This is a genomic window from Pseudonocardia yuanmonensis (genome assembly GCF_039542425.1).
GTDB classification, from domain to species: Bacteria; Actinomycetota; Actinomycetes; order Mycobacteriales; family Pseudonocardiaceae; genus Pseudonocardia; species Pseudonocardia yuanmonensis.
The window spans coordinates 57,672-113,364 of record NZ_BAABIC010000025.1 but is presented as its reverse complement, the minus strand read 5'-3'; the positions used below and the strand labels follow the sequence as shown (position 1 = coordinate 113,364).

The 55,693-nt window shown below is 72.1% G+C and carries 48 protein-coding genes, 2 pseudogenes and 1 riboswitch (1 of these 51 running past the window's edge); of the genes and pseudogenes, 19 read left to right on the top strand and 31 right to left on the bottom strand.

Annotated features, from left to right (window positions below; translation table 11 throughout):
- Positions 1 to 512, top strand: a 512-nt coding sequence (locus ABD990_RS28500; RefSeq protein WP_345383852.1) for a 2-keto-4-pentenoate hydratase, incomplete at its 5' end; no start/stop codon positions are given.
- Positions 513 to 692: 180 nt separating this feature from the next.
- Here the strand turns inward: ABD990_RS28500 and ABD990_RS28495 are convergent.
- The 7 genes from ABD990_RS28495 to ABD990_RS28465 all read right to left on the bottom strand — a co-directional run bounded on the left by ABD990_RS28495 (position 693) and on the right by ABD990_RS28465 (position 9,084).
- The gene (locus ABD990_RS28495; protein ID WP_345383851.1) at positions 693 to 1,214 is read right to left on the bottom strand and encodes an OsmC family protein; all 522 of its coding nucleotides are present in this window, start codon (positions 1,212 to 1,214) and stop codon (positions 693 to 695) included.
- Positions 1,215 to 1,244: 30 nt separating this feature from the next.
- The gene (locus ABD990_RS28490) at positions 1,245 to 2,891 is read right to left on the bottom strand and encodes a dipeptide ABC transporter ATP-binding protein (RefSeq protein ID WP_345383850.1); all 1,647 of its coding nucleotides are present in this window, start codon (positions 2,889 to 2,891) and stop codon (positions 1,245 to 1,247) included.
- A complete protein-coding gene (locus ABD990_RS28485) occupies positions 2,888 to 3,811 on the bottom strand; it encodes an ABC transporter permease (RefSeq protein ID WP_345383849.1) in 924 nt (307 codons plus the stop codon). Before ABD990_RS28485 ends, ABD990_RS28490 begins: the two co-directional genes overlap by 4 nt.
- The gene (locus tag ABD990_RS28480) at positions 3,808 to 4,770 is read right to left on the bottom strand and encodes an ABC transporter permease (RefSeq protein ID WP_345383848.1); all 963 of its coding nucleotides are present in this window, start codon (positions 4,768 to 4,770) and stop codon (positions 3,808 to 3,810) included. Before ABD990_RS28480 ends, ABD990_RS28485 begins: the two co-directional genes overlap by 4 nt.
- Positions 4,771 to 6,375 carry an ABC transporter substrate-binding protein gene (locus tag ABD990_RS28475; protein ID WP_345383847.1) on the bottom strand — a complete coding sequence of 535 codons (1,605 nt, stop codon included), beginning with the start codon at positions 6,373 to 6,375 and terminating at the stop codon, positions 4,771 to 4,773.
- Positions 6,376 to 6,469: 94 nt separating this feature from the next.
- Complete coding sequence (locus ABD990_RS28470) at positions 6,470 to 7,879, bottom strand: NtaA/DmoA family FMN-dependent monooxygenase (RefSeq protein ID WP_345383846.1); 1,410 nt, start codon at positions 7,877 to 7,879, stop codon at positions 6,470 to 6,472.
- A gap of 8 nt (positions 7,880 to 7,887) precedes the next feature.
- Positions 7,888 to 9,084 carry an LLM class flavin-dependent oxidoreductase gene (locus tag ABD990_RS28465; protein ID WP_345383845.1) on the bottom strand — a complete coding sequence of 399 codons (1,197 nt, stop codon included), beginning with the start codon at positions 9,082 to 9,084 and terminating at the stop codon, positions 7,888 to 7,890.
- Between the two features lie 120 nt (positions 9,085 to 9,204).
- Positions 9,205 to 9,298: riboswitch (SAM riboswitch) on the bottom strand.
- A 332-nt stretch (positions 9,299 to 9,630) separates the two neighbouring features.
- Between ABD990_RS28465 and ABD990_RS28460 the strand changes: the two genes are divergently transcribed.
- The 10 genes and pseudogenes from ABD990_RS28460 to ABD990_RS28415 form a co-directional block, all read left to right on the top strand.
- Positions 9,631 to 10,728 carry an LLM class flavin-dependent oxidoreductase gene (locus ABD990_RS28460; protein WP_345383844.1) on the top strand — a complete coding sequence of 366 codons (1,098 nt, stop codon included), beginning with the start codon at positions 9,631 to 9,633 and terminating at the stop codon, positions 10,726 to 10,728.
- A gap of 339 nt (positions 10,729 to 11,067) precedes the next feature.
- Positions 11,068 to 11,235, top strand: a complete 168-nt coding sequence (locus ABD990_RS28455) for a heme-dependent oxidative N-demethylase subunit alpha family protein (protein ID WP_345383843.1) — start codon at positions 11,068 to 11,070, stop codon at positions 11,233 to 11,235.
- Positions 11,236 to 11,338: 103 nt separating this feature from the next.
- Complete coding sequence (glnT, locus tag ABD990_RS28450) at positions 11,339 to 12,712, top strand: type III glutamate--ammonia ligase (protein ID WP_345383842.1); 1,374 nt, start codon at positions 11,339 to 11,341, stop codon at positions 12,710 to 12,712.
- A 31-nt stretch (positions 12,713 to 12,743) separates the two neighbouring features.
- Positions 12,744 to 13,652, top strand: coding sequence for a class II glutamine amidotransferase domain-containing protein (locus tag ABD990_RS28445; protein ID WP_345383841.1), 909 nt, complete (start codon positions 12,744 to 12,746; stop codon positions 13,650 to 13,652).
- Positions 13,649 to 14,344, top strand: coding sequence for a GltB/FmdC/FwdC-like GXGXG domain-containing protein (locus ABD990_RS28440; RefSeq protein ID WP_345383840.1), 696 nt, complete (start codon positions 13,649 to 13,651; stop codon positions 14,342 to 14,344). The genes ABD990_RS28445 and ABD990_RS28440 overlap by 4 nt, the downstream gene beginning before the upstream one ends.
- The gene (locus ABD990_RS28435; protein ID WP_345383839.1) at positions 14,344 to 15,672 is read left to right on the top strand and encodes an FMN-binding glutamate synthase family protein; all 1,329 of its coding nucleotides are present in this window, start codon (positions 14,344 to 14,346) and stop codon (positions 15,670 to 15,672) included. Before ABD990_RS28440 ends, ABD990_RS28435 begins: the two co-directional genes overlap by 1 nt.
- Positions 15,669 to 16,859 carry an NAD(P)/FAD-dependent oxidoreductase gene (locus tag ABD990_RS28430; protein WP_345383838.1) on the top strand — a complete coding sequence of 397 codons (1,191 nt, stop codon included), beginning with the start codon at positions 15,669 to 15,671 and terminating at the stop codon, positions 16,857 to 16,859. Before ABD990_RS28435 ends, ABD990_RS28430 begins: the two co-directional genes overlap by 4 nt.
- Before the next feature lie 129 nt (positions 16,860 to 16,988).
- Entirely contained in the window at positions 16,989 to 17,678 is a 690-nt protein-coding gene (locus ABD990_RS28425; protein WP_345383837.1) for a helix-turn-helix domain-containing protein, read from the top strand.
- A gap of 153 nt (positions 17,679 to 17,831) precedes the next feature.
- Positions 17,832 to 18,410 (top strand): dihydrofolate reductase family protein, encoded by a 579-nt coding sequence (locus ABD990_RS28420; protein ID WP_345383836.1) that lies wholly within the window; start codon positions 17,832 to 17,834, stop codon positions 18,408 to 18,410.
- A 54-nt stretch (positions 18,411 to 18,464) separates the two neighbouring features.
- Positions 18,465 to 18,639, top strand: a pseudogene (locus tag ABD990_RS28415) (sugar phosphate isomerase/epimerase); the annotation flags it as partial.
- A 62-nt stretch (positions 18,640 to 18,701) separates the two neighbouring features.
- On the opposite strand, the gene ABD990_RS28410 reads toward ABD990_RS28415, so the two are convergent.
- From ABD990_RS28410 to ABD990_RS28335, 16 genes are all read right to left on the bottom strand, one after another.
- A complete protein-coding gene (locus tag ABD990_RS28410; RefSeq protein ID WP_345383835.1) occupies positions 18,702 to 19,427 on the bottom strand; it encodes an alpha/beta hydrolase in 726 nt (241 codons plus the stop codon).
- A gap of 141 nt (positions 19,428 to 19,568) precedes the next feature.
- Positions 19,569 to 21,125 carry an APC family permease gene (locus ABD990_RS28405; protein ID WP_345383834.1) on the bottom strand — a complete coding sequence of 519 codons (1,557 nt, stop codon included), beginning with the start codon at positions 21,123 to 21,125 and terminating at the stop codon, positions 19,569 to 19,571.
- Positions 21,122 to 23,128 (bottom strand): primary-amine oxidase, encoded by a 2,007-nt coding sequence (locus tag ABD990_RS28400; protein WP_345383833.1) that lies wholly within the window; start codon positions 23,126 to 23,128, stop codon positions 21,122 to 21,124. Before ABD990_RS28400 ends, ABD990_RS28405 begins: the two co-directional genes overlap by 4 nt.
- Before the next feature lie 439 nt (positions 23,129 to 23,567).
- The gene (locus ABD990_RS28395; protein ID WP_345383832.1) at positions 23,568 to 24,887 is read right to left on the bottom strand and encodes an MFS transporter; all 1,320 of its coding nucleotides are present in this window, start codon (positions 24,885 to 24,887) and stop codon (positions 23,568 to 23,570) included.
- A gap of 67 nt (positions 24,888 to 24,954) precedes the next feature.
- The gene (locus tag ABD990_RS28390; protein ID WP_345383831.1) at positions 24,955 to 25,404 is read right to left on the bottom strand and encodes a (2Fe-2S)-binding protein; all 450 of its coding nucleotides are present in this window, start codon (positions 25,402 to 25,404) and stop codon (positions 24,955 to 24,957) included.
- A complete protein-coding gene (locus ABD990_RS28385; RefSeq protein WP_345383830.1) occupies positions 25,401 to 26,201 on the bottom strand; it encodes an FAD binding domain-containing protein in 801 nt (266 codons plus the stop codon). The genes ABD990_RS28390 and ABD990_RS28385 overlap by 4 nt, the downstream gene beginning before the upstream one ends.
- Positions 26,198 to 28,408: a xanthine dehydrogenase family protein molybdopterin-binding subunit gene (locus ABD990_RS28380; RefSeq protein ID WP_345383829.1), complete on the bottom strand. Its 2,211-nt coding sequence runs from the start codon at positions 28,406 to 28,408 to the stop codon at positions 26,198 to 26,200. The genes ABD990_RS28385 and ABD990_RS28380 overlap by 4 nt, the downstream gene beginning before the upstream one ends.
- Before the next feature lie 23 nt (positions 28,409 to 28,431).
- Positions 28,432 to 29,235 (bottom strand): enoyl-CoA hydratase/isomerase family protein, encoded by an 804-nt coding sequence (locus ABD990_RS28375; RefSeq protein ID WP_345383828.1) that lies wholly within the window; start codon positions 29,233 to 29,235, stop codon positions 28,432 to 28,434.
- Positions 29,232 to 30,008 (bottom strand): cyclase family protein, encoded by a 777-nt coding sequence (locus ABD990_RS28370; protein ID WP_345383827.1) that lies wholly within the window; start codon positions 30,006 to 30,008, stop codon positions 29,232 to 29,234. Before ABD990_RS28370 ends, ABD990_RS28375 begins: the two co-directional genes overlap by 4 nt.
- A gap of 55 nt (positions 30,009 to 30,063) precedes the next feature.
- Positions 30,064 to 31,092, bottom strand: coding sequence for a LacI family DNA-binding transcriptional regulator (locus ABD990_RS28365; protein WP_345383826.1), 1,029 nt, complete (start codon positions 31,090 to 31,092; stop codon positions 30,064 to 30,066).
- Positions 31,093 to 31,359: 267 nt separating this feature from the next.
- Positions 31,360 to 32,139, bottom strand: coding sequence for an IclR family transcriptional regulator (locus ABD990_RS28360; RefSeq protein WP_345383825.1), 780 nt, complete (start codon positions 32,137 to 32,139; stop codon positions 31,360 to 31,362).
- Positions 32,140 to 32,205: 66 nt separating this feature from the next.
- Positions 32,206 to 33,195: a cyclase family protein gene (locus tag ABD990_RS28355; RefSeq protein WP_345383824.1), complete on the bottom strand. Its 990-nt coding sequence runs from the start codon at positions 33,193 to 33,195 to the stop codon at positions 32,206 to 32,208.
- Positions 33,188 to 33,520, bottom strand: a complete 333-nt coding sequence (locus tag ABD990_RS28350; protein ID WP_345383823.1) for a hypothetical protein — start codon at positions 33,518 to 33,520, stop codon at positions 33,188 to 33,190. Before ABD990_RS28350 ends, ABD990_RS28355 begins: the two co-directional genes overlap by 8 nt.
- Before the next feature lie 46 nt (positions 33,521 to 33,566).
- A complete protein-coding gene (locus ABD990_RS28345) occupies positions 33,567 to 34,988 on the bottom strand; it encodes a TRAP transporter large permease subunit (protein ID WP_345383822.1) in 1,422 nt (473 codons plus the stop codon).
- Positions 34,988 to 36,334, bottom strand: a complete 1,347-nt coding sequence (locus ABD990_RS28340) for an RraA family protein (protein ID WP_345383821.1) — start codon at positions 36,332 to 36,334, stop codon at positions 34,988 to 34,990. The genes ABD990_RS28345 and ABD990_RS28340 overlap by 1 nt, the downstream gene beginning before the upstream one ends.
- Before the next feature lie 414 nt (positions 36,335 to 36,748).
- Entirely contained in the window at positions 36,749 to 38,674 is a 1,926-nt protein-coding gene (locus tag ABD990_RS28335) for an FAD-dependent monooxygenase (protein WP_345383820.1), read from the bottom strand.
- Positions 38,675 to 38,786: 112 nt separating this feature from the next.
- Here ABD990_RS28335 and ABD990_RS34580 point away from each other — a divergent pair.
- The 3 genes and pseudogenes from ABD990_RS34580 to hutH form a co-directional block, all read left to right on the top strand.
- Positions 38,787 to 39,125, top strand: a pseudogene (locus ABD990_RS34580) (helix-turn-helix domain-containing protein); the annotation flags it as partial.
- A 61-nt stretch (positions 39,126 to 39,186) separates the two neighbouring features.
- Positions 39,187 to 39,516 (top strand): IclR family transcriptional regulator domain-containing protein, encoded by a 330-nt coding sequence (locus tag ABD990_RS28325; protein WP_345383856.1) that lies wholly within the window; start codon positions 39,187 to 39,189, stop codon positions 39,514 to 39,516.
- A gap of 275 nt (positions 39,517 to 39,791) precedes the next feature.
- A complete protein-coding gene (hutH, locus tag ABD990_RS28320) occupies positions 39,792 to 41,402 on the top strand; it encodes a histidine ammonia-lyase (protein WP_425569677.1) in 1,611 nt (536 codons plus the stop codon).
- Between the two features lie 21 nt (positions 41,403 to 41,423).
- On the opposite strand, the gene hutI is transcribed toward hutH, so the two are convergent.
- The 4 genes from hutI to hutU are packed head-to-tail and all read right to left on the bottom strand — an operon-like array spanning position 41,424 to position 46,919.
- Entirely contained in the window at positions 41,424 to 42,602 is a 1,179-nt protein-coding gene (gene hutI, locus ABD990_RS28315; protein WP_345383819.1) for an imidazolonepropionase, read from the bottom strand.
- Positions 42,599 to 44,032, bottom strand: a complete 1,434-nt coding sequence (locus ABD990_RS28310) for a formimidoylglutamate deiminase (protein ID WP_345383818.1) — start codon at positions 44,030 to 44,032, stop codon at positions 42,599 to 42,601. The genes hutI and ABD990_RS28310 overlap by 4 nt, the downstream gene beginning before the upstream one ends.
- Complete coding sequence (locus ABD990_RS28305; RefSeq protein WP_345383817.1) at positions 44,029 to 45,255, bottom strand: allantoate amidohydrolase; 1,227 nt, start codon at positions 45,253 to 45,255, stop codon at positions 44,029 to 44,031. Before ABD990_RS28305 ends, ABD990_RS28310 begins: the two co-directional genes overlap by 4 nt.
- Complete coding sequence (gene hutU, locus ABD990_RS28300) at positions 45,252 to 46,919, bottom strand: urocanate hydratase (protein WP_345383816.1); 1,668 nt, start codon at positions 46,917 to 46,919, stop codon at positions 45,252 to 45,254. The genes ABD990_RS28305 and hutU overlap by 4 nt, the downstream gene beginning before the upstream one ends.
- Before the next feature lie 418 nt (positions 46,920 to 47,337).
- Between hutU and ABD990_RS28295 the strand changes: the two genes are divergently transcribed.
- The gene (locus ABD990_RS28295; RefSeq protein WP_345383815.1) at positions 47,338 to 48,477 is read left to right on the top strand and encodes a serine hydrolase domain-containing protein; all 1,140 of its coding nucleotides are present in this window, start codon (positions 47,338 to 47,340) and stop codon (positions 48,475 to 48,477) included.
- A 446-nt stretch (positions 48,478 to 48,923) separates the two neighbouring features.
- Here the strand turns inward: ABD990_RS28295 and ABD990_RS28290 are convergent, their stop codons facing one another.
- The 4 genes from ABD990_RS28290 to ABD990_RS28280 all read right to left on the bottom strand — a co-directional run bounded on the left by ABD990_RS28290 (position 48,924) and on the right by ABD990_RS28280 (position 51,906).
- Positions 48,924 to 49,061: a hypothetical protein gene (locus ABD990_RS28290; protein WP_345383814.1), complete on the bottom strand. Its 138-nt coding sequence runs from the start codon at positions 49,059 to 49,061 to the stop codon at positions 48,924 to 48,926.
- Complete coding sequence (locus ABD990_RS34575) at positions 49,058 to 49,144, bottom strand: helix-turn-helix domain-containing protein (RefSeq protein WP_425569676.1); 87 nt, start codon at positions 49,142 to 49,144, stop codon at positions 49,058 to 49,060. Before ABD990_RS34575 ends, ABD990_RS28290 begins: the two co-directional genes overlap by 4 nt.
- A gap of 210 nt (positions 49,145 to 49,354) precedes the next feature.
- Complete coding sequence (locus ABD990_RS28285; RefSeq protein WP_345383813.1) at positions 49,355 to 50,878, bottom strand: sugar ABC transporter ATP-binding protein; 1,524 nt, start codon at positions 50,876 to 50,878, stop codon at positions 49,355 to 49,357.
- Entirely contained in the window at positions 50,875 to 51,906 is a 1,032-nt protein-coding gene (locus ABD990_RS28280) for an ABC transporter permease (RefSeq protein WP_345383812.1), read from the bottom strand. Before ABD990_RS28280 ends, ABD990_RS28285 begins: the two co-directional genes overlap by 4 nt.
- A gap of 214 nt (positions 51,907 to 52,120) precedes the next feature.
- Between ABD990_RS28280 and ABD990_RS28275 the strand changes: the two genes are divergently transcribed.
- The 4 genes from ABD990_RS28275 to ABD990_RS28260 form a co-directional block, all read left to right on the top strand.
- Positions 52,121 to 53,209: a sugar ABC transporter substrate-binding protein gene (locus tag ABD990_RS28275; RefSeq protein ID WP_345383811.1), complete on the top strand. Its 1,089-nt coding sequence runs from the start codon at positions 52,121 to 52,123 to the stop codon at positions 53,207 to 53,209.
- Positions 53,210 to 53,233: 24 nt separating this feature from the next.
- Positions 53,234 to 54,043, top strand: coding sequence for a class II aldolase/adducin family protein (locus ABD990_RS28270; RefSeq protein WP_345383810.1), 810 nt, complete (start codon positions 53,234 to 53,236; stop codon positions 54,041 to 54,043).
- A 17-nt stretch (positions 54,044 to 54,060) separates the two neighbouring features.
- Positions 54,061 to 54,876, top strand: a complete 816-nt coding sequence (locus ABD990_RS28265) for an enoyl-CoA hydratase-related protein (protein WP_345383809.1) — start codon at positions 54,061 to 54,063, stop codon at positions 54,874 to 54,876.
- 117 nt (positions 54,877 to 54,993) lie between these two features.
- Positions 54,994 to 55,693: the 5' portion of a helix-turn-helix transcriptional regulator gene (locus ABD990_RS28260; RefSeq protein ID WP_345383808.1), read on the top strand. Its footprint extends 5 nt past the window's final position; only the first 700 of its 705 coding nucleotides appear in the window; the start codon lies at positions 54,994 to 54,996; its stop codon lies beyond the right edge, outside the window.

The window sequence follows — 55,693 nt, the reverse complement described above, 5'->3', positions numbered from 1 at the left end:
TCGGCGAACCACTCGACACCTCGGCGCTGATCCAGCCGCGGTGCGAGCCGGAGATCGTGTTCACCCTCGGCCGGGACCTGCAGGGCGCACACGTCACCGCAGCCGACGTCGTCGCCGCCTCCTCGGGCGTGGCGGTCGGGATCGAGGTCCTCGACTCCCGGTTCGTCGACTACGGCTTCACCATGGCCGACGTCGTCGCCGACAACACCTCCGCGAGCCGGTTCGTCGTCGGCACCCCCGTCACACCCACGGGGATCGACCTGCGCCTGGTCGGAGTCGTGCTGGAGAAGAACGGGCAGGTGGTCGCCACCGCCTCCGGCGCGGCCTCCCTCGGCCACCCCGCCGCCGCCGTCGCCTGGCTCACCCGACAACTCGCCGCCGACGGCGAAGGCCTCGCCGCCGGGCAGATCGTCCTCTCCGGCGGGCTCACCGCCGCGGTCCCGGTCGGCCCCGGCGACGTCATCACCGCCTCGATCGACCGACTGGGCGCGATCGAGCTCGCCTGCCGCTGAGCCGTCGGTCGACCTGGGCCGGGTCCCGCTCAGCGCAGGCGGTCCGCCGTGTTCGCCAACGCCGGCTCCCGCAGCGCCCGCGGCCGCGCGGCGCGCTCGCCGAGTGGAACGCACACCGCAGTGTGTCTGGTCGGTTGCCGACCTCCGAGATCAGTGCGCCCGTGGGGCTGCGCTCCGGCGCTACCGGGCCGAGCGGGTGGTCACCGGCGTCGGGTTGCGGAAGAGGTCGAGGACCGGGCAGTGCGCGTCCACGGCGTCCTTCAGCCGGCGGTAGTCCTCCGCCGAGGCCGGACCCTGCAGGTCGACGACCAGGCGCACCTCCCCGAACCCGGCCCGGACGGCGTCGTCGAGGCCGAAGAAGCCGCGCACGTCGAGATCTCCCTTGACCTCCACCGTGACGTCGTCCAGCGGGACGCCCAGCTTCGCGGCCCAGAACCGGTAGGTCACGACCTGGCAGGACAGCAGCGCGGCGAGGGCGAACTCGACGGGGTTGGGCGCCGCGTCCCCGCCCCCGAGGGCCGGCGGCTCGTCGACGACGACCTCGTGCCGCCCGATGCGGATGTCCGTACGGACCCCGTCGGCGCCCGATCCGGTGGCGCGGAACAGGGCGGCCGCCTTGTCGACGTCGTCGGCGACCGCGGCCGCGGTGGCGTCGACGACCGCGACGAGGGCCTCGTCGCGCGTGGTCTGCGTGCTGGTCATCAGAGATGTCCTTTCCTCGGGAACGGTGGGTCAGGCGGCGTCGGTGGCGTGCCGGCGTCCGGCGATGGCCCCGAGCAGGTCGCGGGTGTAGTCCTCGCGCGGATCGGTGAAGAGCTCCTCGGTCGGCCGCAGCTCCAGCAACCGGCCCTCCCGCATCACGCCCACGCGGTGGGCGATCCGCCGGACCACCGCGAGATCGTGCGAGATGAACAGGTAGGTCAGTCCCTGGTCGGCTCGCAGCTCCTCCAGCAGGGCCAGGACCTGCGCCTGCACCGAGACGTCCAGGGCGGACACCGGCTCGTCGCACACCACCAGGTCCGGGGACAGGGCCAGCGCCCGCGCGATGGCGATGCGCTGCCGTTGTCCCCCGGAGAGCTCGGCGGGCTTGCGGGCGAGCACGGACGCCGGCAGGGCGACCCGCCCGACGAGCTCGGCCGCGCGGGTGCGTCGCTGCGCGGGGCTGCCCACGGCGAAGGCACGCAACGGCTCGGTGACGACCTCCTCGACCGAGAAGCGCGGGTCGAGGGAGGCGTAGGGGTTCTGGTAGACGAGCTGCGCGCGCCGGCGCAGCTCCCGCCACGCACGCCCCTTCACCCGCGTGATGTCGGCGCCGTCGAACCGGATCTCGCCGGCGGTCGGGTCGGCCAGCCGCAGCACGAGCCTGGCGGTCGTCGACTTGCCCGAACCGGACTCCCCCACCAGCGCGAGCGTCTCGCCGCGGGCGATGTCGAAGGAGACGTCGTCGACCGCGCGCAGCACGCCGCGCCTCCCCTGCACCCGGGGCAGCGGGAAGTCCTTGGTCAGGCCGCTGACCTGCACGATCGGCCGGCCGCTCGGCTGCGGCGGGATCCGGGGCGCGGACAGTGGGGACAGGCCGGGCGCGGCCGCGACGAGCGTGCGCGTGTACGGGTCGGCCGGGTCGGCGAGGATCCGGTCGACCGGACCCTCCTCCACGATCCGTCCGCCGGCCATGACGACGACCCGGTCGGCCCGGTCCGCCGCCACCCCGAGGTCGTGCGTGATCAGCAGCATCGCGGTGCCGGTCTCGGCGCGCAGCGTGTCGAGGTGGTCGAGGATCCGCTGCTGCACCGTGGCGTCCAGGGCGCTCGTCGGCTCGTCCGCGATGATCAACCCGGGCCGGGCGGCGATAGCGATGGCGATCAGCACCCGCTGCCGCATGCCGCCGGAGAGCTCGTGCGGGTACTGCCCCGCCCGCACCTCGGGGTCGGGCAGCCCGGCCCTGGCCAGCAGCTCCACCGCCCGCAGCCGTGCGGTGCGCTTGTCGGCGAGGCCGTGCACCCGCAGCACCTCGCCGACCTGCACGCCGATGCGCTGCACGGGATTGAGCGAGACCGTCGGGTCCTGCGGCACCAACCCGATGCGGCGGCCGCGGACCTCGCGGAAGGCCTTCTCGGACAGGCCCGCCAGCTCGGTGACGTCCGTGGAGCCGCGCAGCCGGATGCTCCCCCCGTCGATCGTGCCGTTGGCCGGCAGCAGCCCGATGACCGCCTGGGCCAGGGTCGACTTGCCGGACCCGGACTCGCCGACGACCGCGACGACCTCGCCCTCCCCCACCGTGAGCGAGGCCCCGCGCACGGCATGGATGTGCCCGCCCGAGATCCGATACCCCACGTCGAGGTCGGTGACCTCCAGGACCGGGCCGCTCGCACCACTCATCGGGCCCCGCTCCATTCCCCGTCGAGCGCCCGGGAGATCCGGTTCACCGACAGCACGGTCGCGGCGATCGTCAGGCCCGGCATGGCGCAGAGCCACCACGAGGTCGCCAGGTAGTTGCGCCCCTCGGCGATCAGAGAGCCCCATTCGGGGGCCGGCGGCGGGGCGCCGTAGCCGAGGAAGGACAGCGAGGACACGGCCAGGATCGCGAGCCCGAACTCGAGCACCGCGAGCACGAGGACCGGGCCGGCGGCGTTGGGCAGCACGTGCCGCCACAGCGTGACGTACCAGCGGGTGCCGACGGACCGGGCTGCCTCGACGTAGGTCGACCGGCGGATGCGCATCGTCTCCGCCCGCATGACCCGGGCGAAGCTCGCGACACTCGCCACGCCCACGGCGATCGCCACCTTGACCGTGCCGTAGCCCAGCGCGGTGATCAGCGCCAGGGACAGCAGGATCGCGGGAATCGACAGCAGCACGTCGACCACCCGCATCAGCGCCTCGTCGACCCAGCGGCCGACGAACCCGGCGAGCAACCCCAGCAGCCCGCCGACGAGCAGCGCCACCGCCACCGCGATCACGGTGGCCTGCAGGGACAACGACGCCCCGTGCACCACTCGGGTGTAGACGTCCCGGCCCAGGTAGTCCGTACCGAAGAGGTGCGCGGCGCTCGGCGGGCGCAGCTTCTCGGCGACGACGCCGATGTTCGGGTCCCCCGGCGCCAGCACACCCGGCGCGAACGCCGCCACCAGCACGAGGAGCACCACGAGGGAGGCGACGACGAGGCCGGGCCGGTGCCCGAGGAAGCGCAGCACGCGGTGCAGGCGCTCCCGCCGGGTCGGCGGCGTGGGCAGCGCGACGGACGACCCGGGCGCGGTGCCGGACGAGTCGGGAGGGCCCTCCCGGATCAGCAGCTCGGTCACGATGTCGCGGGCACCCCCTCGGCGATCCTCGGGTCGAGGACCGGGTAGATCAGGTCGACCAGCAGGTTCACGCCGACGAACACCAGGGACGCGAACAGCACGATGCCCTGGACCAGCGGGATGTCCTGCACGCCGACCGCCTGCACGGTGAGCCGGCCGAGTCCGGGCCGGGTGAACACCGTCTCGACGACCACGGTGCCGGCCAGGAGGTTCCCGGCGACGTAGCCGAGCACCGTCAGGGCCGGGATGGCGGCGTTCTGCAGGGCGTGGCGCAGGTGGATCGCCGCCCGCCCGGCGCCCTTGGCCCGCGCGGTCTGGACGTACGGCTCGTCGAGCACCGTGGTCAGGCTCTTGGCGAGCACCTGCGCGAGCAGCGCCCCCATCGGCAGCCCGAGGGTGATCGACGGCAGCACGAGCGCCGGGAAGCCCGACGCCCCGACCGACGGGAGCCAGCGCAGGCCGAACGCGAAGATCTGCACCAGCATCAGGCCGACCCAGAACACCGGCAGCGACACCGCGAGCGAGGGCAGCGCCATCAGCAGCTGCCGCAGCCAGCGCTGCGAGGTGTACGTCGCGGCGATCGCGAGGCCGCCGCCGAGCACCACCGCGACGAGCAGCCCGCCGAGCGCGATCTGCACGGTCGGCGGCAGCGCCTCCAGGATGGCCGACCGGACCTCCTGCCCGTTCTGGATCGACGCACCGAGGTCGCCGTGCAGCGCCGCCCACAGCCGCGTGCCGTACTGCACGATCAGCGGCTTGTCGAAGCCGTACCGGGCCTTCAGCGCCTCGATCTGCTCCGGGGTCAGCGGTTCGCCGTCGAGCCCGCCGCTGGCCATGGTGGTGACCGGGTCACCGGGTAGCAGGTAGAGCACGACGAAGCTCACCGTGTACGCCGCCCACAGGACCGCGACCGCGGTCCCGAGGCGCCGGAGCAGGTAGCGGGGCAGGGTCCCGGTCATCTAGTTCGACTTCCAGGCGTCGTGGAGCTGGATGCGGGAGGAGGCGTCGAACGTCACGCCGTGCACGTTCGAGGCCACCGCGAGCACCGTGGTGAGCTCCGCGACCGGCACGTAGAAGCCCTGCGCGACGAGCTCCTGCTGGGCCTGCGCGACGATCTGCGTGCGCTTCGCCGGGTCCGGCTCGGCGGCCTGCTGCTGCAGCAGCGGCTCCAACGGGCTCTGCGGCACGCGGTAGTAGTTCGCGCCGGCCGTGGAGAAGGAGCTGCGCAGGATGTCCGGGTCCGCGCGGGTCAGGTTGCCCCAGATCGCGACGAAGTCGCCCGAGGACTGGATCGTCGGGAACTGGGCGATCGGGAACTCCTGGACCTGGAGGTCGATTCCGGCGGCCTTGGCCTGCTGCTGGATCAGCTCGAGGCTCGGCTTGTTGGTGCCCGCGTTGTTCGCGAAGGACAGCGGGAAGCTCAGCCGCTGCCCGTCCTTGACCCGGATGCCGTCAGGACCCGGGGCCCAGCCCGCAGCGTCGAGCGTGGACCTGGCCTTCTCCAGGTCGAACCCGAGGTCGGCCGAGTCGTCCGCGTACGACGGCGTGGTGGAGGCGAGCACACTCGTCGCCGGCTTGGTCTGCGAGGTGTAGACCGCCCCGACGACCTCCTGCCGGTTGATCGCCAGTGACAGGGCCTGCCGCACCGCCGGGTCGGAGACGATCGGCTTCGTGAAGTTGAAGCCGATGCCGAAGGTGATGCCGGGGTTGGAGCGGGCGAGCAGCTGCGCGCCGGCGCCGGTCAGCGGGGCCTCGTCCTGCTGGCCGATGCTGCCGATCGCGTCGACCTCGCCGGACTGCAGGCTGCCGGTCCGCACACCGGACTCGGGCACGATCCGGAACTCGACGGTGTCGAGGTAGGCCTCGCCCTGGTGGGCGAACAGCGCCGAGCCCCAGTTGTAGCCGGGCCGCTTCGCCAGCGTGAGCGAGGCGTTCTTCACGTAGTTCTGGACGGTGAACGGACCGGAGCCGATCACCGAGGCGCAGCGCTCGTCGTCGGACTTCGCGACGGTCGCCGGGGACAGGATGCCCAGGCTGTGGGTCGAGGTGCCCTGCAGGAACTGCACGGTGGGTCGGCTGAAGGTCACGGTGAACTGCGTGGGGCTCTGGACCGTGGTGCCCTGGTAGCCCGCCAGGTAGCCCTTGGGCAGTGTGCTGCGGGCGCCGAGCTGCGGGATCCGGTCGAAGTTGGCCTTGACCGCGTTGGCGTCGAGCGGGGTGCCGTCGGAGAAGGTCACGCCGTCCCGCAGGGTGAACGTGTAGCTCTTCGCGTCGGGCGAGGTCTGCCAGGAGGTCGCGAGCCAGGGCCTGAGCTCCCCGGTCTGCGGGTCCTGGTCGGTGAGCGAGTCGACGACCTGGCGCAGCGAGTAGACGGTGTCGTTGCTGGCGACCTGCTGCGGATCGACGCACCCCTGGTCGCTGGAGACGGCGAAGCGCAGGGTGCCGCCGGGCTGGGGCGGGCCGGCGTCGGCGGTGCTGCCTCCGGAGCCGCCGCAGGCGGCCAGCACGACGGCGGCGGCGAAGAGCAGGGCCGGGAGGAGCAGCCGGCGTGGTCTGACGGTCATCGGGGTCCTTCGTGGGAGGGGCACCGGAGGACCGGCGGGCGTGCCGGTCCTCCGGTGCAGGTGGGAGCGGAGGGCTCGAGGAGGGTCGAGCGGGTCAGGAGGCGGGACGGACGGCGCCGCGGACGGCGGCGTGCGGTTCGCCGAGACCCGCGGGCGGGCGCAGGCCGAGGTTCTCCCGCAGCGTGGAACCGGTGTAGCGATCCCGGAGGACACCGCGGTCGCGCAGCAGCGGGACCACCTTCCCGACGACCTCGTCGAGACCGGCAGGACTCACGTACGAGCCGAGGATGAAGCCGTCGACCGCGTCCTCCTGGACGTACCGGTCGATCTCGGCGGCCACCTGCGCGGGCGTGCCGACGAACACGGCCCGGTCGAACGCGTGCGTGACGACCTCGCGCAGCGACCAGCCGTGCTTGCGGCCGAGCGCGCGCCAGGCCTCGGCCGTGGCGTGCGCGTCCTGCGTGAGCGGCGCGCGCCCGCGGATCCACTTCGGTGCGTGGGGGGTGGGCTCGAGGTCGGGCACCGGCCCGTCCGGGTCGACCTGGGAGAGGTCGCGGTTCCACACCATCTCGGCCAGCACGATCGCGGTGAACGGGTCGACCTGCCGGCTGCGGACGTCCCGGTGCCGGTCGCGGGCCTCGGCCTCGGTGTCGCCCAGGATCACCGACGCCGACGGTAGGATCTTGACCTGGTCGGGGTCGCGCCCGAACCTCGCGACGCGGGCCTTGACGTCGGCGTAGAAGGCCCTGGCCTCGTCGAACTTCTGGTAGCGGGAGAAGATCGCGTCGGACCGGGAGGCGGCGAAGTCACGTCCGGCGGGCGACTCCCCCGCCTGCAGCACCACCGGATGCCCCTGCGGGCTGCGCGGTGTGCTGAAGCGACCGGCGATGTCGAACTGCCGGCCACGGAAGGCGAAATCGCCCACCTGCCCGTCGCGCAGGAACCGTCCGCTCGCCGGGTCGGCCACGACGGCGTCGGACCCCCAGGAGTCCCACAGCGCGCGAACGGCGTCGAGGGTCTCCCCCGCCCGCTCGTACCGCTGCGAGTGCTGCAGGAACCCGCCCCTGCGGAAGTTCTCGCCGGTGTCCGCGTCCGAGCTGGTCACGACGTTCCACGCGGCCCGCCCGCCGGACAGGATGTCCAGCGTCGCGAACTTCCGGGCCAGCTCGAAGGGCTCGTTGAAGGTGGCGTTGATCGTGCCGGCGAGCCCGATGTGCTCGGTCACGGCGGCCAGCGAGGCCAGGACCGTGAACGTGTCCGGCCGCCCGACGACGTCCTGGTCGAAGACCTGCCCGCCGCGGGTCCGCAGCCGCAGCCCCTCGGCGAGGAACAGCAGGTCGAAGGTGCCGCGCTCGGCGGTGCGCGCCCAGTGCTCGTACGAGGCGAAGTCGATGTGGCTGCCCGACGCCGGGTCGCTCCACACGGTGTCGTGGTTGACGCCCGGGAAGTAGGCCCCGAGGATCACCTGCCGCTTCCGGGTGCGCTGTGCCGATGGTTCGCTCACGTGCTCGCTCACGCCGCCACCCCGGCGTACCGGTTCGCCGGCCGTTCCAGCCCGACGCGTTCGCGCAGCGTCCCGGGTTCGTAGGCGGTGCGGAACAGGCCCCGCCGCTGCAGCTCCGGGACCAGCCCGTCGACGATCGCGTCGAGATCGGTGGGCAGCACGGCCGGCCGCAGCCGGAACCCGTCGATCCCTTCGTCCCGCCAGGACTCCAGGAGGTCGGCGAGCGCGGTCGGGGTGCCGGCCAGCACCGCGGCTTCGGAGCACAGCGGGCTCCGCTCCTCGAGCCGCCGCAGCCGGGCGTGGGCCGCGTCGGCGTCGGCGTCGAGGACCACGACGAGATCGGCGAGCACCCTCAGCGGCGGCAGCGTGCGCCCGACCGTGTGCTGGGCGGCGCGGATCTCCCCGAGGATCGCCGGGATGTCGGCGGCTCCCTGCGGCGTGGTGAACACGACGTCCGCGGCGCGGGCGGCCAGCTCGTACGCCGCCCGGGCGTGGGCGAGCGCCACGACGAGCGGCTGGCCCTGCGGCGGCCGCGGCACGATGCCGGGCCCGCGCACCGCGAAGAAGCGCCCCTCGAAGTCGATCGTGTGCACCTTGTCGCGGTCGAGGAAGCGGTTCGTGGCGGCGTCGCGAATCTCCGCGTCGTCCTCCCAGCTGTCCCACAACCGCCGGACGACCTCGACGGCGTCGGCCGCCTCGTCGAACAGGTCCTGGACCGCGGCCGCGGTCCCCGGTGTGCCGAGCGTCTCCCGCCGGATCTCGGGCAGCGTGCGGCGCCCGAAGTGCCGCGCCTCGTCGGCGCGCGCCGAGGTCTGCACGCGCCAGCCGGCCCGGCCGTGGCTGTCGTGGTCGAGCGTGGAGATCGCCGAGGCGATGTGGAAGGGCTCGGTGTGCGTGGTCGTGACGGTCGGGACGAGCCCGACGTGGCGGGTCAGCGGCGCGACGAACGCGGCGACCAGCTCGGCGTCGAGCCGCCCCCGGACCTGGTCGGTGCGGCGGTCGGCGGCCCCGAGGTGGTCGCCGGACTGCAGGCCCAGGGCGTCCTCGATCGTGACCAGGTCGAGCAGGCCGCGCTCGGCGGCGCGGGCCAGGGCCGCCCAGTAGCGGGCGGTGAAGAGCAGATCGGGGCGGGCGCCGGGCTCGCGCCAGGCGGCGGGGTGCCAGCCGGCGCCGTCGAGCGCGACGGCCAGATGGATGGGGGCCATGCGGGCAGACCTCTCCTGCGGGAGAAGGGACGGGGATCGGGTCCTCGTCAGGCCCGACAGCCCGCGCTGGCCGTGCGCAGGAGATCCACGTGGCGCCGCCGCACCCCGAGAAACATCGCTCCTCCATCGCTCCCGGCTGTAGCACCCGCACCCGTCGGACGGGGGGTTGCTGCGGCGTCGTCGAGCCGGGTCTCTCGGCCGCTCTGGATGGTGTGGCCCCGTGGGCCGGAGCCACTGTAGGGATCAGCACGGCCCGTCCGTCAATACTCCGGGTGACATCTGTGATCAGCGACGCCGAAACCCGACCGACGTGTCCGGACACCGGATCCGGTGCTCTCGCCAGGCGAAACACAGTCGGCCCCGGGAACCACAAAGGACCGGACAACGACACGGCGGCGCCACGTCGGGCTCCTCTGATCACCCGACCGCGGTTACGGTGACTCACCGCCGGCACCGGTTCCCCGTGCCCTCTCGCGACGACCGGCAACGGCGTCGTCCACCGATCCGGTCCGATCCCTCTCCGGCCGTCCCCTCAGGAGCTGCCCCATGCGCTTCCAGGTCCTCGACATCGTCCCGCACGCCCCGCACCCGGTCACCGGCGAGATCATCTCCGTGCACGAGCGGCTCGAGCGGGTCGTGGAGAACGCCGTCCTCGCGGAACGGCTCGGCTTCGACTCCTACGCCGTCGGCGAGCGGCACGCCGGCGAGTTCGTCTCCTCCGCCCCGACCGTGCTGCTCGGCGCCCTGGCCCAGGCCACCGACCGGATCCTGCTCAGCACCGGGGTCACCGTGCTGTCCCTGCTCGACCCCGTCCGCGTGGCCGAGGACTACGCGACCGTCGACCAGCTCTCCGGCGGGCGGCTGGAGATCGTGATCGGGAAGGGCAACGAGGACAGGCACTTCCCGCTGTTCGGCCTCGAACTGGCGAAGCAGTACGAGTACCTCACCGAGAACCACGAGCTCCTGCGCCGGCTGCTGCGCGAGGAGGACGTGTCGTGGACCGGCGTGCACCACCACGACCTCCACGGCGTGACGACCCACCCGCGGCCCTTCGACGGGCCCTTCCGCATCTGGCACGGGTCGGCCACCTCCACCGCCGCCGTCGACCTCGCCGCGAAGTGGGGCGACCCGATCTTCACCGCCAACGCCCTGCAGCCGCGGGAGAACTACCTGGTCCTGATCGACCGCTACCGCGAGCAGCTCGAGGCGCACGGGCACGACCCCGCCGTCGGGTACGTCGGGTCCGGATCCGGCGGACTGTTCCTCGCCGACTCCGACGAGCAGGCGATCGCGGAGTACCGGCCGATCTACGAGGCCCAGGCGGCCACGCTCGCCGCGGCGCACGCGGGCGACCCGCGCAGGGGCAAGACCATGTCCTTCACGACGATCGAGGAGGCCGTCGCCCACGGCCCCGCGCTGGTCGGGACCCCGGAGCGAGTCGCCGCGAAGATCCTCGACTACCACAAGTCCTACCGGCACGACGTCCAGTCGGTCTCGGTCAACCCGGTGCTGCCCTACCCGCAGCAGCAGGAGGTGCTGACCCGCTTCGCCGAGGAGGTCGTGCCGCTGGTCCGCCGCGAGGTGTCCACCACGTTGTGGGGGCCGCACGACCCCGGCCGCGCCCGGGGTCTGACCCTCCACTGAGGTCACGCTCGCGCGGACGCCTGCACGGACGCCCGCGTCGACGTGTATCGCGTCCTCGGTCTCGAGGGGCGAGGCACAGGTTCCTCGTGCCTGCTGCGATACCCACTCCACCGCCGAAACAGGATCGACACGGGCCGGGAGGCCGGCTGTTACACACGCGATGTTTCCTCATGCGCGACGAAGGTTCATGACGCGAGACCTCAGGTCTCGTGCCCCCGCGCGAGGAGCCGCGATGGACGCAGCAAGTACGGCTTGGATCCTGGCCGCCACCATGGGCGTGAGCCTCATGGTCCCCGGGCTGGCCCTGTTCTACGGCGGCTCGGCGCCTCCGGCGCGATCATGTTCCTGATCCGCACCTACCTCGTCTCCCTCGACGAGCTCGCACGCGGGCCCGCGTGGCGGGAGCGGTTCGGCCGCGTGCTCGCCGAACCGCCCGAGGACATGGCCGACTACAAGGGTCTCGTCCGTCACCGCGACGCCGCCGCCCGCTGGCTGCTCGACACCTGATCCCGAGGTCGCGCACGCCACAGGGCGGCGCCTTCGCACGTCTTCCATGTTTCCCGCACAGAGACTATGTTTCTCAATGCGACACGATGAAGGGACCACGCCGATGGCCACCGACACCTCCACCCTCCCCCGCACCGAACCGGTATCCCCCGTGCCGGCCGCGGCGCCGTCGCTGGCCGAGCGGGCCCGGGCCGACGGGGTCCGCTTCCTGCTCGCGCTGTTCGTCGACCTGACCGGGAAGCCGTGCGCCAAGCTCGTGCCGGTCGAGGCCGCGGACGAGCTGCAGCACGAGGGCGTCGGGTTCGCCGGCTACGCCGTCGGCGCGATCGGGCAGCAGCCGTGCGACCCGGACCTGATCGCGATCCCGGACCTGGACAGCTACACCCCGCTGCCCTGGGTGCGCGAGGGGCTGGCGCTGGTGCACTGCGACCCGCACGTCGAGGGCCGCGCCTGGCACTTCGCCCCGCGGGTCATCCTCAAGAAGCTCCTCGCCGAGGCGAAGGCCCGGCAGCTGGAGCTGTTCGCCGGCGCCGAGGTCGAGTACTTCCTCGTCAACCGCAACGAGGACGGGGTGTTGGTACCGGCCGACGGCAAGGACGTCGAGGCCCGGCCCTGCTACGACGCCCGCGGCCTGACCCGCATGTACGACCACCTGACCGGCATCTCGGCGGCGATGAACGCGCTCGGGTGGGGCAACTACGCCAACGACCACGAGGACGCCAACGGCCAGTTCGAGCAGAACTTCGCCTACTCCGACGCGCTGACCACCGCGGACCGGGTCATCACCGCCCGCTACCTGATCTCGATGCTCGCCGAGCAGCGCGGGATGACCGCGACCTTCATGCCCAAGCCGTTCGCCGACCGCACCGGCTCCGGCATGCACCTGCACCTGTCGCTGTGGCGCGACGGCGAGTCGCAGTTCCCGGACGCCGAGGACCCCCGGGGCCTCGGGCTCTCCCCGCTCGCCTACCGGTTCCTCGGCGGCATCCTCGAGCACGCCCCGGGCATGCAGGCCGTGTTGGCGCCCACCGTGAACTCCTACAAGCGCACCGGGGCCACCTCGACCCGGTCCGGCGCGACCTGGTCCCCGCGCCGGGCCACCTACGGCGGCAACGACCGCACCCACTTCGTGCGGATCCCCGACCACCACCGCATCGAGCTGCGCGGCGGGGACGGCTCGGCCAACCCCTACCTGGCGCTCGCCGCCGCCCTCGCCGCCGGGCTCGACGGCATCGCCCGCGACGTCGACCCGGGTGCGCCCGGCACCGGCCCGGACGCGATCGTGCGGCCCGAGCTGCCGCCCACGCTGCTGCACGCGGTCGAGGCCCTGAGCGCCGACCCGGTCGTCATCGGCGGGCTCGACGCCGCCGGGCCCGGTGTCGCGGAGTACTTCGCCGCGCTCAAGCGCGAGGAGTTCTTCGACTGGCACGGCACCGTCGGCTCCTGGGAGCACGACCGGTACCTCACCGCCTTCTGACCCCTTCACCCCACGAGAGAGGAGACGGCCCGTGTGCGGGATCGTCGGACTCCACCTGCGCGACCCCGAGCTGTACCCGCAGCTCGGCCGCCTGCTGGAGACCATGCTGTGCCAGGTCGTCGAGCGCGGCCCCGACTCCGCCGGGGTCGCCGTCTACGGTGACCGCCGCCGCTGCCCCGAGGGCCACGCCGCGGTGTCGGTCCTGGTTCCCGCCGGCACCGACTTCGGCGTGCTGGGTCTGCCGGAGCTGCTGGTGACCGAGGCCGGGGACACCACGGTCCTCGCCGCTCCGGTGTCCCCCGACGCCCTGGTCGCCGCCGTGCGCGCCGCACTCCCGCAGGCCACCGTCGTCGGCTCGGGTACCGACCTGACCGTCTACAAGGGCGTCGGGCACCCCCGCGAGCTGGCCGGCGTCTACGACCTGGCGAACGCGCAGGGCTGGCAGGGCCTGGCGCACACCCGGATGGCCACGGAGTCCGCGGTCACCCCGGAGGGCTGCCACCCGTTCTCGGTCGGCCCCGATCAGTGCCTGGTGCACAACGGCTCGTTCGCCAACCACGCCACGATCCGCCGCGAGCTGATCGCGGCCGGGCACGTGTTCGACTCCGAGAACGACTCCGAGGTCGGCGCCCGGTTCGTCGCCGACCGGCTGGCGCAGGGCGAGGACCTGGACAAGGCGCTGCGGCTGGTCTGCGAGCGCTTCGACGGCTTCTACACCCTGCTCGTCACCAGCGCGGACGGGTTCGCCGTGGTCCGCGACGCCATCGCCTGCAAACCCGCGATCATCGCCGAGACCGACCGCTGGGTCGCCATGGCCTCGGAGTTCCGCGCGCTGGCCGACCTGCCCGGGATCTCCGACGCCCGCATCTACGAGCCCGAGCCCGAGCGTGTCTACGCGTGGCGGCGCACCACCATCCGCAGCGAAGGAGCGAGCGCGTGACCGCGACCGTCGAGTCCACCCAGGCCCCTGCCGTCGTCGATCTCGCCACGACGTCGGTCCGCGAGCTGAACGCCGAGCTGCACGCGCCGAAGGCCACCCACTACGCCGTGCACCACCCGCAGGGAGCGCACGCCATCGCCGCCGGCGTGGCCACCCCGATCACCGTCGACGTCCACGGGCACGCCGGCTACTACGCCGCCGGGATGAACGACGGCGGCACGATCACCGTGCACGGCAACGCCGGGACCGGCGTCGCGGAGAACATGATGTCCGGCCTGGTGCGGGTCACCGGGGACGCCTCGCAGTCCGCGGGCGCGACCGCCCACGGCGGGCTGCTGGTCATCGAGGGCTCGGCGTCGATGCGCTGCGGGATCTCGATGAAGGGCGTGGACATCGTCGTCGGCGGCGACATCGGCCCGATGAGCGCCTTCATGGCCCAGGCCGGACGGCTCGTGGTCTGCGGCGACGCGGGCGCCGACCTCGGCGACTCGATCTACGAGGCACGGCTCTACGTCCGCGGCTCCGTCGCCTCCCTCGGCGCCGACTGCATCGAGAAGGAGATGCGCGACGAGCACCGCGCCGAGCTCGGCGAGCTGCTCGCCGCCGCCGGCCTCCCGCACGATCCGGCCGAGTTCCGCCGCTACGGATCCGCCCGCCGGCTCTACCACTTCACCTCGGGGAACACGTACTGATGATCGATCCTGCCCAGACGAATCCTGCGCTGCGCGAGTCGGCCACCTTCGACCGCGCCACGATCGCCGGCATCCAGCGCGCCGCCGCGACCGGCGTCTACGACATCCGCGGCTGGGGCGCCAAGCGGCCCCTGCCGCACTTCGACGACCTGCTCTTCCTCGGCGCGTCGATGTCCCGGTACCCGCTGGAGGGCTATCGGGAGCGCTGTGACACCGACGTCGTCCTCGGCGACCGCAACGCCAGGTACCCGCTGCACCTCGACATCCCGGTCACCATCGCCGGCATGAGCTTCGGCGCCCTGTCGGCACAGGCCAAGGAGGCCCTGGGCCGCGGCGCGTCCGAGGCGGGCACCTCGACCACCACCGGCGACGGCGGCATGACCCCCGAGGAGCGCGGCCAGTCCAAGCACCTCGTCTACCAGTACCTGCCCTCGCGCTACGGGATGAACCCGACCGACCTGCGCAAGGCCGACGCCATCGAGATCGTCCTCGGCCAGGGCGCCAAGCCCGGCGGCGGCGGCATGCTGCTCGGCCAGAAGATCTCCGACCGGGTCGCCGCGATGCGGACCCTGCCCGCGGGCATCGACCAGCGCTCCGCCTGCCGCCACCCCGACTGGACCGGCCCGGACGACCTCGCCATCAAGATCCTCGAGCTGCGGGAGATCACCGACTGGGAGAAGCCGGTCTACGTGAAGGTGGGCGCGTCGCGCACCTACTACGACGTCAAGCTCGCCGTCGCCGCGGGCGCGGACGTGGTCGTCGTCGACGGGATGCAGGGCGGCACCGCCGCGACCCAGGAGGTGTTCATCGAGAACGTCGGCATCCCCACCCTCGCCGCGATCCCGCAGGCCGTGCAGGCGCTGCAGGAGCTGGGGCTGCACCGCACGGTCCAGCTGATCGTCTCCGGTGGGATCCGCACCGGCGCGGACGTCGCGAAGGCGATGGCCCTGGGCGCCGACGCGGTCGCGATCGGCACCGCCGCGCTGATCGCACTGGGCGACAACGACCCGCGGTACCAGGCCGAGTACGAGAAGATCGGCTCCGCCGCCGGGTTCTACGACGACTTCCAGGACGGCCGCGACCCCGCCGGCATCTCCACCCAGGACCCGGAGCTCGCCGCCCGCCTCGACCCGATCGAGGGCGGCAAGCGGCTGGCCAACTACCTGCGCGTGCTGACGCTGGAGGCCCAGACCATCGCCCGCGCCTGCGGCAAGGCCCACCTGCAGCACCTCGAACCGGAGGACCTCGTCGCCCTGACCATCGAGGCCGCCGCCATGGCCCGCGTGCCGCTGGCCGGCACCACCTGGATCCCGGGGAGCGAGCGATGAGCGGGAACACCGCGGAGGTCGTGATCGTCGGCGGCGGGCTGGAGGGGTGCGCCGCCGCCTGGGCGCTCGCGCAGCGCGGGGTCACCGACGTCGTGGTCGTCGAACGGGACACCGTCGGCTCCGGCGGCACCGGCAAGTCCTCCGGCGTCGTGCGCTGCCACTACGGCGTCTCGTCCCTCGCGGCGATGGCCACCCAGGCGCTCGAGGTGTTCGAGAACGCCGCCGAGCTCCTCGGCGAGGACGTCGGGTTCCACCAGACCGGCTACGTCGTCGGGGTCGGCCCGGAGAACGTCGAGGCCCTGCACGCCTCGATGGCCGACCAGCGCGCCGTCGGCGTCCGCACCGAGGACATCGACAGGACCGAGGTGCAGAAGCTCTGGCCCGTCGCCGACCTCGATCCCTTCGCCGCCTTCGCCTGGGAGGAGCGCGGCGGCTACGGCGACGCCTACCGGACCGCGCAGGCGTTCGCGGCCGCCGCGCGACGCGCCGGGGTGCGGCTCAAGCAGGGCGCCACCGTGACCGACATCCTCGCTGAGGGCGACAAGGCCACCGGGGTCCGGCTCGCCGACGGCACCGGGATCAGCGCGGGCACCGTCGTGCTGGCGGCCGGTCCGTGGTCGGTGCCGCTGCTCGCCGACCACGGCATCGACCTGCCGATCACCGTGCACCGCGAGCAGATCGTGCTCATCGACCCCGGCCAGGACCTCGGCCGCGTCCCGGTCTTCTCCGACCTGGTCTCGCTGCAGTACGTCCGCCCCGAGAGCGGTGGGGAGATCCTGTTCGGCAACTCCGACCTCGCCGAGCTCGAGCCCGCCGACCCCGACCACTACTCGAACCGGGCGACCGAGGCCTTCCTCGATCTGGCCGTGGACAAGGTCGGCACCCGCTTCCCGGGCCTGGAGAACGCCTCGATCGCCTCCACCTACGCCGGCTGCTACGACGTCACCCCCGACTTCAACCCGGCCATCTCCGAGACCCCGATCGCCGGGTTGGTCGTCGCCGCCGGGTTCTCCGGCCACGGCTTCAAGATCTCCCCCTCGGTCGGCCGACTCGTGGCCGACCTCGTCGTCGACGGGAAGAGCAGCCACTCCGACATCCCCGAGTCCGACTTCCGCCTGTCCCGCTTCGCCGAGGGGGCGCTGCTGCGCAGCCCGCACCCCTACGTCGGCGCCGGCGAGATGCGCTGACCCGAGAGCGAGGAACGCACAGTGATGCCGCAGAAGATCCGCGGAGTCGTCGCGCCCGGGACCGCTCTCGAGCAGAGGCACCACGGGGACGTGCTCCGCCCCGTCGTGGCCCTCTGACGAGGTCCCCCGATGTGTGTGCAGCTCACCGGGCGCGACGACGACGTGAAGGTCGCAGCCGACGCGATCGCGCACGGGCCTGCCCTCCGCGAGGTCGTCGAGCCCGCGAACCGCGAGAACCGGCTCGAACGCGCCATCGGGGCCCAGGTGCGCCGGATCCGCAGCAGCTCCGGCGCCACGCTGGCCGAGATGGCCGCGAAGACCGGCATCTCGAAGCCGATGCTGTCGAAGATCGAGAACGCGCAGACCTCGTGCAGCCTGACCACGCTCGCCCGGCTGGCCGACGCGCTCGACGTTCCGGTGACGTCGTTCTTCCGCGGCGCGGACGCCGAGCGCGAGGCCGTGTTCACCCCGGCGGGCGCCGGAGCGCGCATCGTCGCCCGCGGTACGCGGGTCGGCCACGACTACACGCTGCTGGGCGCGCTGCGCGGGCCGCACAAGCGGATGGAGGCCCACCTCGTCACGCTCACCGAGCGCAGCGAGGAGTTCCCGCTCTTCCAGCACCCCGGCACCGAGCTGCTCTACGTGCTCGAGGGCGAGATGGTCTACGGGCACGGCGAGTCCAGCTACCGGATGCGATCCGGGGACGCGTTGCAGCTCGACGGCGAGGGGGCGCACGGCCCCCGTGAGCTGGTCTTCCTCCCGATTCGCTTCCTGTCGGTCGTCGCCTACGGGGAGGTGGCCGTGGAGTCGAGCGGGTGATCCGTGCCCGGCACCCTCGCCCCGTCCTGGCCGTGGTCAGGCCCTGAGGCCGCAGCCGCGGCGGCCGGGTCCAGCGGTTCACCGGCGATGAGTCCCGCCATGGTCGGCGGTCTGTCTCCCCGTACCGATCAACCGGCACGCGAGGAGAGCACCATGACCGCCACCTACACCTTCGACGTCTTCAGCAGCCTCGACGGGTTCGGCGCCGCCGGCGGCGACTGGACCGGCTACTGGGGCAAACAGGGCCCCGAGCTGCTCGACCACCGTCTCGCCCTGTACGACGACGAGCAGCGGATGGTCTTCGGGGCCACCACGTATCGCCTGTTCGCGCAGATGGTGGCGTCGAGCACCGAGGACTCCGAGGTGCGGGACCCCTGGGTCACCCGGATGAGAAACCTGCCGGCGACGGTGGTGTCGACGACCCTCGAAGGACCCCTCGACTGGCCGGACGCGTCCCTCGCACGCGGCGACGCCGTCGACGTCGTCGCCCGGCTCAAGGAGGAGTCCGAGGTGCCGTTGCGCTCGCACGGCAGCCTCTCGCTGAACCGGGCGCTGATGGCCGCCGGCCTGGTCGACCGCGTCCAGGTGACGCTCTTCCCCGTGATCACCGGCCAGACCGGGCTGGACCCGATCTTCCGGGGTGCGGCCGACTTCGACCTCGAGCTGATCGAGAGCCGAACGCTCGACGGCCACATCCAGGAGCTCATCTACCGGCCGACCCTGCACGCCTGAGTCACTGGAGCAGGTCAGCGATCGTCACCCGTGTCCCGGTCCGGGCAGACTTGACCACGCCTCGACGCGTTCCGCGCTGGCAGGATCCGCTACCGCGGCCCCATCTCCGTCGAGTGGGAGGACGCCGGCATGGACCGGCTGCACGGCGCCTCCGAGGCCGCGCTACATGCGCTCCCTGCTCTGGCCGCTTCCCGCTGGCCGGTTCGACGCGGCCTTCAGTACCCAGCAGGACAGTACTGAAGGCCGGGCGAAGCGCTCGTCCGGACGAGGGCGCGGTCCGGCGCCGTCGGGTCACGACGCCGCGAGCAGCCGCGAGCGGACCGCAGGCCACGCCGGCGACAACGGGTCGATCAGCGCGAAGTGCCCCGCCTCGGGCACGATCACGACCTCGGTCCGCCGGTGGACGTCGGCGTAGCCGCGCGCCTGTACCGGCGGCACGATCGCGTCCCGCTCGCCGTGGACGATGGTGACTGGCACGCTCGGCGATGCCAGCTCGATCGGATCCAGGTCCGGGCGGGAGCCCGGGTCGGCGCCCAGGAAGTCCCGCACCGCGCCGTCCCCCAGCCCGGCGCGGTGTGCTCCGCCGAGATCGGTCACCGGCGCGAGCGCGACGGTGGCGACGAGCCCGGGTGGCGGCGCCGACGTCGCGGCCCACAGGGCGAGGTGCCCGCCGGCGGAGTGCCCTGCGACGACGGCGGGGCCGATACCGGCGGCGAGGACCAGCGCCGCGCGGACGTCGGCGGTCGAGGCGTCGGGGTCGCCCGGCACCCTGCGGTACTCCACGGACACGACGGTCCGGCCCTCGGCGCGCAGCGCCGACGCCAGCGGCCGGAGGTGCGTGCGGTCGTAGGCAGGCCGCCAGAAGCCGCCGTGGATCAGACAGAGCACCGGCAACCCGGCAGCGTCCACACCCCCGTGGTAGATCTCGATCAGCTGGTCGCGCCCCTCGCCGTACGCCCGGACCTCGTCCGGCTCCGGCGCGGGCCGCGTCAGTACCGAACGGTCCTCGCTGCCCAAGGCGGCCTCCCCATTCCTCACCAGCCGCCCTCGGCAGCTCGGAGCACGACCACCGAGCCCAGCACGTCTGCGTGGGAGGGAACACCTCGGCCTCGCACCGCAGAATGGCACGGTCCGGCGGCACGGTGGTGTTCGATCGGGCTACTGCTTCTCGTGCGGGTTCTCCTGTGGACGATCGGACCGGGTCCGTTCAGGTGGAGGTGACGACGTCGGCTCTGCGGAGGCGGCGGGACCGCCGCTGCTCGGAGACCGGTGACGGTGCCGCGCGTGCGGCGGAACCGGCTCCTCCTCGAACGAGCCGACCTCCTCGACGAGCTGAGGCCGGCGAGCCCGGGCCACCGCGTACCAGGCCAGGCCGAGGACGACGAGCCCGAGGAAGATCCACGGCATCAGGTTGAGCGGGTACTCGGGCACCGGGATCACGTTCTTGTAGAAGACGTAGAGCAGCGCCGCGACGACCACGACCGCGAGCACCGCCGACAGGGGGTTGAACTCGTCGCGCTTCCGCAGGAAGAACGGCAGCGCGACGGCCATCAGCACGTAGGCCAGCATGTAGCCGAAGGTGCCGATCGTGCCGGTGTAGGTGATCACGTTGAGCGGCGTCATCCCGCTGACGACCAGGATGATCGGCACCACGAGCACGACCGGCGCGATGAGGCCGATCGCCACGTGCGGGGTCTTGTACGTCGAGTGGGCCCGGCCCAGCGCCCTCGGCAGGATGTCCTCCTCGCCCATCGTGTACAGGATGCGGGACGAGGCGTTGATGCAGGCGATGGTGACCGCGAAGAACGACGCCGTGATGCCCAGGTCGACGATCCAGGAGACCCCGCCGAGACCGTACTGCCCGGCCAGGTCGCTGATCGGCGCGGTGCTCGAACTCAGGGCGTTCGGATCGCCGAAGCCCCGCACCAGGGTGTAGGCCGCGAAGACGTACAGGATGCCGACCAGGACGGCGCTGCCGAGCACGGCGCGCGGGATGGCACGGTGCGGGTTGCGCGCCTCGGCGCCGAGGCTGGCCGCGCTCTCGAAGCCGACGAAGCCGAGCACCCCGAGCACGATCCCGAAGGCCACGCCGTCGAACGACAGGGTGGAGAGGTCGAAGGGGGTGGTGGTCCCGCGGGCACCGCTCCCGACCAGGACGGCGATCAGCACGAGCAGGATGGCGGCGACCGAGACGATCTCGAGGACCAGCCCCACGCGCGTGGAGATCTTGATGCCGATGATCGCGAACGCGGCGGCTCCGACCGCGGCGACCGCCAGGATGATGCAGACGGCGAGGGTGCCGCCGACCGGCAGCCCCAGTAGGGTGAGGAAGCTGCCGAAGTAGATGCCGGTGCCGATCACTCCGATCATCGCGATGAACGCGTAGCCGATGACCAGTCCCCAGCCGGCCGCGAACGCGCCACCCGGGCCGAGGCCCCGCGCGACGTAGCTGTACAGCGACCCGGAGGAGGCGAACCGGCGCCCGAACTGGGTCGCGACCAGCCCGACGAGGATGACGACGACGGTCGCGGCCACATAGGACAACCACGCTCCCTGCCCGGCGTAGAGGGCGATCAGCGCCGGGGTCGTGGCCATCGCGGCGCTGGGCGCGATCCCGGCCACCGACTGCGCCATCACGTCGAGCTGGCTCATCGTCCCGTGGGCCAGCCCGGTGTCGGAGTGGACCGGGTGCGGCCCGGTCCCCTGCGCGCTCACTCGGTCACCTCCTGGGTCGGAACCGGGTGCCCGTCACCGTGTGCGGCCTGTCCGTCGCCGGCGTGGCACGCCGGGGAGCGCGGCAGGTCCAGCGCGGGGTTGCCGTCGAAGAACCCGACCGGCTTGAGCGAGAATCCGATGTGGGTCACCGGCATGACCGGCCAGTCCTCCGGGCGGACCACGTGGTGGGCGCCGAACGAGTACCAGACGACGAGGTCCTCGTTCTCCAGCGGGCGGTCCGCCTTCTGGTACTCGAGCAGTCCGCCCGGGGAACCGTGCTGGTTCGGGTAGTCGCCCGCGGCGTACCGCTCCGTCGGGTCGTAGCGGGTGACCCAGAGGTGCTTGTAGGCGAACTGTGCACGGGCGAACGCCTGCGAACCCTCCTGTTGCAGGGGCAGCACGTTCTCGCCGGGCATCAGCTTGTAGCCGGTCGGCTGGCCGAGCTCGTTGACCTCGTTGGGGTTGACGACGTACCACACCCGGGCGACCAGCGGGTCGATCAGCCGCCGCGCCTCGCTCTCCCGCGACAGCGGCGTCTTCTTCGTCACCCAGGCGTTGCCGTACGGGTTGTCCGGCCCGGGCGGCACCGCGGCGGCGTCGACCTCGTAGACCGAGTTGCGCTCGCCGTCGACCTGCATGTCCAGCCGGACGTTGAAGAAGTGCTGGTGGTGCGGCCCGTACAGGCCGGGGGCGACGACGACGCCGTGGCGCGGCTCCTCGCCGTCGACCAGGGCACCGGTGGAGAGGACGCCGGTCAGCTTCACCTCGAACTGAATGGTGCCGTCGGTGTAGAGGTACCAGAAGAAGCCGTACTCGTAGTTGCCGACCGTCGCGATACAGGAGATCACCAGGCGGCGCGAACGGCGGACCTCCGCCTTCTCGGTGCGGAAGTCCGTGTGCTTCCAGCTGATCCCGTAGTCCTCCTCGTGCATGCAGACGGCGTTCGGGATGGTGACCGGCCGGCCCTCCTGGTCGTTCGTGGTCACATCGAAGTAGAAGATCTCGCCGAGGCAGTCGCAGCCGAGGGTCAGCGGGTTGAGCAGCACCCCGACCCCGTACTCGCCCTCGTCGAAGACGTTCTTGATCCGGTGCGTCGGCGCGGGGTCGCCGTAGGGGATGTACATCTCGGACAGCGAGGCCCGGTAGAGCACCGGCCGGAGCCTGCCCCGGTCCTCGTAGCCCACCTGGTGCAGCACCAGGCCCTCGCGCGGGGTGTAGCCGACCCGCAACCGCCACTTCTGCCAGCTCACCGCGTGCCCGTCGACGGTGAAGCTCGGGCCTTCCGGCTGGGTGATCTCCAGCGGCTTCAGGTCGTCGCGCAGCCGCTCGAACCCCGGCCGGTTGTCGTCGTCGAACATCAGCTCGGGCGTGTAGTTGCCCGCCTTCGGCGGCAGTGGCACGACACCGTGGTCGCGGACGTCGATGACCTCCATCTTGTCCATGTCGAGCAGCACGACCAGCCCCTCGACCGGCCGGGCGTAGCCGTTGTCGTCCTCCCGCGAGCGGACGAACGTCAACGGGCGCAGCAGCCGGCGGCCCGTGGGGTCGTCGATGTCGTAACCGGCCGCCCACGGGTCGATCATCGCCAGCGAGAAGTCGGTCACCCCTCGCTTGCGCATCGCCTCCTGCCATCGCGGATCGGACCGCGTGATCTCCTCTGCGCTGAAGAACTCCTCGAGCATCACGCTGGGTTGGACGTCGTCGAGCACCTCCCAGGAGACCACCGCTCCTTCGGAGAGGGAGACCACTGCTTCGATGGTCTGCTGGTGACCACGGTCGTACAGGACGGCGAAGGCTTCCCGGTCGGGAGCCGGACCCTCGCCGCGGCCGTGCGCGAGGACCTCGCTCTTGGCCGGCTCGTGGAGCGCGACCGTCACGAAGCGGATCCCCTGGTCGATCTGTCGCTCAGCGCGCAGGATCTCCGTGGTTCGACGGATCTCTTCAGGCGCGAGCGGCGCCAGTGGATTCGTCGTTGCGGTTGCCTGCCGTGTACTCACTGTCATCGGTACTCCTCGTCATTGAGGCGGTGTACGACGGCGCAGAGGCGGAGTGCGGGTAGCTGCGCTGTCCTGCGGTACCCCTGTCGAGCCGGAGAGCCGGAGCGGCTGCGTGCAGGGTTCGGGAGTCCTCCCGGATCATGAGTGCGAGCGTGACCGAGCCTGGAGCGAGGGCGGTGACGCGGTCGCCCGCGACCTTCTGATCCTAGTCCTGACCTGCCCGAAAAGAACCCCGGCTTCTCGGTAGCCGATCGACTACTGCGGCGACGTCTCGCTGAGCTCCAGGAGCGCGCGAAGGGCGGCGTCGGGGTACCCGGTTCGGTTCGCGTGCTGCGCTCGCGGCCCCCGCCGCCCGCTCCAGGCACACCGCTGCGCTGTCCCCGTCGCCCATGGCGTCGTGGGCAACCGCGGACAGGGCGGCGTGGAGGCGCACCCACCTGGTCGATCACTCCAGCTCGCGTGCCTTCGTCTCCGGGCTGAGCATGGTGGTGACCACGCCGACCAGTACGAGCACGATCGAGTAGAGGGAGAAGACCCACACCAGGTCGTGGCTGCTCAACCAGGTCAGGACGTACGGTGCCGTGCCGCCGAAGATCGCGACGACGAACGAGTAGGGCACCCCGATCCCGGAGGCGCGCACCGCGGTCGGGAACAGCTCGGCGAAGTAGGCAGGCATGATCCCGACGAACGCGCCGAGGAAGAACAGCGCGACGACCATGACCCCGAACATGCGCCACGCGGAGTCGTTCAAGGCGGCCATCAGCGGGAAGGACAGCACGATGAACGCCACGCCGTAGGTGAGGAAGATCGGCTTGCGGCCGAACCGGTCGGACAGCTTGCCCCACAAAGGCAGCGTGGCCATGAACGCGAGGTTGGCGGCGACCGTGGCCCACAGCGCACCCGAGGCGGGCACACCCTTGGTGGTGATCGCAAAGCCGGAGAGCCCGATGGCCCAGGTGTAGTACACGACCGTGCTGGCCAGGCTGAAACCGAGGATCCGCACAAGGCTGCGCTTGTTCTGGGCGAGGCCGCGAAGCAGGTCGCGGGTGGTGCGGCGGGCTGGTTCTGCGTGCTCGGTGGTCTCCCCGCCGTCCTGCTCGATGAACGCCTCGGTCTCCGGCAAGGTGCGGCGCAGGTACAGCCCGACCAGCCCGAGCAGACCGCCGATCAGGAACGGGATGCGCCAGGCCCAGTCGCGTAGGGCGTCGGTGCCGAGCGCACTGCTCGCGCCCGCACCGATCAGCGAGGCCAGGACGATACCCGCCGTCACCGAGACGTAGAGGCTGGTCGACCACAGCCCGCGCCGGGCGCGTGGCGCGATCTCGGCGATGTAGGTGTACGACGCGGCGATCTCTCCCCCGTGGGCCAGCCCCTGCGCGAGGCGGGCGAGCACGAGGATGACCGCCGCCCACGTTCCGACCTGGGCGTGCGTCGGCGCGACGCCGATGACGAGGCTGCCGGCCGCCATGAGGATCATCGAGCTGGTCATCGAGAACCTGCGACCGCGGCGGTCGGCGAGCCAGCCGAACACGAACCCGCCGATCGGGCGCATGACGAAGCCGACTGCGAACACGGCCAGGGTGGACAGCAGCGCGCCGGTGGCCCCGTCGTCGACGAAGAACTGCTTGGCGAAGAACGACGCGAAGATCGCGTAGACGCTCCAGTCGTACCACTCGAGCGTGTTGCCGACCCCGGCGCCGAGCAGCGTGCGGAAGGTGCTGCGGGGTGCCGTGACGGCGGTCGTGTCCTTGCTGGGTGCGGACATGGGCCCTCCTTTGGGCATGTCGGCCGACCACCACGACGGGTGCCGTGGTGGTGGAATGCGTCTTCGGCTAGAGCCCCGCCGCGCGCCGGACCGCGCGGACGGCGTTGACGTATCCGGTGCAGCGACAGAGGTTGCCGCTCAGTGCGTCACGGATGTCCGCATCCGTGGGCGACGGGTTGTGGTCGAGCAGCGTGACGGCGGACAGGATCATGCCGGGCAGGCAGAAACCGCACTGGAAGGCGTACTCGGCCATGAACGCCTCCTGGACGGGATGGGGGTCCGCCTGGGTCCCCAGCCCGGCCAGGGTGTCGACGCGGGCGCCGTCGGCCCGGCCGGCGAGCACCAGGCAGGTCTTGACGCACCGGCCGTCGACGATCGCGGTGCAGGTCCCGCAGTCCCCGTTGCGGCACCCGGCGCGCACCGCGGTGCTGCCCAGGTCCTCGCGCAGGACGTCGACCAAGGTGTCCTCCGGGTCGGGGTCGACCTGCACGGTCACCCCGTCCACCTGAAGTCTCACGACGCCTCCTCGGCGAGCTCTACCGCGCGCGCCGCGATCTCCGGCGCGACGCGCCTGCGGTACTCCCACGGCGCCCGCAGGTCCGCCCAGCGCTGCTCGGCGGGCAGCGCCGCGAGATGGTCGGCGACGGCGGCCCGGACCGCGGCCCCCGCCGGAACCGGCACGACCTGTGGGGTGCCGGCCACTCCCCCGAGCACCACCCGGCCCGCGGCGGCGGCAGCCGTCACCACGGGCCAGGAGGACTCCGCGAACTTGTGCTTGATGTACGCAGTGCCCCTGGGCCGCAGTGAGATCCGGAGACCGGTGACCAGCTCGTCGGGAGCGAGGTCGGGTGCTGCAGGGCCGGTGAGGAACCGCCCGGCCCGCACGATCCGCGTCCCGGCGACCGACCGGACCACCACCTCGGCGTCGAGCGCGACCAGGACGGCGAGCGCGTCGGACTGCGGCCGGGCGGCGCACAGGGCCCCCACGAGGGTGCCCTGGTGCCGGATCTGGATCCCGCCCGTGATGCCGGAGGCCATGCGGTGCAGCATCGGCAGCCCGGCGCGCACCTCGGGCGAGGTGATCAGCTGCTGGTAGCTGACGAGTGCGCCGAGCTCGACCACCGGCCCGCCGGCGAGCGTGTCCAGGCCCGCGCGGCCGAGATCGACGATGTCCGTCGCGGCCGGCCCGCCCCGTACCAGCGCCGGGACGCAGAGCGTGCCACCGCCCACGACGAGGGGCTTCGCGCCGGCCGCCACGCTCGCGGCCAGGGCCGCGACCGCCTCGTCGACGCTGCGGGCGAAGGTGGTGTTCACGACGCCTCCTCCGGTAGCAGGGCCAGCACCGCCGGCGGGTCCAGCGGAACCGAGGTGATCTCCCGGCCGCCCCAGCGCGCCAGCGCGTCGTCGACGGCGTTGGCGATCGCGGCCAGCGCGCCGCCGACCCCGGCCTCCCCCGCGCCCTTGGCGCCGAGCAGGGTGTGCGGGGCCGGTGTCTCGTGGTGGCCGATCACGAAGTCCGGCAGGTCGTTCGCCCGGGGAGCGAGGTACTCCTTGAACGAGGAGGCCTGCGGTGCGCCCCGCTCGTCGAACCGGCTCTCCTCCGACAGCGCCAGCCCGACGCCCATCGCCATCGCGCCCTGCAGCTGCCCCTCGACCAGCACCGGCTCGATCACTCGGCCGCAGTCGTGGACGGCCGTCAGCGAGCGCACCCGGACCCGGCCGGTGGCCCGGTCCACGTCGACCCTCGCCACGTAGGCGCCGGAGGAGAAGTACGGGTAGCTGTAGCGGTACTCGGGATCCGAGGGCGGATCGGGGCGGTACTCGCGGACGTGCTCCAGCGACCCGTGCCGGGCGACGAGCTCCGCGACGGCCGTCTCGGTGAGCGGGTCGGCGCCGAGATCGCGCAGCGTGGCGGCCAGGTCGCGGGCCGCCAGGACCACGGCCGCTCCGCCGACCGCGACCCCTCGGCTGCTGGCGTTGCCGGTCCCCGGCGGGCACAGGTCGGTGTCGCCCTGCACCACGCGGATCTGCGCCGACGTGATGCCCAGCTCGTCGGCGGCCAGCCGGGCGAGCGCAGTGTCGTTGCCGCCGCCCGGGTTGGTGACGCCGGTGCGCACCTCGACCAGCCCGTCCGCCCGGAGGAGGACGGCCGCGGCCTCGGGAGCCGCGACGGTCGGCGTGACGCCGGGGTCCAGTCGCCCGGCCGCGTGCCCGCCGCCCTCGGGGGTGACCTCGACGGCGATCCCGACACCGTCGGCGTCGATCCCCTCGTCGAGAGCGAGCACCTGGTCCAGTACGGCCGGGAGGTCCCCGCTGTCCAGCCGGTAGCCGGACGCCATGCGGTGCGGGAGGTCCTCCGGCCGCAGCAGGTTGCGCCGGCGCACCTCCGCGGGAGCGAGCCCGGTCCGGCGGGCCACCATGTCCATGATCCGTTCCATGACGAACACGGGAGCCTCCTTTCCGAATCCTCGGCAGGAGTGCCAGGGCGGCAGGTTGGTCGCGACGACCCGGGACCGGACGTCGAGATGGGGGACGACATAGGCGGTGGGGAACGCCGCCACACTGACGTAGGCCTGCCGCCAGCCGGGCTGGACGGCCTCGGCACCCACCGGGATGACGATCCGGTTCCGCAGCGCGAGGAGCCGGCCGTCGGCGGTGTGCGCGACCTCGACGTCGTGGAGCTGCTCGCGGCCCCCGCCGAGGAAGCACTCGGCGCGGGTCTCGATCCACTTCACCGGCCGGCCGCACAGGATGCTGAGCAGGCAGACGAGCGGCTCCTCGACGGGCCCGGTCATCTTGAGCCCGAAGGCGCCGCCGACGTTCGGCACCACCACGCGGATCGAGTCGACCGGCAGGTCGAGCACCTCGGCCAACTCCGCGCGGAGCTGGAAGGGCTGCTGGTGGGCGGCGTGCACGGTCAGCCGGGCGCCGTCCCAGTCCGCGACGTAGCCCCGCGGCTCGATCGGGGCGGTGCTGCTGCGGCCCAGGAAGAACTCGGCCCGGACCACGCGCTCGGCCGTACGCAGGACCTCGTCCGCGTGCCCCGCGACCACCTCGTTCTCGGCGATGACGTGCCGCGGGTCCGGATCGGCGAGGAAGGCGCGCGCGTCGAGCAGCGTGGGAAGGTCCTCGTACTCCACGACGACCGCCGCGGCCGCCGCGCGGGCGGCCCGTCGGCTCTCGGCCGCGACGACCGCGATCGGCTCCCCGACGTAGCGCACCTCGTCGACCGGGAGGGCCTCCAGCACCGCCCGCCGGCCGCCGATCAGCTCGGGATCGCCGAACTGGTACGGCAGCGGGTGCAGGTGCAGCGACGCCTCACGGCCCTCCAGCACCCGAGCGACGCCCGGCACCACCTTGGCCGGGGCGGTGTCGACCCGCCGGAGCCGGGCGTGCGCCCTGGTGCTTCGCACGACCGCCATGTGCAGCAGGCCGGCCGGCCGGATGTCGTCGACGAACAAGGCCGTGCCGCCCGCGAAGTCGAAGGCGTCCCGCTTCGGCCACCGAGCCGTCTCGGTCACGGACCTGTCCACCGCGGGCATCGTCAGCTGCTCTTCATCCGCGCCATGCCCTCGAGGGCGAGGCCGTAGCCGAGCAGGCCGTGCAGGCGCTGGCGCAGGTCCTCGGTGAGCACGGTTCGGGTGTAGCGGCGGACCAGGCGGGGCTGCTGCAGGAGGAGCCGGGCGAGCTCGCGGGCCCGCGGGAGCAGGTCCTCGCGCGGCAGCACCTCGTTGACCAGGCCGATCTCCTTGGCCTCCGCGGCGCTCACCTGCTGTCCGGTGTAGAGGAAGTACTTGCCCCGCGTCGGACCCATCAGCAACGGCATCACGACGTGCATGCCGTCCCCGGGCACCATTCCGCCGGGGAAGTGCGCGGTGTCCTGGAAGTAGGTGTCGTCGGTCGCCAGCACGATGTCGCTGACCAGGGGGATCTCGGCGTGCCGCACGGCAGGCCCGTTGACGGCCGCGATCACCGGGGCCTCGATGGCCAGCAGGTTCGGCAGCAGGTGCTTGCCCTCCCACTGGATCGGGTCGTAGATCTCGGGGGTCATGGTGCGGCGGTTGGGGTGCCTGCCGGGCGCGATGGCGGGGCCGCTGAAGGCCTCGCCCGTGCCCGTGAGGATCACGACGTCGTTCTCGCGGTCCCGGCCGATCTCGAGGAAGGCGTCCTCGAACTCGTTGTGCGCCAGCAGGCTCCACTGCAGCGGGCCGCCGTCGGTGTGGAACGTGACCTCGAGGATCCCGTCGGTCCGCTCCAAGCGGATCGTCTTGTAGCGGTCCTTGTAGGAGTCGAAGGACGTCGGCTCCCGGTCCAGGTGCGACATCGCGTGGGCGTGGTCCGTGCTCATCGGTCCTCCAGGATGGCGACGGCGCGGGTCCAACCCGCCGACGCCGCGTGGATCTTCACCGGGAAGCAGGACACGGTGAAGCCGTGGTCGGGCAGCTGGTCGAGGTGGCGCAGCTTCTCGATCTGGCAGTACTCGGTGTGTCGCCCGGCCTTGTGCCCCTCCCAGATGATCGAGGCGTCCTTGTCGCGGGCGTAGCGCTCGGCGACGTAGGAGAAGGGGGCGTCCCAGCTCCAGGCGTCCGTACCGACGACCCGGACCCCCCTGTCGCACAACCAGAGCGTGGCCTCGCGGCCGACCCCGCATCCGCTCTGCGCGTACTCCTGCGTGCCGAAACGGGCGGCGGCGGAGGTGTTGACCAGGACGATGTCCCGGGGCTGCAGCGTGTAGTCGATGCGCTTGAGCTCGGCCTCGAGGTCGGCGGCCGTGACCACGTAGCCGTCCTCGAAGTGGCGGAAGTCGAGCTTGACGGCGGGGCGCAGGAACCAGTCGAGCGGCATCTCGTCGATGGTGCGCGGGCGGCTGCCGTCCTCCATGCGCGACGAGTAGTGCCACGGCGCGTCGACGTGGGTCCCGTTGTGGGTGGACAGGTGCACGGTCTCCAGCGCGAACGCCTCGGAGTTCGGCAGCTCGTCGGGCTGCAGCCCCTCGTAGCGGCGCTGCAGCATCGGCACGGTGTCCTGGTGGCTGGTGTACTCGATCTCGAACTCGTAGCCCGGCGGGTCCGACGGGACCCCGTTCTCGAGCGTCATCGAGATGTCGACGATGCGGGTCATCGGTGACTCTCCTCTTCGGTGACGCCGGAAAGCTACGAGTGTCCGCCGAGGAGGGTCAATCGTTTGATATCAAAGGCGCCGTCGACTCCCGCCGCACCAGCCTGGGCGGGTCGGGCACCACCACCCGTCGGGGTTCACCGCCGTTGACCAGCGCCAGAGCCAGCTCGACGGCCTCCGCCCCGAGTCGCTCGGTCGGCATGGCCACCGCAGTGAGCCGCGGGACGAGGTAGTCGGCGAGGCCGTCGTTGTGCAGGGCGACGACCGACATCTGCCGAGGGACCGCGATCCCGGCGTCGTGCAGGCCGGCGAGCGCACCGACCGCCATCGGGAAGGTCCCGGCGACCACCGCCGTCGGCCGTGGGTCTCGGGCCAGCGCCCGTCCGACGCCGTCGAACCCGGCGCGCTGGTCCCGCTCCGCCATCTCCACGACCGCGGGCTCGACGCCCTGCTCGCGGCACTCGGCCAGGAACCCGAGCCGACGGCGCACCATCGTGTCCAGGCCGCCTGGCCCGAAGATTCCGCAGATCCGGCGGTGCCCGAGCTCGGCCAGGTGCGCCACCGCCACCGCCGACGCGTCGGCGTCCCGCAGCACCACACTCGCCGCCACGCCGCGTACCTGCCGGTTCACCAGCACCACCGACTGCGGAACCTGGCCGACGAGCCGCCGCAGAGCCCGGTCCTCGATCCGTCCCGAGGCGACCAGCAGGCCGTCGACCCGGCCGTGCATGAGCATGTCGGTGATCGTCTCGTGTGGGTCGCCCGCCGCGTGGGTGCCGAGCACCAACCCGTAGCCGTGCTGGCCCGCACGCTCCTCCACTCCGTGCGCGATCGATGCGTACACGGGGCTGGAGAACCCGGGGAGCAGCAGGCCCAACGTCATCGTCCGCGCACTTCGCAGGCCTCGCGCCGCAGCGTTCGCCCGATAGCCGACCTCCTGCGCAGCGGCTCGGATCCGCTCGCGTGTCTCGGCCGAGGCGAAGCCGCGCGGATCGTTGCGCAGGACCCGGGACACCAGGCTCGTGTCCACACCGGCCATCCGCGCGACGTCCGCGAGCGTGGGGCGACGCCGCAGCTGCTCCCCCATGCCACCTCCCGTCCGCCGACGACGGTATCCGCCGTGCCGCGCTTCAGGCGACCGCCCGCGGGCCGGCGCCGATCCCCCTGGCCGGGAATCGCCGCGTCGGGGAGAAGATGTGGTGCATCGCGGCGGCGCCTGATGGAGAAGGGCTGCTCGACCGCGCGGCGGCGCTCTTCGCCGAGCGCGGCTACCGGCCGTGGGGCAAGCACGCCGCCACCGCGGACGAGCGCGACGCCCGTCCGTCGACGAGGCCCGTGCGGACTGGAACCGAAGTCAGTAGGCGCGGCGGGCGATCGCAAGGGCGGCTCGCTGCAGCTCCAGACCGAGTTCGGGAATGCGCTCGGTGGGGATGTCGGCTTGAGCTCCGGTGACCTGCACCGCAGCAGTGGCGGTGCCGTCGGCGTCGACGACGGGTGCGGCGACGGAGGCCATGCCGGGTTCGCGTTCACCGCGGGCCTGGGAGTAGCCGCGTTCGCGGATGAGCTTGAGTTCGGCCAGGAAGTCGTCGCGGTCGAGGGTGGTGCCGTCGGCGAGGGTGTGGTCGTCGAGCTGAGCGAGGAACTCGTCGAGCTCGGCGGGATCCATGTGAGCGGCGAGCGCCTTGCCGGCGCCGAGGTGCAGGGGCAGGCGCTCACCGATGGGCAGCTCGTAGCGCAGCGGCGAGTCTCCGGCGACGCGCGCGAGCACCACCCGCGACCAGCCGAGGCGCTTGAACAGCGAGGCGGTCAGCCCGGTAGCGCTTGCGAGGTCCTGCAGGACGGGGCGGGCCGCGGTGAGTAGTGGGCTGCTGGTGAGGTAGGCGTGCGCGCCGAAGATCAGCCCGACCCCGGGGCGGTAGCCGTTGGCGTCGCGCTCGACGCGGCCGCGGGCCTCGAGCACCCCGAGAATGCGTTGGGTCGTCGCCACGGCCAGCCCGGCCCGGCGGGCGATCTCGGTCAGCCGCAGCGCGTGGTGGCTGGCGTCGAGGACCTCGAGCACGTCGATGGCACGCTCGAGCGACCGCATGCTCGTCGCGGCCTTCGCCGGCTCCGCCGCCTTACCCGCCTCCGCCATCTCTTCCGCCCCTCGTGATTCGCTGACTGGGCCATCCTTCCACACAGTGGTGAAGTCTCTCGGGATTCAGCGCAACGCGGTGGCGTTGGGGGGCGAGCCGACTCCCCCGACGAGGTGCAGCGGTTTGACGACCACGAGGGCGTCCCACCGGCCGTGCGCCCGGCTGTCGGCGACGAGGTCGGTGAGGTTCCACAGCTCGCCGAGCGGGACGCCGAGCTTGGCGATGAGCTCCTGGTGCATCATCCCGGCGTCCTCGGGGGCGCTGTCGAGATACGCGTCGCCCGCGACGGGCAGCACCTCCACGGCGAAGGTGTCGGTGGCGAAGAGCGCGACCTGGTGGTCCCAGAGCCACTCGGGCAGGTCGAGGGTCTGCCGGAAGCCGGTGGCGCGGCGGGCGTCGCGGACCTCGGCGCGCAGGTCGGTGTCCGCGTCGAGGAACCAGCGGGCCCAGCCGGTGTGCACGAGCACGAGGTCGCCGGGCCGGACCCGCTCGCCCTGAGCGGCGAGTGCCCGGTCGAGCACGTCGACGTCCAGGGCGGGACCGCCGCGGTGGTCGAGCGGGTCGCCTTCGGCGGCGAGAAGGCCCTCGACGTCGATGACCACGCCGCGGCCGACGATCGGCTTCTCGGCCCACCGCTGCACGCCCAGAGCCGGGTGGCCGGCGCGGATGTCCGCGTCGGGGACGCCGTTGTAGAAGCCGTGCCCGGAGGCGCGGCGGTGTCGCAGGCCGTCGACCTGCGAGGTGGCCTGCAGGTAGAAGCCGTGCAGGACGTCGTCGCGGGCCTCCGCGTGCGCGGCGAGCAGTTCGTGACGGGGTGCGGACCGGGCCCGGGCCATCGGCGGGTCGAAGGCGTCGAGGGCGTGGTCGAGGGTGAACACGGCACCGCGGGAGACGCTCGCGACGCCGTCGAGCACCTGCGCGGCACCGGCGAAGTTCGCGGTGCCGCGCTCGGGGTGCTCGCGGAAGACGCCCCAGCTGGAGCCCGGGGGGACGTGCCCACGCAACTCGGCGTAGGTGGGCACGTCCATCCGGGTGCCGAGGTCGGCCTCAGCCACGGCCGTTGTCCTCCCCGACCTCGTCGTCCCGGCCGTCCTCGTCGTCCCCGTCGGACGGGGTGTGACCGTCGGCCCCCTTCTTGTAGGACAGGGCGAAGGACAGCAGGCCCGAGACCGAGGCGCCGCCGAAGGCGTAGGGGGCCACGGCGGAGGCCCAGTGCCGGGCCGCGGTGGCGTCGCCGGCCGCGAGGGCGACGATCTGTCCGACGACGATCGCCAGGCCGGCGACCAGGAAGAACACGACGGACAGCGCGAACAGGAAGGTGGTGACCCGCGAGGCCGGGGCGGCCGGGGCCGGGGCCGGTGGGCTCATCGTCGAACTCATGGTGCGGACTCCCTCGTGGGATCGGGCGCGTTCGGGCTGGGGCGGGTCAGACGGGCAGGACGCCGATGGCGATGAACACGCCCACGGCGAGGATGGGCAGGCAGTAGTACTTGAGCAGGGGCAGGAAGGTCTTGACAGGGTCGACCCGTGCGATGCCGGAGGCGACGTAGATCGGGGCCCCCGACGGCGGGGACGCACCCTCGGTCGAGGCGAAGATCAGCACGGCGGCGGCGGCGATGGGCGCCGGGACACCGGCGCCGATCAGGGCGACCACCGCGACCGGGCCGACGGCGGCCATGGTGGCGCTCGCGGTGAGCGGGATGGCGATCGCCACGATGATCACACCGATCGCGATGGCCATGATCCAGGCGGGCGCGGCGAGCCCGGACAGCACGGCCTCGAGCTGGCCGGCCAGGCCGAGGTCGGCGAGGACGTTCGACGCGGAGAAGGCGGCCACGATGGTGATGCCGATGACCCCGAACGACGGCGCGGCCTTGCCGATCGTGGCCCACCAGCCCGACGCGGTGCGCGGCAGGTGCTTGCGCCCGAGGAACAGCACCAACCCGATCATCAGCACCGGGATCCAGGTGATCAGGCTGATCACGTCGGGCATCGCGTAGGGCTGCGCGGGCAGGGTGGTGCCGTCGGCGAGCTCGACCGGCTTCTTCAGCGCCTCGCCCACCCCGGAGTAGGTGCCCAGGGCCTCGGCGATCGGCCCGCGCGTGAGCAGCAGCGGCACGAGGATCGGCAGGAACAGCAGCAGCGAGGCCCACCCGGAGCGCAGGCTGCGCGCGAACGGGATCCGGTCCTGCGCGGCGATCGCCTCGATCCCGTTGCGGCGAACCAGGAAGAACACCAGCACGACCCGGTAGGCCAGGCACCACAGTCCGGCCAGCGCGAGCGGCTTGACGATCTCGTCGGGCTGCATGACGCCCTGTGCGGCGAGGCCGCCGACGAGAATGAACATGGTGGCGGAGAAGGGGAAGGTCACGCCCATGCCGGCGCCACCGGCGACGACCGTGGCGGCGAGCTCGGGCTTGACCCCGGAGCGCTTCATCCACGGCACGGTGACGGAGCCGACGGCCGCAGTGACCGCGGCTCCGACGTGCGCGACGGCGCCGAAGATGCCCCCGGCGACGGTGGCGGTGTACACCGGTCCGCCGCGCAGCCGCCCGAGCACCGAGTTGAGCAGGTCGATCAGCTTGTCCAACACGGGGGTCCTGGTCAGCAGGTAGGACATGAACACGAACGCCAGGCCGGCGAAGGTGACCTCCTCCTGCATCGAGTCCAGCACGGCGTGCCCGATCGCGGCCCACGCCGATCCGCCGTCCTCGGTTCCGCCGATCAGCGCGAAGGCGCAGACCGCGACGAACCCGAGGATCATCGCCTCGCCGATGTTGCGCTTGAACACGGCGTTCCACACGATGATCACGCCGACGAACGCGACCAGCGCCCACACGGCGGTCATCACGCGGTCCCGGCGAGGATCGCGGCGCGGCGCTGCGCCTCGTCGGCTTCCACGGCACGGCCTCCGAGCAGGCTCGCAGCCGCCTCGGCGGCCGGGACGACGATGACGCCGTCGTCGTCGCCCACGACCAGGTCGCCCGGGCGGACGACCACCCCGCCGACCGCGACCGGGACGTCGACCTGGCCGGGACCGTTCTTGTACGGGCCGGCCGGGGTGACCGCGCGGCCCCAGGCGGCGAAGCCGATCTTCTCCAGCTCGCCCACGTCCCGCAGCGCGCCGTCGACGACGATCCCCAGCACCCCGCGGCGCTTGGCCCGCTCGGCCATCAGCTCGCCGAGCAGCGCGCGAGTGGTGTCGCCCTGGCCGTTGACCACGAGCACCTCCCCCGGGCGGGAAGCCGCGATGGCGCGGTGCAGGGCCTGGTTGTCGCCGCTGCGCACCCACACCGTGCGGGCGCGCCCGACCACTCGTGCGCCCTTCCACAGGGCGTGGATACCGCCGTCGAGCATGCCCATACGGTCGCGCGCGTCGCCGATGTTCGCCACGGCGAGGCCCTCGAAGGCGGCCAGCAGGTCCTCCGACGGGGCCAGCGCGGCGTCGGCGCGGTCGCGGTGCAGCTCCGCGGCCGCCCGCGTCATCACCGGCCGGACGCCGATCGAGTCCAGCAGCTCGGCGGCCGCGTCGGTCTCGGTGGCCCGGCGGGCGGCGTGCTTGAGCGTGCCGTCGTGCAGCCGGTCCAGGGCCGCCTCACCGCCGACGAGGTAGTCGGCGATCTGGGTGCGTACCCACGCCTCGGCACCGGCCGCCCGGCCCGCCGAGACGGACTCGACGATGAGCGCACCGAGGCCCTTCATGAACGAACTGCGCAGCAGCTTGCGCACCGAGGCGTCGCCAGGTGCACCGGCGATGTCCTCCACGGGGGCGCCGAGTCCGGCGAAGATCCGCGCCGCCGCGGCGGACGCCGCCCCGCTGACGACCACGCCGGTTGCCGAGCCGTGCGCCGGCACCGAGCCGACCACCGACACGTCGACGAAGCGGGACTCGCCCATCGTGGCCGCGATCCGGACCTTGACCGCCGGGCTCGCGGAGTTCATGTCCGCGAACAGCGCCCCCGGCTCGAGGTGCTCGGCCACCGACGCCGCCGCGGCCTCTGCTGCCTTGCCTCCGACCAGGCTGAACACCACCTCGGCGCCCCGCACGGCGTCCTCGGGCGTCGCCGCCCGGAGCGCACCCTGCGGGGTGGCGTTGTCCGCCGGGTCGTAGCCCGTGACGGTCCATCCCTGCGCGATCAGGCCGGCCGCGTACAGCGACCCGGCCTCCCCCAGCCCCAGTACCGAAGCCCGCACGCTGCCTCCTTGCAGTTCCCACACAGTGGTATGACTTACCGTTGTATGAAGAGTATTCGCACGGAGTGGTAGTTCCGTCAAGTGTGGTGGACGGAACGCCCGGCGCTGGTGCTTCCGAGTCCGCCGGGCGGCGGGCGGCGTGGGCGGGCTCGGCGGCACGCAGACCCTCGATGCCGCGCGTCCGACCGCTACCTCGAGGAAAGTGCGGGTCACCGGTCACCGGGGAGGCCTACGCGCGGGGCTGGGCGCGCCCTGACTCCCCGGAATCGTTCCGCTCCCTCGCACTGCCGACCGCTGTCGGCATACCGCCGCCGACGGGCTCGACCCTGCTGCGACAAGCTGACCGGTCCTTGATGGCCGAGGCGTGATCAGACCGGTCGGCTGCGTCGGCGTCGTCCTCGGTCGCGACGCTCGTCAGCGCGCCTCCGTGAGCACCCCGGCGAAGAAGGCGTCGAGCCTGTCGAGGTCGTCGAGCCCGAGCACGTGGGCCACGTACTGATCCGGGCGCACCACGACGACGCAGCCCGAGTCGCGGTCGATGCCGCGCAGGTCGAAGACGTCCTCGGCGTCCGGGTCGGGGCAGAACGCCTTCTCGTAGTCCACGAGCCCGAACCGGCCCTTGCGGGGCAGCAGGACCGCCGGCAGGTCGGTGACCTCCAGGTCGCGGTGGTGCTGCTGGAACACCGCCCGGACGTCGATCACGGAGTCCGGCTCGGCGCCCTGCCGGGTGCACCTCTGCAGGGGCGACGCGGCCGAGGCCAGGTGGTCACAGAGGCGCCGCAGCGGGGTGTCGATCTCGCCGGGGTGGCGCCGGTCGGCGAAGAGGTAGAGGCGCCAGGCGCCGTCGGCGCGCGCCACGTGCCCGAGGTGGAGCGGCTTGGCGTCGGCCAGGCGGACCACGGGCGCCGAGTGGAACCGCGTCCCTACCTCGAAGCCCCGCGCGAGGTGCTGGGCCGGCTCCGCCGCGGTGATCGTCGACGGTGCGTACCGGACCGCGACTCCCGCGGTGAACCGGCCCTGCTCGCGGAAGTACCGCTGGAACTTCTCGGGGTCGTGGTCGCCACCGGACGAGCCGGGCGCGGCGCTGAACAGGGCCGCGAACTCGCGGTCGAAGTCGATCAGCTGCTGCGCGACCTCCTGTCGCTCCGCGGAGTAGGTGTGCAGGAGCTCCGGGCGGGCGGTCCCCCGCAGCACGGCCCCGAGCTTCCACCCGAGGTTCCAGGTGTCGGCCATCGACACGTTCATGCCCTGCCCGGCCTTCGCACTGTGGGTGTGGCAGGCGTCGCCCGCGATGAACACCCGCGGCAGCCGGGCCGGCTCGTCATCCGATCCATCGGGCACGTCGTCGAAGCGGGTGCAGAGGCGCTGGCCGATCGTGTACACCGACCACCACCCGACGTCGCGCACGTCGAGCGTGTACGGGTGCAGGATGCGGTCGGCGACCGCGGTCAGCTTCTCGGGGGTCACGCTTCGCTCGCGCAGCATCTCCTGGTCGCGCACGTTGTCGAGCTCGATGTAGAGCCGCACCAGGTAGCCGCCCTCGCGCGGGATGATCAGGATGCTGCCCTCGCCCGCAGACCGGATGGCGCACTTGAGCCGGATGTCGGGGAAGTCGGTGACCGCCAGGACGTCCATGACGCCCCACGACGAGTCGGTCGGGTCGCCGACGAGCTCGCGCCCGAGGGCGGCGCGGGTGCTGCTGCGCGCACCGTCGCACCCGACGACGTAGCGGGCGCGGACCGTGGAGGAGGCGCCGGTCTCCTCGCCGCCGACCAGGTGCGCGAGGGTGACCGTCACCGGGTACTCGACCGTGCCGCTGGTGTCGATCTCGATCCTGCTCAGGTGCAGGCCGTAGTAGGGCTCGAGGCGTCGGGGCGAGCGCGCCATGTGGTCGCGGAGGTAGGCGAGCATCCGCGCCTGGTTCACGATCATGTGCGGCATCTCGGACAGGCCGTCCTCGACGTCCTGGATGCGGCCCGTCCGCGTGATCCGTCCGGGGTCCTCCGCGTCGGGGCGCCAGAAGCTGACCTCGTTGACCTGGTAGCCCTCACCGATCAGCCGGTCCGCCAGCCCGAACGCCTCGAACATCTCCACGGTCCGGCAGGCGACGCCGTCGGCCTGCCCCACCTCGAGCGGCCCGTCCCGGCGGTCGACGACGACCGTGTCGATGTCGGGGAAGTTCGCCAGCTGCGCCGCCAGCACGAGCCCGGCCGGCCCGCACCCGACGACCAGGACGTCTGCGGTCTCCGGCACCGATGGCGGGCGGTCGGCGGCCGCCGGGTGCGGCGCGGAGACGAACGGGTCCCCCGGCGCGTAGCCGTCGACGTAGAACTGGGCCACACGGGCTCCTCGGTCGGCGCGTCCCTCTCACCGCCGGACGCTACCGCTGTTCTGCACAGAGCATCGCTACTCTTCTGCTTTGAAGAACAAGCCGGTCTACGGCAGCCAGTCGGTGGACCACGCCCTGCACCTCGCGGCGCTGCTGGCCCAGGAGGGGCCGCTGCGGCTCAGCGAGGCCGCGGAGCGGCTGGGGGTGGCCCGGTCGACCGCGCACCGCCTTCTCGCGATGCTGGTCTACCGCGACTTCGCCGAGCAGCGTGAGGACCGGCGCTACGTCGCAGGCCCGGTGCTGCGGCGGGCCGAGGCCCCCGAGCCGGTCACCGAGCTGCGCCGGATCGCGCTGCCGCACCTGCAGGCCCTCACGGAGGCGATCGACGAGACCACGAACCTGATCGTCGTGGTGGGCGACCAGGCGCGGTTCGTGGCGTCGGCCGAAGGCACCCAGGCCCTGCGGGTCGGCGACCGGGCGGGACGGGTCCTGCCCGCGCACCTGGCGTCGGGCGGTCGGGTCGGTGCTCGCGCCCCTGGAGGAGGACCAGGTGCGCGCGCTCCACGGGCGCGCGGGCTCACCCGTCGCCGACGTCGACGCCCTCCTCCGCGACCTGCGCCGGGTCCGCGGGCGGGGCTTCGCGGTCAACGACCAGAAGACCGAGACCGGGGTGACCGCGATCGGCGCCGCGATCTCCACGCCGGCCGCCGACGGGGGGGTCGCGGCCCGTGCGGGCCTGTCGATCGCGCTGCCCACGGCGCGCTACCGCCGGGACCGGCTCCCCGAGTGGGTCGGCCGACTGACCGCCACCGCCGAGCGCATCTCACGCGAGCTGGTCGACGACCGGGCCTGAGGAGTCCGGGCGCTACGAGGACTTCGCCTCGCCGAGCAGGCGGCACCAGCGAGAACGCGTGGGCTCGGGTCCGCGTCCGGCACCCCGTCCCGCGTCCGGCGCCCTACTGGACGCCGGCCGGCAGTCGGATCTGGCGGGCGGCTCGGCTGATCCGCACACTGCGGGTGCGCCGCGTCGGCGGGTGGCACGCCGGTCGGCACGGCAATGTGGGTTGCAGTGGTCGAGTCGTCCCGGTGGCGCCCCCCGACCTTCGCGCTCAGGGGCGCCTTCGCTCGATGTTCAGGCCTTGTGACGGAGGCGGGCGAGAGGAGTGGTGCGCCGTGGCTTCGCAGGATGCAGGCGTGGACGTTCACCGAGTCGTCGTCGGGGGCAGGCCGCTGACGGTGCCCGAGGTGGTTGCGGTTGCCCGACACGACGCCCGGGTCGAGATCGACGCCACCGCCGCAGCGTCGATGGTCGTCGCGCGGGCGGCTGTCGATGAGCTCGTCGCATCCGACCGCGCGATCTACGGGGTGTCCACGGGCTTCGGTGCGCTGGCCACGACCAGGATCGGCAAGGCGTCGCGGGACGCGCTGCAGCATGCTCTGGTCCGTTCACACGCAGCGGGCACCGGCCCGGAGGTCGAGCGCGAGGTCGTCCGCGCCCTGATGCTCCTGCGGCTGCAGACCTTCACGACCGGCCACACGGGTGTGCGGTCCGAGGTGGCTGATCGGTACATGGCGATGCTGAACCTCGGACTGACGCCGGTGGTCCACGAGTACGGCTCCCTCGGCTGCTCCGGCGACCTCGCTCCTCTTGCGCACTGCGCCCTTGCAGCCATGGGAGAAGGCGAGGTCCGCACGAGCGACGGCGACGTCGTGCCGAGTCGGGAGGCGCTGGCCGCGCACGGCCTCGAGCCGCTTCGGCTGGTGGCCAAGGAGGGGCTGGCCCTCGTCAACGGGACGGACGGCATGCTGGGGATGCTCGCCCTGGCCGTTCACGACCTCGGCGCGCTGTTCACCGCTGCCGACGTCGCAGCGGCTATGAGCGTGGAAGCCCTGCTGGGCACGGACCGTGTCTTCGCGCCGGAGTTGCAGGGCGTGCGGCCCCATCCCGGGCAGGTGGCCTCGGCGCAGAACCTGCACCGTCTGCTCGCCGGCTCCGAGATCATGGAGAGTCATCGTGGCGAGGACTGCAGCGTGGTGCAGGACGCCTACTCGTTGCGCTGTGCACCCCAGGTCGCCGGAGCGGCGCGAGGCACCCTTCAGCACGCCGCAGACGTTGCAGCGATCGAGTTGGGAAGCGCCATCGACAATCCCGTGGTGCTCCGGGACGGGCGCGTGGAGAGCAACGGGAACTTCCATGGAGCCCCCATCGGCTACGTCCTGGACTTCCTCGCCATCGCCGCGGCCGACATGGCGTCGATCAGCGAGCGACGCACCGACCGCCTGCTCGACCCGAGCCGTTCGCACGGGTTGCCGGCCTTCCTGGCGGGGTCGCCGGGCATCGACTCCGGCATGATGATCGCCCAGTACGCCCAGGCGGCGATGGTCAGCGAGCTCAAGCGCCTGGCGAACCCCGCGAGCGTCGACTCCATCCCGTCCTCCGCGATGCAGGAGGACCACGTGTCCATGGGCTGGTCGGCCGGGCGAAAGCTGCGCAGGGCCGTCGACGCCCTGCAGCGCGTGATCGGCATCGAGATTCTCGCCGCGGCACGCGGGCTGGAACTTCGCGCTCCGCTCGGGCCCGGGCCCGGGTCCACGGCGGTTGTGACCCTGCTGCGCCAGGGCATCGCCGGGGTCGGCCCCGACCGGTGGCTCGCCCCCGAACTCGAGCAGGCCGCCGAACTGGTCCGCCGTGGCGACGTCGTGCGGGCGGCCGAGTCCGCAGTCGGCCCCCTCCAGTAGCCGCCGCCACGGTCCGCCTCGTCACGTGCACACCACGTTCCCTGCGAGTACGACGTCGCCGATCAGCGGGACTCCGGGGCGGTAGGCGAGATGAAGGTAGGACGGCGCCTTGAGCGTGAGGAAGTCGGCTCGTCGTCCCTGGGCGATGACGCCGACATCGCTGCGGCGCAGTGCCGCCGCGCCCCCACAGGTGGCCGACCACAGGGCCTCGGCAGGGCTGAGTCCCATGTCGCGAACCGCCAGCGCGATGCAGAAGGCCATGCTGGAGGTGTAGGAGCTGCCGGGGTTGCAGTCGGTGGCGAGCGCGACCGTGACCCCGGCGTCGATCATCCGTCTGCCGTCGGGCCACGGGGAGCGCGTCGAGAACTCGACTCCGGGCAACAACGTGGCGACGGTGACGTCGCCGGCCTCGGCCAGGGCTTCGAGGTCGTCGTCGGAGACGAAGGTGCAGTGGTCGACGGAGGCCGCCTCCAGCTGGACCGCCAGTGCAATGCCTCGGCCGAGTTGCAGCTGGCCGGCGTGGAGGCGCGGTTGCAGTCCGCGTTCTGCTGCGGCATCGAGGATCGCGCGGGCCTCGTCGGCGTCGAAGGCTCCCCGGTCGCAGAACACGTCGGCCCATTTGGCCAGTGGGGCGCACGCGTCGAGCATGGGCCCGCGGACGAGATCCACGTAGTCGTCCCTGCGTCCCTGGTACTCCGGCGGCACGACGTGTGCGCCGAGGAAGGTCACCTCGGAGGTGGCCCGAGCGGCGATCTTCAGCGACCGGGCCTCGTCGTCGACCGTCAGGCCGTACCCGCTCTTGCACTCGACGGTCGTGGTTCCTTGAGCCAGCATCTCCTGCCGGAGTGCGGTGACGGTGGCGAGCAGGGCGTGGTCGTCCGCCCGACGGGTCGCCCGCACAGTGGTCTGGATGCCGCCGGCCTCGTACCTGGCTCCTGTCATGCGCGCGGCGAACTCCTCGGCTCGATCGCCGGCGAAGACCAGATGTGCGTGGGAGTCGACGAAACCGGGGATCACCGCGCACCCGCCGACGTCGACCAGTCGATCGGCTGCCGGGGCCGACTTCTCGGGGCCGACCCACGCGATCCGGTCGGCGTCGACCAGCACGGCCGCGTCGCGGACGAGGCCCAACCGCGACTCGTCGCCCTGTGTCGGGTCGTTCGTCGTCAGCTCGCCGATGTTCGTGAAGAGCACCGTCACCGCAAGGTCCCCTCCTGCCTGCTGCGTCCCTCGAACAACAGGTCCGCTGCGGCGACGAGCCGGCGGGACACATCCGTCACCATCAGGTGCCGCCGGTCCCGGACCACCGTCCGCCCGTCGACGACGACGTCGGTCACGTCGGCGGCAGTAGCCGCGAAGACCGCGGTCTCCGCTCGCGGACCGCCGCCCGCGGTGCGCACGGATCCCATGTCGACCGCGACCAGGTCGGCACGCTGTCCCGGGCTGATGTGGCCGGCGTCGGCCCAGCCCAGGGCGTGCTGGCCGTCCGAGGTCGCCGACTTCAGCAGCAGGTCGGCCGGGAAGATCCCGCGCTCGCGGCGTCGCAGTCGTTCGTCGAGCTCGACCGCGCGCGCCTCCTCGAACAGGTCGATGACAGCGTGACTGTCGGAGCCCACGGAGAAGAGGCCGGCCGAGCGGGCGAGAAGGGCCGACGCGGGCCCGATGCCGTCACCGAGATCGCGTTCGGTCGTCGGGCAGAAGCACACCCCGGTGGCGGTGGAGTCGAGCATCGCCAGGTCGGACTCGGTCAGGTGCGTCGCGTGCACGGCAGTGGTGCGCGGACCGAGAACACCGGCGTCGTGGAGCAGGGCTGTCGGGGTTCGTCCGTGGACGGCCAGGCACTGCTCCACCTCGGCCGTCTGCTCCGAGGAGTGCACGTGCAGGGGGGCACGGTGGGTGTCGGCCCACTCGACGACCGGGGGCATGTGCTGCAGCGGTACGGCGCGCACCGAATGCAGAGCCGCGCCGACGATCACGGTGTCCGAGCCGCTGAACTCGCGGCGAAGGGGGTCGACGCGCTCCGCCCAACGCTCGCCGGAGCCGTCCCCGAAGCGACGTTGCAGGTCGCCGAGTGGCGATCCGTCCACGCTCGAGCTCAGATAGCAGGTGTCGAGGAGGGTCAGGCGCACGCCCGCAGAGGCTGCGGCGTCGACCAGTGCCCGGCCCATGGCGTTGGGGTCGTCGTAGGGCACCCCGCGGGCGTCGTGGTGCAGGTAGTGGAACTCGCCGACCGCGGTCACCCCGGCCAGCGCCATCTCCGCGAAGACCGCCGTGGCGAGATTCCGGTAGGTGTCGGGGTCGAGCGTGTTCGCCGCCTGGTACATCAGGTCGCGCCAGGTCCAGAAGGAGCCTCGGTCGTGCTGCGTGCGTGCTCGCAGTGCCCGGTGGAAGGCATGCGAGTGCGCGTTCGCCAGGCCGGGGAGGACCAGCCCGCGCAGGGCAGGCACAGCTGACGGGCGCTCGACCCCGGTCACGACGCGGGAGAAGCGTCCTTCGGCGACCGTGACGAGGACGCCGTGTTCCACGGGCCCGCCGCCCAGCCATGCGTGTTCGCACCACCATTGCCCTTCCGGGTCGTCCGCCCGCGGCGTACGGGCTGTCCGGCGCAGGGCGTTCGACGGCGATGTCATGCCGCTGCCCACTCCTTCATCAGGGCGGCGAGTGCCGCGACCCCGAGGTGGCAGTCGGCCGGTTCGGCATGCTCGTCGGGCGAGTGGGACACGCCCGTCGGGTTGCGCACGAACACCATCGCGCTGGGCACGACCGTGGACAGGACGCCGGCGTCGTGGCCGGCTGCCGAGGCCAGGACCGGCACGTCACCGAAGGCCTTCAACGCCCGGACGATGCGGTCGCGCAGTGTGTGTGGGAACTCCACGATCGGGGATTCGGACTCGGCGCTGACCTGGAGTTGCACACCTTCGGCCTCGGCGTGCTGCGCGGCGTCGGTGAAGATCTCCCGGGTGAGGAGATCCAGCTCGTTCTGCGATCCCGCGCGTGCGTCCAGCCAGCTCTCCACCGACGAGGCGATTGCGTTGGCCCCGTTCGGCTGCACGCTGAACTTGCCGAAGGTCGCCACGCACCCGTGCTGGACGGCACGCGATCGCGCCGACACCACGGAGGCCGCGTAGGCCAGCATCGGGTCGCGACGATCCACCATCCGTGTCGCGCCCGCGTGATTGGCCTGCCCGGTGAAGGACAGCCGCCATCGTCCGTGGGGCCAGATCGACGAGGCCACTGCGAAGGGACGGTCCAGCAGGTCCAGCGCCCGCCCCTGCTCCACGTGAAGCTCGACGAAGACCCCGACGCGGTCACGCAGGCGCCGATCCCGGCCCACCGACCTCGGGTCGCATCCCGCAGCCCCGAGCACCTCGGCCAGCGTTCGGCCGTCGGAGTCGCGCAGACTTAACGCGCGCTCCGGCGCGAGCGCCCCGGTCGACAGCTGCGAGCCGACACACGCGACACCGAAGCGGGCACCTTGCTCGTCGGAGAAGGCGACGACACCGATCGGGGTCCTCGGCTCGAAGCCGGCCTCCTGGAGGTGCGCGACGGCGGCGAACGCCGACACCACGCCCAGCGGCCCGTCGAAGGCACCTCCGTCGGGCACGGAGTCCAGGTGCGAGCCGGTGACGAAGGCGTCCCGTGGGTCGCCGGCCCAGCCCGGCGGGAACCACCAGGCCCACAGGTTTCCGTTGCGGTCCTGCTCGGTGCTCATCCCGCGCCGGTCGGCGCAGGCGACGAACCACTGCCGCAGGACCAGGTCCGGCTCCGTCCAGGCGAAGCGTCGGTAGCCGCCGAGTGGCCCGACCCGTCCGATCCCGGCGATCTCGGACCAGAGCGTCTCGAACTCCGTCATCTGCCGTCCTGCATCGGGATGCGCACCCCTCGTTCCGCGGCGACCTCGGCAGCGTGGGCGTATCCGGCGTCGACGTGGCGGATGACTCCCATCCCGGGATCGTTGGTCAGCACGCGGGCGAGCTTCTGCGCGGCCAGCTCGGTCCCGTCGGCAACCGTCACCTGCCCGGCGTGGACGGACCGGCCCATGCCGACACCGCCACCGTGGTGGATGGACACCCAGGAGGCACCGGACGCGGTGTTGAGCAGGGCGTTCAGCAGCGGCCAGTCCGCCACGGCGTCCGATCCGTCGATCATGGCCTCGGTCTCCCGGTACGGCGAGGCGACGGATCCGGAGTCGAGATGGTCGCGCCCGATGACGACGGGAGCACTCAGCTCCCCGGCGGCCACCATCTCGTTGAAGCGGAGCCCGGCACGGTGCCGTTCCCCGTAGCCGAGCCAGCAGATGCGGGCGGGAAGCCCCTGGAACGCGACCTTCTCGCCGGCCATGGTGATCCACCGCCGCAGGTGCTCGTTGTCCGGGAACAGCTCGAAGATCGCCCGGTCGGTCGCCTCGATGTCCCTGGGGTCGCCCGACAGTGCGGCCCACCGGAACGGACCCAACCCCTCCTCGAACAGCGGCCGGATGTAGGCCGGCACGAAGCCGGGGTAGTCGAAGGCCCGCGCGTAGCCGCCCTTGCGGGCCTCGTCGCGGATCGAGTTCCCGTAGTCGAAGACCTCGGCCCCACGGTCCAGGAAGCCGACCATCGCCTCGACATGGGCCGCCATGGACAGCCGGGCCTGCTCGGTGAACCACGCGGGGTCCTTCTCCGCGGTCGTCCTCATGTCCTCGAAGGCGACGCCACGGGGCAGGTACGAGAGGGGGTCGTGGGCCGACGTCTGGTCGGTGACCACGTCGATCGGCGCATCCCGGGCGAGGAGCTGGGGGAACACGTCTGCCGCGTTGCCGACGAGACCGATGGACAGCGGCCGGCGGGCGTCGCGAGCGGTGGTCGCGCGACGCAGCGCGTCCTCGACGTCCGTTGCGCGGACGTCGAGGTACCGGTGCTCGAGACGGCGGTCGATGCGTGTCCGGTCGCAGTCGACGCAGATGACGACCCCGTCGTTCATGGTGACCGCGAGCGGCTGAGCGCCGCCCATCCCTCCCACGCCGGCGGTCAGCGTGATGGTGCCGGCCAGCGAGCCACCGAAGCGCTTGCGGGCGACGGCACCGAAGGTCTCGAAGGTGCCCTGGAGGATGCCCTGGGTGCCGATGTAGATCCAGGAGCCGGCCGTCATCTGGCCGTACATCATCAAGCCGGCCGCCTCCAGCTTGCGGAAGTGCTCCCAGTTCGCCCAGTCCCCCACCAGATTCGAGTTCGCGAGCAACACACGTGGGGCCCACTCGTGCGTGCGGAAGATCCCCACCGGCTTGCCCGACTGGACGAGGAGGGTCTCGTCGTCCTCCAGCTCTCGCAGCGACGCGACGATGGCGTCGAACGCGGCCCAGTTGCGCGCCGCTCGACCGGTCCCGCCGTAGACCACGAGCTCGTCGGGGTGCTCGGCCACCTCCGGGTCGAGGTTGTTCATCAGCATCCGCAGCGCCGCTTCCTGCTGCCAGCCCTTGCACGACAGCTGCGGGCCACGGGCCGCGCGCACGGTCCGCGCAGCAGAGGTGTCAGTCATCGAAACCGTCCCGGTTCACGTGGCGTGTGGTGCTGCTAGTGGACCTCACATCCCCTCGCTCGCTCTACCTCGACGGAGTGCTTGCTGTCCCGGATCCGAGACTTCGGTGGCCCGGCCGAGGCGGAGGACAGGCCACCGGAGTGCGGGTAAGGTTCTCCACCCGATCGCCGACCCTCGGTACGACCAGGCCGCCTGCAGCTCAGGAGGCCGTCGAGCCGGGGTGACGGCCGAGCGGGACCGTCGAGGCCTTGCTGCCACGCACCATGCTCTCGAACTGGAGGCGGCGATGGACGTCGTGACCGGAGGGGTGCGGCCACGCACGCTTCTCGTGCTGTCGTGTGTCCTCGGCCTGTGCCTCGGGTGCACGTCGGGCACCGCGCCGACGTCGTCCTCGACGTCGAGCAGCGGCCCTCCGTCGGTGTCGGCGGACCCGGCCAAGGCCGACGCGGTGATGAAGGTCGTCAGGGACACCATGGCCGACGCCCATCTGAAGGCCGTGATCGTCAGCGTCACCATCGACGGCAAGGAGATCGCCACCCAGGCCGTCGGTGACTCGATGCCCGGTGTGCCCGCGACGACGGACATGCATTTCCGCAACGGCGCCGTGGCCATCTCCTACGTCTCCACCGCGCTGCTGCAACTCGTCGACGAGAAGAAGGTGAGCCTCGACGACAAGGTCTCGACGTGGCTGCCCGACATCCCCTACACGGACAAGGTGACCCTCGGCCAACTGGCCCAGATGACCTCGGGATACGTGGACTACGTGACCACCCCCGAGCTGGACGACGCGCAGTATGCGAACCCGTTCCGGACCGTCACCCCCGAGGACCTCATCGCGATCAGCACCGCACACCCGCTCCTCTACGAGCCCGGAACGAACTGGAACTACTCGCACACCAACTACGTCATCCTCGGACTCGCCCTCGAGAAGATCACGGGGCAGGGCGTCGCCTCGCTCCTGGAGCGGAAGGTGCTGGGCCCCCTCGGGCTGGACAACACCACCGACCCGGGAACACCGGCGATCCCGGAGCCCGCGCTGCACGCCTACACGTCCGAGCGCCGGCAGGCGCTCAAGATTCCCGCCGGCACACCCTTCTACGAGGACTCGACCTACTGGAACCCGTCGTGGACCATCACCCGCGGAGCCATCCAGACCACCACCATCCACGACTTGAACGCCACGGCCGTGGCCATCGGCACGGGGACGCTCCTGTCGCCCGAGTCCTACCAGAAGATGCTGACCAAGGACCTGATCGGCAGGACCACGACCCTGCCCGGATGCACCACCTGCCACCCGCAGTCGCCGGCCTACACCTACGGGCTCGGAATCATCTCCTCCGGCAACTGGGTGTTGCAGAACCCGCTGTTCTCCGGTGAAGCCGGCGCATACGCCTACCTGCCCGCGCAGAAGGTCGCCATCGCTGTCGCCGTCACCTTCGACCAAGCCGCCTTCGACCCGGCCACGGGCGACTACAAGAACTCCGCCGACGTCCTGTGGAGGAGGATCGCCGCGGCGCTCGTCCCCGGCGACGCCCCACCGATGCCGCCCGGAAGCTAGCCCGGAAGCCTCGTGCTACCCGGCGAGGACGGGTGGCGGAGCCGACCTGCTCGTCCGGCTTCGGCACCGAGCACGCCTCCGAGGCCGTGCCCGGGGCGTTGGGACGCGTCGCCGGGTGCGCGGAACCCGCGGACGTCTCGACCGGGCTGTGCACGAGCCGGTTGAGATCGGCGGCCAGCGGCGAGCCCGGATGCCAGGCCGCCTCGTAGAAGATCTCGACCTCCTGGCCGTTCTCGTGCAGGACCCGGTGCTGGGCGTCCGGTGAGGTGAGCTTGGAGGGCGGCAGATGGCTGCGCCCAGGCCGAGGTTGACCCACTGCTCGAGCACCTGGTAGCTCGCCGCCTCCCCGGCGTAGGCCGCCATGTCCGCCTCCCGCAGGACCAGCTCACGAGGGGTGGGTAGGTCGCGGACCGCGGTGAACGCCCTCGCCACCAGCGCGGCCTCGATCAGCGGGGAGACCTCATCCGGATTCGCGTGCTCCCGGACTCCAGCAGCCGGCGCGCCTCGACCGACACCGCGTCCAGGCCCGCGAGCGCCCGCTCGATCAGCGGCAGGATCTGCCCGCCGAGAGCCGTCGGGGTCACCCGCGCGGCGACCTGTCGAACAGCCGGTCACCCATGCGCTCCTCCAACTTGGCGATGCCGTTGGACAACGCCGGCTGAGACACCCCCTGCACCGCCGAGCCCGCGGCGGCGTAGGCGGAGTCGAATCCCGCCCGGGAGCCTGCTCCGGCCTTTGCGAGGAGGAACGCGCCCCGATGATCGCCCCTGGACGGAGCCTCGTCCCCCGCGCAGTGATGTCTCGCCGATTACAGCGCGGCTGCGTCGAACGCTGAGCGTCGCCGGCGCGAAACAGCTGACCAGAGAATTCCGCATTCTCACCCGACGATCTCCTCCAGCGGATCGCGAGCAGCCCCGAAACAGAGCGCCAGAACTTCCTGCAGGGTCGACGTCCTCGCTCTTCGGTCAGCGACGATGCGGCCTTCTCGCATCACGAGCAGACGGTCGCTCACCCGCAGGGTCTCCTCGAGGTCGCTGGAGATGAAGAGGACCGCGCGGCCCTGATCGGCGATGTCCCGGACCAACCGGTGGATCTCCTCTTGTGCGCCGACGTCGACCCCCTGGGTCGGCTCGTCGAAGATCAGAATGTCGGCGTCGGTCGCCAACCACTTCGCAATGACGACTTTCTGCTGGTTGCCCCCGGAGAGGTGACTGAATCGGCTTTCGGCGCCCACCGCTTTGATCCCGAGCCGGCCTTCGTCGATGGCGTAGCGCTCTCGTTCGCGCCGCCGCCGGACGAACCCGCCCGACGCGAACGACGACAGCGCGGCGAGGGTGAGGTTCTCCCGAACCGTCCACTCGCCGACCGAGGCCTGGTGACGGCGGTCCTCGGGCAGCAACGCCACGCCGCGTCGGATCCCCTCCCTCGGCGACGAGGCCCGGAACGGCGTGCCGTTGATCTCGATCCACCCCGCGTCGGGTCGGGCGGCACCGAAGAGGAGATGGGCCAACTCCGAACGGCCGGCGCCGACGAAGCCGGCGATCCCGGTGACCTCGCCGCGGCGCACGTCCAGATCGACGTCGACGACTCGGTTGCGCCAACACAGTCCACGAGCGCTCAGCGCGACCTCGCCCGGCTCACGCTCCTCCGCCCGGACCAGCCGGCTGGGTTCGACGCCCAGGATCATCTGGACGAGTTCCCGCCGGTCCTGCAACTTCTCGTGCCCGAGCTCGCCGACCAACCGGCCGTCCCGCAGTACCGTTGCCCGATCGCACAGGGCGGCGATCTCGTCCAGCCGGTGGGACACGTAGACCACGCTCAGCCCGTCCGCCCGCAGTCGCTCGACGGTTCGGTAGACCTGCTCGACCTCGTGGGCCCCCAGCGACGCCGTGGGCTCGTCCATGATGATCAGTCGGGCCCCGAGCAGCAGGCAGCGGGCGAGCCCGACCATCGCGACCTGCGCCGCCGACAGAGCGGAGATCCGCTCGTCGACGTCGAGGGTGACCCCGAGCCGCTCCAGCATCTCGCGGCAGGTCCGGCGCATCGCGTTCCGCTTGAGCAGCGGGCCCGCCCGGGGCGGGACGAGGCCGAGGTAGACGTTCTCGTACACCGCCATGTCGCCGACGACCTGGGGTTCCTGATGCAGCACGGCGATCCCGGCCGCCGCCGAGGCTGCGGCGTCCGGGAAGGTGACCGGCTCGCCCTCGATCTCGATCGTCCCGGCCCCCGGTCGGTGCACCCCGGCGAGGATCTTGATCAGGGTGGACTTGCCCGCGCCGTTCTGCCCGATCAACCCGTGCACCTCGCCGGCTCGGATGTCGAGGTCCACCCCGTCCAGGGCGGGCACGCCCGCGAAGCTCTTCGCCACCCCGCGCACGCGGAGCCAGACGTCCCCGCTCACCGGGCGGCGACCTTCCGGGCGAAGGTGCTGATCGTGACGGCCGCGACGAGCACGATCCCCTGCGCCGCGGTGGTCCAGGCCCGCTCCACCCCGGTGACGACGAGCCCGTTGGCGAGGAAGCTCAGCATGAGCACCCCGACGATGGTCCCGCCGACGTGGAACTGGCCCTCGCGCAGCGTCGCGGCGCCGATGAAGCTCGCCGCGAAGGCCGGCAGCAGGTAGCTCACGGCGGCCGTGGGGTTGCCGACGCCGAGGCTCGACGTGAGCATCAGCCCGCCGAGGCCCGCCAGCAGTCCGCTCAGGACGAAGGCGAGCAGGCGCACCCGCTTGCCGTCGATCCCCGACAGCCGGGCTGCGACCGGGTTGCCGCCGACCGCGTACATCCGACGGCCGACCACGGTGCGCTCCATCAGGAGGTACGCCGCGACGGCAACCGCGAACCAGACGATCACCATGAGCGGGATCGGACCGATCGTGCCGCGGCCCAGCAAGGTGAAGTCCGGCGGCAGGTCCCCCGAGACCTGGACACCACCGTTGTAGGCGAGCAGCCACCCGGTGATGATCTGTCCGACGCCGAGGGTGGCGATGAAGGCCGAGACCCCCAGTCTCGTGACGATCAGCCCGTTGACCAGGCCGACCCCGGCTCCGAACAGCAGGGCCGCAGCCGTCCCGCCCACCATGCCGAAGCTCTGCGCGGTGCCGGCCGCGAGCATCCCGGCACCCGTTGCGGTGTAGCCGATGGAGAGGTCGAAGTCGCCGAGCGTCAACACGATCGTGAGGCCGATCGACAACACCCCCATGGCGGCCGCGGCCTTGAGGACGTTGGCGACGTTGCTCGCGGTGAGGAACGCGTCGGCGAGCGTGCTGAAGACGATCAGCATCAGGACGAAACCGACCAGGGTCCCGTACCGCGAGAGCAGGACCATCCCCTTCTCGGCGACCGCGGACTGCGCGGCGGGCGAGCCGCTCCTGCGGAGTGTGGTGTCCGGTCTCGAGGTGTCCGTCGAGGTCGGTGTCGAAGCGTTCATCGAGCGGCTCCTTCGTCGGCCGACAGCCGTGGCGGTCCGTCAGGAACCGTGAATCTAGGTCGCGGTTCGGGGCCCGGACAGTCCACCAAAGTGCACGAACGCAACCGGGTCGCAGCGATGCACTTTGGTGCATTGTCCGGCCCCTCGACCCGGTCGTAGCGTTCCGCCGGCGCCCAGCGGCACCGCCAGTCCATCGTCCCAACGGAGGTACACGATGAGTCCCCTTCGCAGGTCGCTGCCCCGGCGTGCGTTCCTCTACGGGAGCGCCGGAGCCGGAGCGGGACTCGCCCTGGCGGCGTGCAGCGTCAGCGGCGGGCCTGGCACGGCGGGCGCGGACACCCCCGGAGCGGCCGCGATTGCGGACAGCACGTCCTTCACCGACGCCGACTTCGCGCCGTTGAAGGGCGCCCGGATCGGGGTCGTCGGCATCAACCTGCAGGGTCCGACCGTGGCCCGCAGCGTGCAGATCATGACCGACCTCTCGACGAAGCACGAGTTCGAGCTGCAGGCCGTGAGCAGCGACTTCGACCTGGCCCGCACCAACGACACCATCCGGGTCTGGGCCGAGAACAAGTTCTCCGCGATCGTCGTCGCGAACACCGAGGCCGCGAACATAAGCGAGGGGCTGGCCGCGGCCGAACGGGCAGGCGTTCCGGTCGGCGGCTTCTACTGCGGGACCGCCCCCGGGCTGGCGTTCGACGTGGGGGCCAACGAGTTCATCTCCGGTACTCGGTGTGGGACCTACATCCAGCAGCGGCTGGCGGCCGCGGGCGGCAACAAGGGGATCGCGCTCGTCGGCTACACGCCGCTCGCGAACCTCCGTGAGCGCGAGCTCGCCGTGCGGACACTGGCGGACTACCACGGCACGCCGATCCTGCTCCGGCACGAGACCAACGCCGACTCGTCGGTGCCCGACGTGCAGAACACCACCACGGACGTCCTCACCAAGTTCCCCGAGGGCGGGCAGCTCGGCGCCATCTTCGTGGCCTGGGACCAGGGCGGATACGCCGCCGTCTCCGCCATCGAGGCTGCGGGCCGCGACGACGTGTTCGTGGTGTCCATCGACGGCGAGCAGGCCAACCTGGACTCGATCCGGCAGGGCGGCCCGCAGGGGGCGACGGTCGTCAACGACATGGTCGCGGTGTCGAACGTGGTGCTCACCGAGCTGGCGAAGATCATCGGAGGCGCGGCACCCCCGAAGAACGCCCAGCTCTACGTGGACGCACCACTCGTCACATCGGTGAACGTCCCGGCGAGCGGGGTGCCGCAGGGCACAGGGCTCACCCCCTACTACACCGGCTGATCCGCTGCAGAGAGGAGCTCGTGCATGACCACCACCGAACGGTTCGTCGACGGCGTCCGGCTGGAACCCCGGGCGCTGCCACCGCTTCCGGCACCGCCCGAGTTCGCGACCGTGGAGGAGGAGCGGGCACACCGCAAGCAGAAGCTCGCCGGTGCCCTGCGGATCTTCGGCCGATTCGGGTTCGGCGAGGGGGTGGCCGGACACATCACGGTGCGCGATCCCGAGTTCTCCGACCACTTCTGGGTCAATCCCTTCGGCCGGAGCTTCCGGCACATGCGGGTGCGGGACCTCGTCCTGGTCAACCACGACGGCGACGTCGTCCTCGGTGACCAACCGGTCAACCGCGCCGCCTTCGTGCTGCACTCGGCCATCCACCAGGCCCGGCCCGACGTCGTCGCCGCCGCGCACTCGCACTCGCCGTACGGCAAGGCCTTCAGCTCGCTCGGCATCCCGCTCGCCCCCTTGACCCAGGACGCCTGCACCTTCTACGGGGACCATGCCGTCGTCACCGAACAGGGCGGCGCGGTCGTGCTCGATCCCGAGGCGGGGCGGCAGGTCGCCGCGGGGCTCGGCCCGCACAAGGCCGCGATCCACCAGAACCACGGACTGTTCACGGTCGGCCGGACCCTCGACGAGGCGGTCTTCTGGTTCCTCGCCCTGGAGCGGTCGTGCCAGGCGCAGCTCGCCGCGATGGCTGCCGGGAAGCCGATCCACGTGCGCCACGAGTGGGCGACGTACACCGCCGAGCAGAACGGCACGCCTTGGGCGGGCTGGTTCAACTTCCAGCCACTCTGGGACGAGATCCGGCTCTCCGACCCCGAGCTGTTCGACTGACACCCGAGAGAGGACCCATGACCGACACCACTGTGGACGCCGGCCTGGAGACCGTCCTGGCCGAGCGACGAGGCGGCGTCCTCGTGCTGACGCTCAACCGCCCGCACCGGCTCAACGCCTGGACGAACGCACTCGAGCAGCGCTACTTCGCGCTGCTCGACGAGGCCGAGGCCGATCCCGACGTCCGGGCCGTGGTGGTCACCGGCGCCGGCCGCGGCTTCTGCGCAGGCGCCGACATGGACGATCTCGACGTCCTGACCGGCTCGGAGGAGAAGGGGCTGCCCGCCCGCGCGGTTCCGTGCCATCGCCCGCTGCAGCTGCGCAAGCCCCTGATCGCCGCAGTGAACGGCGCCGCCGCCGGCCTCGGGTTCGTCCAGGCGCTCTACTGCGACCTCCGGTTCGCCACACCCACCGCGAAGTTCACCTCGGCGTTCACCCGCCGCGGACTCATCGCCGAGTACGGCTCGGCGTGGCTGCTGCCGCGCATCGTCGGGCACGCGCGGGCCACCGACCTGCTGCTCTCGGCCCGCGTGGTGCACGGGACCGAGGCACTGGAGATGGGCCTGGTCGACCGGGTCGTCGAGCCGGACGCTCTGCTCGACACCACCGTCGCGTACGCGCAGGATCTCGCCGACAACTGCTCGCCCGCGGCGATGGCCGCGGTGAAGGCACAGCTCGCCCACGCGGCGACGAGCACGTTCGCCGAAGCCGCCGGGGAGGCGGACCGGCGGATGGTGCTGTCGTTCGAGCACCCGGACTTCCACGAAGGAGTGGTCAGCTACCAGGAGAAGCGGCCCCCCGCGTTCGCCGGGCTCGGCCCCGACCGCTCTTGAAGTTCGGCGACCGCTCGGTTTGAATCCGAGGGTCGACCTGTGTCGTAGCGGGAGGCACTGCCAATGGAGGCACCGACGGCGAGGGGCACGCGTCTGCCCGTTGTGCAGTACGACCGCGTGTTCTCGGTGCTCGAGCGTTGTGACGCCGCGCGGACGATCCCGGAGTTCAAGGAGCTCCTCCTGGAGTCGCTCGCCTCGACCTTCTCCTACCGCAACCTCACCTGCTTCGCGGGACCGACGATCAAGGAGGCGTTCGCAGACCGGTCGCCCTCGCTGCGCGGTTCGTGCGTGGCCAGCTGGCCTGGCTACCGGGACCGCTGGCACGAGATCGACGTGCTGTCGTCGGACGAGTCCTGCCTACTCCTGAGCCAAGAGGGACTCAGCGACATCGACCGGCTGCGGACCGTGCCCGCCTGGGGGCGGGAGTACATCGACGGGCACATGCGGCAGTGGGGCTACCGCTCGTCAGCGATCATGCACCTGCAGTTCCCGCGAGGCGGACACGCGCTCGTCGGGCTGACCGATCCCGAGCCCCACCTGATCGACGACGGCGCTGCCGCGGCCCTGCGCCTGCTCGCCCGGCACCTGTCGGCGATCAGCAGGCGGATCCCGGTTGAGGTCCCCAGCCTGCCCGTGCTCAGCGGACGACTGCAGGAGGTGGCCGCCCTCGTCGGCGAGGGCCGTTCCAACCGGGAGATCGCCGAGACGTTGTTCCTCAGCCTCGACACCGTGAAGAAGTACGTCAGCCGGGTGCTCGCCGCGACCGGCTGCCGCTCCCGAGCGGAGTACGTGGCGCGTGTGCACGTACCACCCGCTC

Coding starts and splice junctions, on each gene's coding strand:
- ABD990_RS28495 (WP_345383851.1), bottom strand. CDS start 1,214: ATGACCAGCACGCAGACCACGCGCGACGAGGCCCTCGTCGCGGTCGTC.
- ABD990_RS28490 (WP_345383850.1), bottom strand. CDS start 2,891: ATGAGTGGTGCGAGCGGCCCGGTCCTGGAGGTCACCGACCTCGACGTG.
- ABD990_RS28480 (WP_345383848.1), bottom strand. CDS start 4,770: ATGACCGGGACCCTGCCCCGCTACCTGCTCCGGCGCCTCGGGACCGCG.
- ABD990_RS28475 (WP_345383847.1), bottom strand. CDS start 6,375: ATGACCGTCAGACCACGCCGGCTGCTCCTCCCGGCCCTGCTCTTCGCC.
- ABD990_RS28465 (WP_345383845.1), bottom strand. CDS start 9,084: ATGGCCCCCATCCATCTGGCCGTCGCGCTCGACGGCGCCGGCTGGCAC.
- ABD990_RS28460 (WP_345383844.1), top strand. CDS start 9,631: ATGCGCTTCCAGGTCCTCGACATCGTCCCGCACGCCCCGCACCCGGTC.
- ABD990_RS28455 (WP_345383843.1), top strand. CDS start 11,068: ATGTTCCTGATCCGCACCTACCTCGTCTCCCTCGACGAGCTCGCACGC.
- glnT (WP_345383842.1), top strand. CDS start 11,339: ATGGCCACCGACACCTCCACCCTCCCCCGCACCGAACCGGTATCCCCC.
- ABD990_RS28435 (WP_345383839.1), top strand. CDS start 14,344: ATGATCGATCCTGCCCAGACGAATCCTGCGCTGCGCGAGTCGGCCACC.
- ABD990_RS28430 (WP_345383838.1), top strand. CDS start 15,669: ATGAGCGGGAACACCGCGGAGGTCGTGATCGTCGGCGGCGGGCTGGAG.
- ABD990_RS28425 (WP_345383837.1), top strand. CDS start 16,989: ATGTGTGTGCAGCTCACCGGGCGCGACGACGACGTGAAGGTCGCAGCC.
- ABD990_RS28420 (WP_345383836.1), top strand. CDS start 17,832: ATGACCGCCACCTACACCTTCGACGTCTTCAGCAGCCTCGACGGGTTC.
- ABD990_RS28400 (WP_345383833.1), bottom strand. CDS start 23,128: ATGACAGTGAGTACACGGCAGGCAACCGCAACGACGAATCCACTGGCG.
- ABD990_RS28395 (WP_345383832.1), bottom strand. CDS start 24,887: ATGTCCGCACCCAGCAAGGACACGACCGCCGTCACGGCACCCCGCAGC.
- ABD990_RS28375 (WP_345383828.1), bottom strand. CDS start 29,235: ATGAGCACGGACCACGCCCACGCGATGTCGCACCTGGACCGGGAGCCG.
- ABD990_RS28370 (WP_345383827.1), bottom strand. CDS start 30,008: ATGACCCGCATCGTCGACATCTCGATGACGCTCGAGAACGGGGTCCCG.
- ABD990_RS28365 (WP_345383826.1), bottom strand. CDS start 31,092: ATGGGGGAGCAGCTGCGGCGTCGCCCCACGCTCGCGGACGTCGCGCGG.
- ABD990_RS28360 (WP_345383825.1), bottom strand. CDS start 32,139: ATGGCGGAGGCGGGTAAGGCGGCGGAGCCGGCGAAGGCCGCGACGAGC.
- ABD990_RS28350 (WP_345383823.1), bottom strand. CDS start 33,520: ATGAGTTCGACGATGAGCCCACCGGCCCCGGCCCCGGCCGCCCCGGCC.
- ABD990_RS28345 (WP_345383822.1), bottom strand. CDS start 34,988: ATGACCGCCGTGTGGGCGCTGGTCGCGTTCGTCGGCGTGATCATCGTG.
- hutH (WP_425569677.1), top strand. CDS start 39,792: ATGTTCAGGCCTTGTGACGGAGGCGGGCGAGAGGAGTGGTGCGCCGTG.
- ABD990_RS28310 (WP_345383818.1), bottom strand. CDS start 44,032: ATGACATCGCCGTCGAACGCCCTGCGCCGGACAGCCCGTACGCCGCGG.
- ABD990_RS28305 (WP_345383817.1), bottom strand. CDS start 45,255: ATGACGGAGTTCGAGACGCTCTGGTCCGAGATCGCCGGGATCGGACGG.
- hutU (WP_345383816.1), bottom strand. CDS start 46,919: ATGACTGACACCTCTGCTGCGCGGACCGTGCGCGCGGCCCGTGGCCCG.
- ABD990_RS28280 (WP_345383812.1), bottom strand. CDS start 51,906: ATGAACGCTTCGACACCGACCTCGACGGACACCTCGAGACCGGACACC.
- ABD990_RS28275 (WP_345383811.1), top strand. CDS start 52,121: ATGAGTCCCCTTCGCAGGTCGCTGCCCCGGCGTGCGTTCCTCTACGGG.
- ABD990_RS28270 (WP_345383810.1), top strand. CDS start 53,234: ATGACCACCACCGAACGGTTCGTCGACGGCGTCCGGCTGGAACCCCGG.
- ABD990_RS28265 (WP_345383809.1), top strand. CDS start 54,061: ATGACCGACACCACTGTGGACGCCGGCCTGGAGACCGTCCTGGCCGAG.